Origin of the sequence: Pseudomonas sp. ANT_J28 (assembly GCF_008370005.1) — a bacterium.
Taxonomy (GTDB): Bacteria; Pseudomonadota; Gammaproteobacteria; order Pseudomonadales; family Pseudomonadaceae; genus Aquipseudomonas; species Aquipseudomonas frigoris.
This window is the reverse complement of the sequence record NZ_VOBM01000001.1, coordinates 57,672-114,624: the sequence shown is the minus strand read 5'-3', so window position 1 is coordinate 114,624 and position 56,953 is coordinate 57,672. Positions and strand designations below refer to the sequence as shown.

Genomic DNA, 56,953 nt, shown 5'->3' with positions numbered 1-56,953 from the left:
TGCTGCAATCACTGTCGCCAGAGCGTTACCGCCATTGACGACTGCCATGGCGCGAGCGATTTGGTCATCAGGCACCAGGCGCATGGCGGTTGCTGCCGACAAAGACCAGAAGCCACCAATTGCTACGCCGATCAGCGCGCGGCCGACCATGAACACCCAGTAGTTCGGCGCGAACGCGACCACGGTTCCTGAAACGATCATCAGCACCGTCAGGGACAACAGCAGTGGCTTGCGGTTGACCCGCGCCGCCACCGAAGCGGTCAGGAGGCTGGCGAACAGCGCAAACAGGCCAGAGGCTGAAATGCCCTGGCCCGCTTGCCCTTCGGTGATATGCAGATCGGCGGCAATGGGTGTCAGCAGGCTGACGGGCATGAACTCCGATGCCACCAGAACGAAGGCGGCAAGCGACATGGCGAACACAGCTCCCCACGATTGTTCAGGTTTTTTCGGGGTTGAGAGAGTGCGTTGGATCATTGAATAAATCCTGTAATGCGTGAAGTGTCGCGGCCGAGAAAACGAGGCCGCGAGCGAGAACGGATGCCCGACCAGACTACTTCAGGTTGCTTTTGAAGAACGAGGTCAACTTGGCGAATGGGATGAGGTTGACCCGGTCGTAAAGATCTACATGCCCGGCATCCGGAATGATGAGCAGCTCTTTCGGTTCGGCCGCGCGTTTGTACGCATCCTCACTGAACTCGAGTGAATGTGCCTGGGCGCCAGCAATGAACAGCAGCGGGCGAGGGGAGATGGTCTCGATGTCGTTGAATGGATAGAAGTTCATGAATTTCACGTTGCTGGTCAGTGTCGGCATCGTGGTTGTCTTCGCCGATGCGCCGACAGGCGTGACCTCTCCTCGCGGAGTGCGGTAGAAGTCGAAGAATTCGTCCCCCACGGCATTACCGGTCAGTTTGAGTGGCGTGCCACCTGTGTAGCGGATTTCACCGTTCTGAAATTCTGCATAGCGCTGCTGGCTTGCTTCACGAATGATCTGCTGGCGTTGTTCAACCGTTACGCCGTGCTTGAGGCCGTTACGATTGGCAGCGCCCATGTCATACATGCTGACGGTGGCGATAGCCTTCATACGCGGATCAATCTTGGCCGCACTGATCACGAAACTGCCACTGCCACAGATGCCGATGACGCCGATACGCTCACGATCAACTATCGGTCGAGTGCCGAGAAAGTCCACGGCGGCACTGAAGTCTTCGGCGTAGATATCAGGCGAGACCGCTTGACGAGGCGTGCCCTCGCTTTCGCCCCAGAAGGACAAGTCCAGCGACAGCGTGACAAATCCCTGCTCGGCCATTTTGGTGGCGTATAGGTTTGCGCTTTGCTCCTTTACCGCGCCCATGGGGTGGCCAACGATGATGGCGGCGTTTTTCGTTTTCGGGTCGAGGTCTTTCGGGGTGAACAAGTTACCCGCGACTTTCATACCGTATTGATTGTTGAAGGTGACCTTTTCAACGGTCACTTTCTCGCTTCTGTAGAAGTTGTCCGCACCTTTTGACATGTCGGCTCCGGTTGAAGAAAAAGAGATAACAAGCAGCCCGAGGGCGAGAAAAACACCTTTCACTGGATCGTCCTTTTGGTTGGGTCGTTATTGGCTGGGGTCTTTCGCTTTGCCAGCCAATGTGGCGTTGTCGATCACGAAGCGATACTTGACGTCACCCTTGAGCATCCGTTCGTAAGAGTCGTTGATCTGATCGGCTCGAACCAGTTCGATGTCGGCGACGATGCCGTGCTCGGCGCAGAAATCCAGCATCTCCTGCGTTTCAGGGATGCCGCCGATCATCGAGCCAGCAATCGTGCGGCGTTTCACGATCAGGTTGAACACGTTCGGCGACGGATGCGGCGAGGCGGGCGCACCGACCAGCGTCAACGCACCATCGCGCTTGAGCAGAACGAGGAAAGCATCGAGATCGCGGGACGCTGCGACGGTGTTGAGGATGAAGTCGAAGCTCTTGGCATGCGCGGCCATTCCTCAGCGTTGCGCGATACCACAACTTCGTCAGCGCCCAACTCCTTCGCCGCTTCGCGTTTGGATTCGGACGTGGTGAACGCCACGACTACACCAACCAAATCGCCGACTTTGAAGTCCGCAACATGCGCGCCGACCGCCGATACACGACCCACAATTTCGTGCCCCGGTACGCAGGGGAATTGCGTGCCTGCCCACTCAGCGCGCACCTGGTGCAGGTCGGAATGGCAAATGCCGCAAAAGGCGATATCGATCTGAACATCATGGGCGGCGGGAGCACGGCGACTGATTTGCATAGGCTCAAGGGGTTTGTCGCCCGCCTGAGCACCATAGGCTTGTACAAGCATGAGAACGTCCTCGATGAGTTGTCAGATGAACATTCTCCCGCTCGGCCCAGACTGCATATAGTGCAATCCGCTGGATTACTTGCCTGATTCTATGAGTCTGCGATTTTTTGCAGGACGGTCCTGAGCGGGCGGGTTAGAGTTCAGCGAAGAGGTACACGATCATCATGACAACCCTTAACCCAATCATCGCTTCACTCACATCCCCCCTGGAAGCGCTCGCGAGGATCATTGGCTCGCGAGTCCCTACACCGGGTGACTTCGGCTCCTCAATTTCAGGCCTCGGCTTCTTTCGGCGCGAACATCCGTCGCCGCCCAGCGTGTGCATGGTGGAGCCGAGCATCATCCTTGTCGCCCAGGGCGAGAAGCAGTTGTGGGTCGGCGGTCAAGGCTATCTGTATGACACCTCGCGTTTTCTGGTCACCTCATTGGATTTGCCGGCCAACTCGGAGGTGCTGGCGGCGAGCCCGGAAAAACCGTGCCTGGGGCTGACGTTCAAGCTTGATCTGCGCATGCTGGCTGAGCTGGCACAGAGTGACCTGCCTCCCACCCGTGAACGATCTGTCGGGAAGGGGGTAGGTATCGGTTCAGTGACTTCAGTCATGCTCGCGTCATTCGAGCGCTTGTTGGCGCTGCTGGATGAACCAGAGGCTATTCCAGTTCTCGCCCCTTTGATCCAGCGCGAAATCCACTACCGTCTGTTGAAAAGTGATCAGGCGGGCAGGCTCCGACAAATCACCTCCGTCGATGGCCAAGGCTATCGAATCGCCAAAGCCATTGATTGGTTAAAGTTGAATTACGCCTCGGCGCTGCGCGTCGACGAGCTTGCAGCCCGGGTGCAGATGAGCACGCCGACCTTCCATCATCATTTCCGCCAGCTCACCGCGATGAGCCCGTTGCAGTACCAGAAATGGCTGCGGTTAAACGAGGCGCGACGGTTGATGCTCAACGAACATCAGGATGTCTCCAGCGCAGCCTTCAAGGTCGGCTACGAAAGCCCGTCGCAGTTCAGTCGCGAGTACAGTCGGCTGTTTGGCGTAGCGCCCAAGCGAGATATTTCTATGCTGCGAGGTTAGAGAGTGAGGACACTGATATCCGTGTCAGGACGTATAGGGGATGGCTTATGGCAAAGTTCCATCCAGACAAACAATTTAACATAATATACATTACACGTAACACGATGTTTCGAGACAGGCCGTATCCCGCCAATCCATTTGTAAGCTGCGAAGCTTTCCAGACGCCACCCGTTACATGTAGCTGCACACATTGTCCGGCGATGATATCGCTGCCCATCACAACCGTTTTTAATGCGCCGTCCGGAAAAATCAGGCTGTACTGAATCGCATCTCCCAAATGGTAGTAATGCACGATGTCCGATTGGTTCAGATGAAAATGACCTATCGGCGAATCCTTGGTCAGCAAGTAGTAAATGGATGTCATCAAGTAGCGCCGGCCCCCAGCGGTCTCGACCATCGCGTGGCGGTCGGTTTGAAAGGTTCTGCGGTAGAAACCGCCTTCCATGTGGGGTTCCAGATTCAGTGCTGCGATCACAGCTTCAGCGCTAGGAATGTTTTTATCAAAGGTGCTGGTAGTCATGTTGATTGAGCCCTCCAGTCTTTAAAGTTACGTGCAACGCATGCGCATACTCTATTGTTATTATGCGCACAATTAATAATAACTATGCTAAAGAGCTATTTAGTAGAGCTAACCATCAGTGCTTTAACGCACGAGTACTCACTACCCTCGCCCACTATTGTTATTCACGCTGCACTTGTGTTTGCGACACGAGCAGTGCGAATAAACAAGGCGCGCACTTTCTCCCAGAAATTCCCCCCCAATACAAAAAAGCTACCGATCAGCATCAGGTCACCCAGCGCTTGAACTTGCCAGAGGTTGGGTCTGAGCCCCGGCCAAATGCTGTCGATGTAGGGTTCGAGAAAAGAGGAAATCAGCGGCACAAAGAACATCACGATGCCAACTCTATGACGCAATGGACCCACTTCGACATCCGTGCTGGGTGCAAGTGAAGACACATAACCGAACAGGCTGCGCTTTAACTGTTGGAATCCTGACTTGCCCATGATGGCAATGGCGAGAATCAGCAGGATTTTGTTGCTGATGAACAGTACGCCTGTCAGTGCAGCGATCTTTGAACCCGGCACATTGGCTGCCGCTGCGAGCGGCACCAACAGCCAGGAACCGAGCATCAAGCAAATAATGATTATTCCCAACTTAAAGCGCCAACCGGCTGAATGAGGCTCAACAACACCCGGGGTGTTATTCATAATCGTCGTACCCTTCTAACGGATCACAGTAGATTTGATGGCGCTTAAAAAGCGTAGCAGCCATGTGCCCACTTGGACGGCTATGCTCCAGTGATCTTTGTTGTTCGGGAAATGCGTAATGCATCCAGGTACAACCCTGCTGAATCGGTCAGGCCGGCTCGTGTTGCTTGGCGTACTCGGCCTCAGTGGCTGCGTGCGACTTGGGCCGGACTTCCAGCCGCCCGGCGAAGAATGGGTCAAACACTGGAGCACCCCTGCCCTTGAGCAATCCAGCCAGCGCGGACTGAACCCGGACCTGCGTCAATGGTGGCAAATCTTCGCCGATCCGGTCCTCAATCATTTGATTGCCGAGTCGGATGCACGCAACTCCAGCCTCAAAATCGCCGGCCTGCGCGTCATGGAAGCCCGCGCCCAACTCGGCATTGCTCAAAGTGGTCTTTACCCGCAACTGCAGCAAGCCAGTGTCGACAGTCTTTACTTTCACCGCAGGCAATCCGGCGGGACTAACCCGCAAGACAGCCATTTCTGGCAACACAGCGCGGGGTTCGATGTGGGTTGGGAGTTGGACTTCTGGGGCCGTTTCAGTCGCGCCATAGAGTCATCGGATGCCAGCTACTTCGCCGCCCAGGCCAACTATGAAGACGTACTCGTACTGCTGCGCGCGCAAGTGGCCGATACCTATTTCTCGCTGCGCACCACCGAAGCTCGTTTGCGTGTCGCCCGGGAAAACGCCAAACAGCAAAAGCGCAACTTCGAGATCACCGAAAAGCTCTTCAACAGTGGCCAAACTGCCGAGCTCGACCTGCAACAAGCCAGGACCCAATACCTGGGCACGTTGAGCACCATCCCGAACTTCGAAGATCAGCTCCAGCGCACCCGCAATGCGTTGGCGGTGTTGATTGGTCAGCCGCCTGGCGCGCTGCCGCAACTGCTCGAGAACGAGGGATTGATCCCGCTGGTCGACCGTGCCGTGTTGCAAGATGTACCGGCCAACTTGCTGCTGCGTCGGCCCGACGTGCGCGCCGCCGAGCTTAATGTCGCCGCCCAGTCAGCGCTGATCGGTGTGGCCGAGAGCGATTTCTATCCGTCACTGACCTTGCTGGGCAGCATCGTCTGGTCCACCGACACGCTCAGTGGCACACCCCGAAATCTGGATTTGATCGGCGGCCCCAGTCTGCGCTGGAATCTGTTCGATCACGGCCAGATCAGCAACAACGTGCGCGTGCAGGATGCGCGGTTGCAGCAGCTGATCGAGGCCTACCGCGACAAGGTTCGCCAGTCGGCACGCGAGGCAGACGATGCGGCCTATGGCCTGATCAAATCCCTGGAGCGCGAAGGCATCCTGCGTGAGGCCGAAGTGGCAGCCAAACGCTCGCTGGTGCTGGCCAGCGCGCAGTATCGCGAAGGTTATTCGGACTTCCAGCGTGTGCTGGATGCGCAGCGAGCCTTGCTCGAACAACAGGACAATTATCTGGTCGCACGCAGCAATGCCGTGAGTAATGTCATTGCCCTGTACAAAGCCATGGGCGGTGGCTGGTACAGCGCCCAGCCGAAAGTTGATCCGACCACCCGCCAACAGATGGAAAAACGCACCGACTGGGGCGATCTGCTGGAAGAACCCGCCACTGCACAGCCTGCCATTCCAATGTCTTACAAGGTACAAGACCAATGAGTGAAGCCGCCCAGCCCACGTCCGAGACACCTGTCACCCAGACGCCAGAACCGGCCGCCGACCCGGCGAAAAAAGGCATCAAGTGGGTGCTGCTACTGATCCTCCTGAGTCTGACGTGGTACCTGTTGGCGGACCGTTTCACACCCTATACACAACAGGCCCGGGTGGGTGCCTTTGTGATTCCGGTCGCCTCGGAAGTGGCGGGCCGCGTGACCCGGGTGAACGTGCGCAACAACCAGGACGTCAAGGCCGGCGAAATCCTTTTCGAGGTGGACCCGCAGCCGTATCAGATTGCCGTCGACCGTGCGCACGCCGACCTTGAATCGACCCGCCGACAGATCGGTGCCAGCACCGCCGGTATTGCCTCGGCGCAAGCCAACTTGCGGGCCTCCCAGGCTAATGAGCTCAAGGCGCGCCAGGACAATCAGCGTCTTGAGGGTTTGTATCGCGAAGACCCCGGCACCATTTCCGTGCGCCTGCTCGAAGTGTCTCGCGCCAACCGCGAACAGGCGGTCAGCCAAGTGGCGGCTGCCCGCGCCGAAGTGCAGCGCGCGCGTGAGCAGGAAGGTGGCAGCGAGGAAGACAATGCCTTGCTGCGCAGTGCCGCCACGGCGTTGTCCAAAACCGAACTGGATCTGTCCAACACGCAGATTCGCGCTCGCTCGGCGGGACTGATTACGGATCTGCGTACTGACGCAGGGCAATTCGCTGCTGCCGGTAGCCCGGTCATGACCCTGATCGCCATTCATGATGTGTGGATCAGTGCGGACATGACCGAGAACAACCTCGGTCTGGTGAAGCTCGACACGCCGGTTTCGATTGTTTTGGATGCTCTGCCGGGCGAAGTCTTCGAGGGGCGCGTGCGCAGCGTCGGTTACGGAGTCAGCGTGGGGCAGACTCCCGCGCCTGGCACCTTGCCCAGCGTGCAGAACAGCCGCGACTGGTTACGTCCGGCACAGCGATTTCCGGTCATTATCGAGTTTTCGCCAGACTCATTGAACACGTTGCGTGACAGTCGGGGGATCCGTGCCGGTGGGCAGGCCGAAGTCATGGCCTTCCCCACCGAGGGCAATCCGCTGAACCCACTCGGCCGCGTGTTTGTGGGGTTCATGAGCTGGCTGAGCTATGCCTATTAAGGGTATGTCTACTCGGCGCACGCCGCGGGATCAACGCGCACTGCGCCTGGCCACCGGCACGGCGTTGTGCCTCACCGCCAGTTTCGGCCTGGGCTTGCCGATTCCCTTTATGGCGCCGGTGCTTTGCCTGCTGTTGCTGGCCTCGGTCAATCGCCCGCTGCCGTTCAAGGCCGGACTGGTTCTCGCACTGGCCGCCATGTTGACCACCGGCATCGGCCTGCTATTGATCCCGGTCCTGCGTTATTACCCCATCAGCGGCGTGCTATTGATCAGCGTCGGTCTGTTCCTGGCCTTCCGCTTTGGCCTGCGCGGCGGCAACACCTTGATCATGACCTTCCTGGTGATTGGCCTGACCATGATCTCCTCGGCCGGTATCGCCGAATTCGATCTGGCGGCGATGGTCATCGGCGCACTGGTCAAGGGTTTGCTGCTCGCCGTTGTCGTCGTGGCGGTCAGTCATGGGTTATTCCCGGATCCACCCAATGCCCCTTCGCCGCCGGCTGCCCCACCCCTGCCGCCAGAAGAAGTCAGTCGGGTGGCGCTGCGTGCAACCCTGATCGTGCTGCCGACCTTCCTGCTGGCGCTGATCGACCCGGCCGGTTATCTGCCGATCATCCTGAAGGCCGTCGGCCTGGGTCAGCAAAGCTCCACGACAAGTGCCCGCAACGCCGGTCGAGAGCTGCTCGGCTCAACCTTGCTCGCAGGCCTGTTGGCGATCCTCTTCTGGAGTGCCCTTAGTCTATTTGTGCATCTGTGGATGTTCTTTCTGTGGATGCTGCTGTTCGGCCTGGTGCTGGCGCGCAAGCTGTATGCCCTGAGCCCGACGCGGTTTACCCCGGGGTTTTGGCTCAATACCCTGATCACGCTGATCATACTGTTGGGTCAGTCGGTACAAGACAGCGCAGCAGGCAAGGACGTTTACACAGCGTTCGCCATCCGCATGGGCTTGTTCATCCTCGTGACGCTGTATGCCTGCCTGATGGTTCATCTGCTCGATCAACGGCAGGAAAATGCTCAAGGGTTAACCTGATACCCCTTCCCCTGCAGGCAACTGGCATAGGCCGTTGAACTGGTCGCAGCACTGGTTTTATCTTGCGCCCGGCGTTCCTGACGCTGACGCGAGCCTCCGACGACCGCGCCTGCCACGGCGGCTTCCTTGGCGCGATTCTGGCGATAGTCCTGCTTCACGTCATCATCGACGCGATCATAAAACTCGTCATGCTGACGTCCCCGCACCTGCGCCCCCGCAGCCCCTGCGGCAGTGCCCACGGCGGCCCCCTTCAGTCTTCCACCGGAAGGAGGCGGTGCAGTCGAGGCGCTCTGACTGGCCGCGATGTTGTGGCAATCGGTCATGTCCCCCTGGGTTTGTTGCGAACTCTGCCCTTTCATCGGCACGACCGTTTCGGCCCATCCCTGAGTCCAGGAAACCGACAGTGCGATACACAGGCTAATGGATGACAACCTTTTCATGATGACCTCCGACAGGGCCCGGCACTCTGCAAGCACACTGGGTCGGTAGACAGACCGCTCAATACGTCACACCTCGTGATCCTGAGCGTGGCTCAGCATAAAAGATTGTAGATCACCCCTTCTCACCCGCCCCCCTTCCCTATTCGTGGTCAGCGTGCGGAACTATTTTTCGCGTCTGCACACGCCATGACCTAACCTGAATGGCTAAAGCTGCTGGTGGCATGCCTATGCGTCCTGCATTGAAATTACTCATATTCGTTGTGTTTGCGCTGATGGGGGCGAACATCGGCGAGCTGTCGGCGGACGAACTATCAAACACATCAAGCAACGGCGAGGCCAGCGCTACCGCTACCGTGTCAAAAAGCGATCTGGAAGCACTGCAATTAAGGCTGGACAACCTTAAACAGCAAGTGTCACTGACCAGTAACTACACCCAGTTGATAGGCTTTCAGGACAACGTTCAGTTGCTCTTCAGTGATGTGGACAAGTTGGCGGCCGTGTTACTTCCCGAGCAGGCGCAATTGCAAGCACAACTCAGTGTGCTCGGGACGGCATCCGCCACCAGCCTTGCCATGGAAAAGTCCGATCTGGTGAAGCAGAGGTCCTATCTCACTGCACAAAAAGACAAGGTGGATAACGATCTCAACATACTGCTGGCCATCAAAGAAGGCGCGACTAACCTCATCACCCAGATTGCCGCCATTCGGCGTACCCAACTGGAAACCGAACTGGCCCAGCGCACCGCCAGCTTCCTCAACCCCCGGTTCTGGTTACCGCTGTTTTCTCCACTGGAGGAGGATAAAAACCGTCTGACGTTTTTGATTGACCAGTCCAACAGTGTCATCCAGTCCGTCTGGCAACCCGGCCGGCGTACCGCGACCGTCACGTTGTTATTGCTGGCCCTGGCCTTCTGGACGCTGGGGCGAAGACTGGCTGAGCGTGGTTTGACATGGATCTGCATCCATCGAGTACCGGAAGGTCGTCTGCGCAGAAGTTCATTGGCGATAGCGACGGTACTTGCCACGATGTTGAGCGCAGGTTGCGCAATACAGCTCATCTCCGCGGCGGCTACCCGGCTTCAACCATTGCCTCAGCCACTGCAAGGTTACTTCGACGATGTCGAGAAAGTCGCTTACGCCTGCGCCCTGATTATCGGTCTGAGTCGGGCCCTGCTGTCTAAACGCAATCCCTCATGGCGGTTACCTGGCATCGCCGATGAAGTAGCACTTGCAATAAGCCCTTTTCCGGCACTGCTGGCCGGTTCAATGTTGATACTCATCTCACTGGTACAAGTCACCAATGCGACGGGTATGAGTTCGCAGGTGGTTCTCTTCAGCCGGGGCGTTGTGTCATTAGTCGTCATCTTGATAATGGGAGCGTTGTTGCTACGCGTCAGTAAAACCCGCCGAGCGATGGTCATTGCCGGGGAACACCCTGAGTCAGGTACTACGCTGGCGGGGCTGATTTATACCGGCGTCAGTATCGCCATGTTGATCTCGATTTTCGGCCTGCTGGTCGGTTACATCTCCTTGGCCCGGTTCATCACTTACGAAATTGTCTGGCTCTATATCGTTCTTGCCAGCTTCTATTTGCTGACGCAGTTGTTCAGGGACCTGTGTGATTACCTGTTTTCGCCTAAGCACTCCAGCGGCAAGGCGATCAAACAGCTGCTGGGTATCGGCGATGTACGACTTGAACAAATCGAGGTTGTTGTGTCGGGTGTTGGCAGAGCGGCCTTACTGTTGATTGCCGCGATTACAACGTTTGTGGGGGGGGTTGGAGCGACCTTTGGACAGCTGACTGACAGGGTTTCAGCGATCCTCGGCGGCGATGGCCTGCGCAAGCTGAACATCATTCCGGGCAATCTGTTGAATGCGATCCTCGCGCTGTTGATCGGTATTTACCTGATTCGATCGCTACGCAGATGGCTGGATAACGAGTTCCTGCCGAAAACCGATATGGACCCCGGCATGGGGGCGTCGCTGAGCACCCTGTTCAGTAATATCGGGTACGCGCTGGTCATTCTGCTGGCGTTGTCTTCATTGGGCGTCAAATGGACGAATCTCGCCTGGATCGTCAGTGCGTTGTCGGTGGGGATCGGCTTCGGCTTGCAGGAGATCGTCAAGAACTTCGTATCCGGGTTAATCCTGCTCACCGAGCGTCCGGTCAAGGTCGGCGACCTGATCAGCATCAGCGGGGTCGAAGGCGATATCCGGCGGATCAATGTCAGGGCCACCGAGATACAGCTCAGTGATCGTTCGATCGTGATCGTGCCCAACTCCCAACTTATTTCCCAGAACCTGCGCAATGTGACCATGGGCGGTAATGCCCAAGGGGTGGCCACACTCGAGCTGGTGTTCCCTCTGGACATCGACCCCGAACAAGTCAAAACCCTGCTGTACACCACCTATTGCGAACATGAAACCATCCTCGACAAACCCTCCCCCGTTGTTCGATTCAGCAATCTGAGCCCTGAAGGCATCACATTGACCATCACCGGCTATGTGAGCAGCCCAAGGATTGTCAGCACGACCAAGAGCGACTTGCTCTTTGAGATCCTGAAGCGATTGAGTGCGGCCGGTATCGAATTGGCCAAGCCGGTCCCTCCCGCGTAAATGGTGTCGCCGGTCGACAAACTGCGCAACGAACTGGCACATCGTCCTGGCGTTCGCCGGCCTCGCCGCCTCGACCCTGATGCCCTTCTGAGTACGTGCTATTTGCTCCCGCCGACCATCCGGTATTGACCAGTTCCAACATCGCGGTGCTCGCGTTGATCGAAGGCTTGGTGGCGGGCGTCATGGCGCGCAACAAGGAAGCCGTCAAGCTGGCGACCGAACTGACCGAAAGCGTGATGGCTTACCTGCACATGCCTGGCAACAGCAAATCGGCGAAAGCCACAAAGCCGCGTTGACGTGTCCCGCGCTTATCCGCGAACTGTTGCGCCACAGGGTTTGCGGGCAAGCGTCTGACTGGGAAGTTCGTTGAACAACGCCCGATAGCTGCTCGAAAATCGCCCCAAATGCCAGAACGACCAATGCATCGCCACTTCGGCAACGGTGGTGTCCATCGCTCTGCGGCTGAGCAATTCGCGACGTGCGCTGTTGAGTCGGCGCAAGCGCAGCCAATGGGTCGGGGTCATCCCGGTATAGGCTTTGAACGCATGTTGCAACTGCCGCAGTGACACTCCGGCGACCTGCGAAAGCTCCAGCAGATTCAGGGTGTCTTCCGGGGCATCAGCCGCCCACTCACCGATGCGCTTCATCACCAATCGCTCTTCGGCGCGGCGCTGTAAACCTCCGCGATCAAGGCAAACACACGCGTTGTCGAGGATGTACAGGCAGTCTTCCAGCAACTGCTGGGTCAACGCCTCTTTACTCGGCGGATCAAGCGTCTGCGCCAATCGGGTCAACGTCCCGCTGAGCCAGCGACTGAACAATGCGTTCTGTCCCGAGTTCAGTGGCGCCATGAACAGGCCTTCGAGCCTGGCCACGTTCAAACCGTGACGCTGCACGAACTCCGGGCCGAACACCACGGCGATTTCCTGGTAGTTCTCCGGGGTGATCCAGATGTTGCGGCTTTCACCATTCAACACGTACAGCGCGTTGTCGCTTCGATCGAAACAGAACGCCAGCGCACCTTCGGGCGCGCTGAAATTCTGCTCGACCCGGGTGTTCATCTGTTCCTCGTAAATTTCCACGCCGTGCAGGTCCAGGTAGCGCACGCGCCCGGCGAAATGCCCCGGTGACATCTGCTGGTAATGCTGCACCCAACCCGGTGTGGCGCGGATTTGCTCGGCCACATCGGCGGTGTTGAACGCTTGGACTTGCAGGGGGCTGCACGTTGTCATGGGTGACCTTACGCACTCGTTTGGTGCGTTTTGGTGCTGCTGAAAGTGGATAGATGGAACGTCAAGGCTCGCCCAAGATAGTCGTCAACGCGCCACAGGGGAAGTGTGTGGTGGATGAAACCAGCCTCCCCGGCGTTAATAAAACCAATAACGAGGTCTTTATGAATGTCCCTTTCGATCAGCTGCTCACGTGGCTGAAAGATCACAAGATTACCGAAGTCGAGTGTGTGGTCAGCGACTTGACCGGCATCGCACGCGGCAAAATTGCACCCACCAACAAATTCCTGCATGAGCGAGGCATGCGCCTGCCGGAAAGTGTGCTTTTGCAAACGGTAACCGGGGACTTTGTCGACGACGACATCTACTACGACCTGCTCGACCCGGCCGACATCGACATGGTGTGCAAGCCCGTCTCCGACGCGGTGTACGTGATTCCATGGGCCATCGAGCCCACCGCTATTGTGATTCACGACACCTTCGACAAGTTCGGCAACCCGATCGAGCTGTCACCGCGCAACGTGTTGAAAAAGGTCCTGCAGCTGTACACCGACAAAGGCTGGCGGCCGATTGTCGCCCCGGAAATGGAGTTCTACCTGACCCAGCGCTGCGAAGACCCGGACTTGCCGCTCAAGGCACCGCTGGGTCGTTCGGGCCGTGCGGAAAGTGGTCGTCAGTCGTTTTCCATCGACGCTGCCAACGAATTCGATCCGCTGTTTGAAGACGTTTACGACTGGTGTGAACTTCAGGGCCTGGACCTCGATACCCTGATCCACGAAGACGGCCCGGCGCAGATGGAAATCAACTTCCGTCATGGTGACGCACTGGACCTGGCCGACCAGATCACCGTGTTCAAGCGCACCCTGCGCGAAGCGGCGCTCAAGCACAACGTCACCGCGACCTTCATGGCCAAACCGATTGGCGATGAACCCGGCAGCGCCATGCATATCCACCAGAGCGTGGTGGACATCGCCACCGGCCTGCCGATCTTTGCAAATGCCGACGGGCAGATGAGCGAGCTGTTCCTGCACCACATCGGCGGCCTGCAAAAGTACATCCCCAAAGTGCTGCCGATGTTTGCGCCCAACGTCAATTCGTTCCGCCGCTTCCTGCCGGACACTTCGGCGCCGGTGAACGTCGAATGGGGTGAAGAAAACCGCACCGTGGGTCTGCGTGTGCCGACCTCCACGCCGGATGCAATGCGCGTGGAAAACCGTTTGCCGGGAGCCGATGCCAACCCTTATCTGGCGATCGCAGCAAGCCTGTTGTGCGGGTATCTGGGGATGGTCGAGCGCATCGAACCGAGCGCTGCGGTGCAAGGTCGTGCGTATGAGCGCCGCAATCTGCGCCTGCCGATCACCATCGAAGACGCCCTGACGCAGATGGAAGAATGCGAAACCGTCGGGCGTTATCTGGGCAGCAAATTCGTCCGCGGATATGTCGCGGTCAAGCGCGCCGAACACGAGAACTTCAAGCGCGTGATCAGCTCCTGGGAGCGTGAGTTCCTGCTGCTCAGCGTTTAGAAACCTCGCGCCCCCATGGCATCACACATCCCCTGTGGGAGCGGGCTTGCCCGCGATGGCGGCCTGTCAGTCAACCGAGATGTTGAATGTGCCGGCCTCTTCGCGGGCAAGCCCGCTCCCACAGGGATAGAGAACACCAAACAATCACCTGAAAAATCCAATAACTCAAAGAGGTGTCGATATGCGTCTATTGAAATCCGTGGTTCCGGTCGCTCTGGCGTTATTGATCAGCGCCGTTGCGCAGGCTCAGCCAACGGTCAGCGTCTACAACTGGACCGATTACATCGGTGAGACCACCCTCGCCGACTTCCAGGCGAAAAGCGGAATCAAGGTGATCTACGACGTGTTCGATTCCAACGAAACCCTGGAGGGCAAATTGCTCGCTGGCCGCACCGGGTATGACGTGGTGGTACCGTCCAACCACTTCCTCGCTCGCCAGGTGAAAGCCGGCGCGTTCCTGAAGCTCGATCGTTCGCAGCTGCCCAACTTCAAGAACCTCGACCCGAAACTGTTGGCGCTGCTGGAGAAAAACGATCCGGGCAACGAACACTCGGTCCCGTACCTGTGGGGCACCAACGGCATTGGCTACAACGTCGACAAGGTCAAGCAAGTGCTGGGCATTGATCGAATCGATTCCTGGGCCGTGTTTTTCGAACCGGAGAACCTGAAAAAACTCAGTCAGTGCGGCGTGTCGATGATGGATTCGGCGGATGAAGTGTTCCCGGCGATCCTCAATTACATGGGCATGGACCCGCGCAGCGAAAATCCTGAGGATTACAAAAAGGCTGAAGCCAAGCTGTTGACCATCCGCCCATACATCACCTACTTCCACTCCTCGAAGTACGTTTCAGATTTGGCCAACGGTGACATCTGCGTGGCGTTCGGTTACTCGGGTGACGTGTTCCAGGCCGCGAACCGGGCCAAGGAAGCCAAGAACGGCGTGAACATCGCCTACGCAATCCCCAAGGAAGGCAGTAACTTGTGGTTCGACCTGCTGGCGGTTCCCGCAGACGCCAGCAACCAGAAAGAGGCGCATGCTTTCATCAATTACCTGCTCGATCCGCAAGTGATTGCCAAGGTCAGTGCGTCAGTCGGTTACGCCAACCCGAACCCGGCGTCCAAGCAAGACATGGACCCTGAACTGGTCAACAATCCTGAGGTTTATCCGCCTCAGGCAGTCCTCGACAAGCTCTACATTTCGACCACCCCGCCCCAGGCAATCATGCGTTTGATGACCCGTTCCTGGAGCAAAGTGAAGTCCAACCAATGAACCCGTACAGCAACGAACATGCTCGCTCCTATTACGCGGCGTCAGCCAATGGAATGGCGCCCTACCCCACGTTGACCGCGGATCTTGAGGCCGATGTCTGTGTGATCGGCGGCGGCTTTACCGGCGTTAACACGGCGATCGAACTGGCTCAGCGCGGCCTCTCGGTGATTCTGCTGGAGGGACGACGGATCGGCTGGGGTGCCAGCGGGCGCAACGGGGGTCAGTTGATCCGCGGTATCGGCCATGACGTCAGCGGTTTTGCCCGGCATGTCGGTGAAGAAGGCGTGCGCTACCTTGAACGTGCGGGCGTCGATTCGGTAGCGCTCGTGGGCAACCGCATTCGTGAACACGGGATTGATTGCGACCTGCGCTGGGGGTTCTGTGAACTGGCCAATACTAAAGCGCAGTTCGCGGCGTTCAAGTCTGAGCAGCAAGGCCTTGCCGAATCGGGTTACGCCCACGAAATCCGACTCGTCGGGCCGGAGCAGATCCGTCAGCAGGTGGTGAACTCAGGCGTGTATGCCGGTGGTCTCGTCGACATGGGCTCGGGTCACTTGCACCCGCTCAATCTGGTCCTTGGCGAAGCGCTATTGGCACAATCCTTAGGGGTACAGATCTTCGAGCAAAGCCCGGTGCTGGAGTTGATCCATGGCAGCACCGCGCAGGTTCGCTGTGCCAGCGGTACGGTGCGCGCCGGCAGTCTGGTGCTGGCGTGCAACGCTCACCTGGAAGAGCTCGAACCGAAACTGAGCGGCAAGGTCCTCCCGGCAGGCAGCTACATCATCGCCACCGAGCCATTGACGCCCGACGTTGCAGCGCAATTGATCCCGCATAACCTGGCGCTCTGCGACCAGAAAGTCGGCCTGGATTACTACCGGCTCTCGGCGGACCGACGCTTGCTGTTCGGCGGGGCCTGCCATTATTCCGGGCGTGATCCGGCGGACATCGAAGCTTACATGCGCCCGCACATGCTCAAGGTCTTCCCGCAACTGGCCAACGTGCGCATCGACTATCAATGGGGCGGCAAGATTGGCATTTCCGCCAATCGCTTCCCACAGGTCGGGCGCTTGAGTCAGCATCCGAACGTGTTTTACGCTCAGGGTTACTCCGGTCATGGCCTGAACGTGACCCACTGGTGCGCAAAGCTGTTGGGTGAAGCGATCCACGTCGGACACAGTCAGGGCTTTGACGTGTTCAGCGCGGTGCCACACATGACCTTTCCCGGTGGGCCCATGCTGCGCTCTCCACTGCTGGCGCTTGGCATGTTCTGGTATCGCCTGCGCGAACTGCTGGGGTGACAACCCCCTCCCTCGATGATCAGTCGAGAACTATCGCTCCTGACGGAGCGATAGTCGAGATACAAGGAGCTGCCGAAGGCTGCGATCTTTTGATTTGGATCTTGAAGATCTAAAGATCGCAGCCTTCGGCAGCTCCTGCAGGGGAGAAATCGCCCATCCGCATCCCATTGAACAGCCTTTAGATTTGCTCAATCGCGAGGCGCTTCTATATTGAGGGAGTGCTCTGACTTCCCTGCGTCCTGGCGAGTGCAGCCTATGGCTACGACTGACCCACTGATCATCTGCGAGCACTGCGACTGCGTGTATGAAAAAGTCACGCTCGCCAAACATCAGAAAACCCTGTGTACGCGCTGCGGCGGCGTGCTTCAGCGCTATAACGGCCTGACGGTGGAGCAACGTCTGGCGTTGACCTTCACTGCGTTGATGCTGTGGATTTTCGCCAACTTCTATCCCGTCATGAGCATCAGCCTCAAAGGCCTTAAAAACAGCGCAACACTCTGGGATTCGGTGCTGGCCCTGAGTCTGGGGCCGATCACTTTTATCGCCATGGTGGCGGCGATCTCGATGATCATCGCGCCGATTTTCCAGCTGTTGCTGCTTATCTGGGTCCTGAGCTTCGCCCTCGCCCACCAGCGCTCGCCCGGCTTCAAGTTCTGCATGCGCTGGCTGGAAACCCTCAGGCCCTGGAGCATGCTGGAGGTCTGTCTGCTGGGGGCGATGGTCGCGGTCATCAAACTCGCCGGATTGCTGGATGTACTGCCCGGCATCGGCCTGTTTGCCCTGGCCATTCTCAGTCTGATGATGATCCGCATTGCCGGGCGCGACATCCGTGATCTATGGGACATCTTATGAACAGGCCCCCGGTGGCGAGTGAACTCAACCTGTGCCTGTGTCATAGCTGCGGCCTGGCCTGTGACATGACCGATGAACCTCACGAATGCACACGGTGCGGCGCGCCGCTGCATCGGCGCAAAACCAACTCACTGGCCCGGACCTGGGCCTACATGTTCACTGCCCTGGCGTTTTACGTCCCGGCTAATCTGCTGCCAGTGATGAACACCAAGATGGTCGGCAACGGCGCCGATAGCACGATCATGAGCGGTGTGCTGGAGTTCTGGCAGCACGGTGCCTGGGACATTGCCCTGATTATTTTCATCGCCAGCATCGCGGTGCCGGGCATCAAATTCGTCGCCCTGACGCTGTTACTGGTGACCGTTCAGCGCGATAGCCAATGGGCGAGTAGGCAGCGGTCAACGCTGTACCGTTTCGTCGAGCTCATCGGTTACTGGTCGATGCTCGATGTGATCGTGGTCGCCCTGGTGGCCTCTCTGGTGAAGTTTCAAGCCCTGGCCGATATCGAACCGCGCCCGGGCATTCTGTTCTTTGGCCTGGTGGTGGTCTTCACCATGCTGGCGGCAATGAGTTTCGACCCACGCCTGATCTGGGATAAAGAAGAGCGGGATAACCCAAACGAGGAGGTCATGGATGAAGTCGCAAGCCACTGACGGGCCGCAAGCCCCTGGGCAGGCCCCTGTCAAAACCCGTCGTTTCAGCGTTTCGCTGGTATGGATCGTACCGATCATCGCGGTGCTGGTGGGGATTTCCCTGGTTGTACACACCATGTTGCAGGAAGGTCCGACGATTACCGTCACGTTCAAGACCGGTAGCGGCCTGACCGCCAACAAGACCGAGGTCAAATACCGCAACGTGGTGATCGGGCATGTCTCGGACGTGGAGCTGAGCAACGATCAGAAGAGCGTCAACGCCACCATCAAACTGTCCAAGCAGGCGGAAAGTTTCACCCGCGAAGACTCGCAATTCTGGGTCGTGCGTCCGCGCATTGGCGCTGGCGGGGTGTCGGGTATCGATACCCTGTTGTCCGGAGACTACATTGGCGCCGACATCGGCCAGGCCAACGCCCGCGCCAAAAACTTTACCGGCCTGGAAAACCCGCCGCCGATCACCTATGGCGAGCCGGGCAAGCGCTTCACCCTGCACACCGAAGACCTCGGTTCGCTGGACATCGGCTCTCCGGTTTACTACCGCAAGATTCCGGTGGGTCAAGTGGTGGCCTATGCCCTGGACGCCGACGGTAAAGGGGTCAACATCGAAGTGTTCATCCACGCGCCCAATGATGCCTACGTTACTGAAAACACCCGATTCTGGAACGCCAGCGGGATCGACCTGAACGTCGGCGCCAACGGCTTTTCGGTGAAAACCGAGTCGCTGTCATCGATACTGGTGGGCGGCATCGCCTTCCGCGCTCCGGAATACAGCCCCAATGATCAACCGGCCACCGAGGACAAAGCCTTCGATCTGTTCGAAGACCAGCTAACCGCCCTCGCCCCGCCCAGCGGCAAGGGGCAATTCTTGAGTTTGCGTTTCGATCAGGCCTTGCGCGGGCTCAAGGTCGGTGCACCGGTGGAATTCCTTGGCATCGAGTTCGGCAGAGTGGTGGCGGTCAATCTGGATTTCGACGCGAAAAAACGCAGTTTTCCGGTCAATGTCGGCATCGTGATCTACCCGCAACGACTCGGCCAGGCCCACATCAAAATGCTCGAGGTCTTGAAGCATGACCCCAACGACGAAGCCGCTGGTGTACGGCTGATCGGCAGCTTCATCGACAACGGTCTGCGGGCCCAGGCCCGGAGCGGCAATCTATTGACCGGTCAGCTCTATATTTCGCTCGACTTCTACCCTAAAGCGGAGAAAGTCGTGTTCGATCCGACCGCCCGTCCAGTCTCTATCCCAACCGTTCCTGGCAGCCTCGAACAATTGCAGGAAAAACTGGAGGGCATGGTCAACAAGATCAACCAGCTGCCGATCGAGCGCATTGCCGGCAACCTCGACAGCAACCTCGTCGAACTGCGCAAAGGCCTCGCACAGTTCAACGCCAAGACCCTGCCCGGCGTGCAGACCACCCTGGCGGACGTCAGCAAGACGCTTCAATCGGCCAGTTCGACCTTGGCCGAAGACTCGCCGCAACGCGAACAATTAGGTCAGACCCTCGACGAACTCGGGCGCATGTCGCGCTCCTTGCGTGAACTCTCGGATTACCTGGGACGGCATCCGGAATCGCTGATACGCGGTCGTCCCGACAATGCTGCGCCGATGGACCTGCAGGGGCCGCCGCGCAAATGACCTCAGGAGCATCACTCATGGTTTATCCGCTGAAGATCAGCTTGGTCACTGCATTGTTGCTACTCGCCGCTTGCCGCAGTGATCCGATTCAATTCCATACCCTGACCCCGGCCCAACCGAGCGGTAATTCAAGAACCAGCGCTGCGGATATCCAGATCGAGGGGCTCAGCGTCCCTCCCCAGGTCGACCGCCCGCAGATCGTCATTCGTCAGGGTAACAGCGGCCTGGCGATCCTCGAAACCGAGTGGTGGGGCGCGAGCCTGTCGGATGAATTGCGCAGCGCCCTGGTCGATCAACTGGTCAACAGCAATCCCCAGCGCAAGGTTTCGGTGCGCCTGGACGTGCAACGGTTTGACTCGATCCCCGGCCAATACGGGTTGATCGACGTCAAATGGCGCCTGCGCCATTTCGGCGAAAGCGATAACGCGCTGGTCACTTGCCGCAGCACGTTGCAGACACCGTCAGGGCCTTCCATCGACGACCTGGTGATCGCCCAACAGAACAACATCAAACGCCTTTCCGCGTTGATCAATCAGGCCGCTTCCGGTACATCAAGGGGTTGTCCAGCGGCTCAATAAGAACCGATCTCCCGCCAGTCAAGTCAACCGTGAAACAACATCCGCTTGGCTGGCGGCTGGTAAGGTCCACTCGCCAATTCTGATGGGTGCAAATACGCTGGACCAACGAAAGGCCCAGTCCCAGTCCTTCGCCACGTTGCTCATCACCGCGCACGAACGGTTGAAACATCGCATGACGCTTTTCTTCCGGAATGCCAATGCCACTGTCTTCGACACTGAAACCGTGTTCGCGCAGCGTCAACCGAATGAAACCCTGATCGGTGTAGTGCCAGGCATTACGCAACAAATTGCCCATCACCGATTGCAGGAATGTCAGGTTATGGCGATCCGTTGAAACGTGTTCGACGACGTAAATAAACTCAATGTCCTTTTCCCTGATCAGCGGCCTCCAGACATCCACCAGCGCGTCGGCGGCGTCCTTGATGGTGGCATTCTCGCCTGAACCGGAATCCTCCCGCGCGCGCGCCAGCATCAAAAACGTCTCGACCAATTGGCGCATTTCATGACTGGCACGGGCGATTCGCTGAACCTGCGCCGTGGTGCGGTGGTCCAGCGACGGATTGCCGAGTAGCAGTTCACAGGAGCTGGCCAACACCATCAACGGTGTGCGCAGTTCGTGACTGACATCGCTGGTAAAGAGTTTTTCCCGTCCCAGTGCGGCGCGCAAACGGCCTAGAGTCTGATCGAAGGAAAGCGCCAGTTCACCCACTTCGTCCGTTGCATAATCGGGATGTAGCGGTGGGGCCAGCTCCAGCAATTGATCGCGATGCCGCACCTGACGCGCCAGACGAATCACGGGAGCGAGGACGCGCCGAGCCAGCAACCGGCCCATCAAAATAGCCAGCAAGACACTCAAAAAAACCCCGACCACCACCACCGCGAACAGCACATGTTCACGTCGTTCGTGGCTTCGTTGGTCGCGCAACAAAACGTATTTGCGATCACCCACCAGGTTCACCATGGCGTAGTACTTCGAACCACCGTAGAGAATCTCCTGAAACCCCGGGGGCAGCGCCTCCAGCACCGAGTTCAGGGCCATGGGGGCCTTGGCTCCCTGGGCAAAAAACAGTTCATCTTTCTCGGGTTGATGGGGCCAGTTATCGGGGTTGTCCATCAACAGCAGGCGGTGCAGCCCTCCTCCCAGGGTCGTGGCCGTGAGCCTTCGTTCCACCACATGGACAGTCGCAACAATGCCAAACGCAAAAATGCCCGCGACCAGCGCGCTCATCAGGGCGAATACGATGACAATCCGTTTCGTCAGGCTTTGCTTTAAATCCATTCGTTGCCGGGCTCCATTGTCGGGGTCAATTGCCACAGAACCGGGGCCAACACTAAAGTCAGCCCAGAGGCAAGGTAGATAACAGAAGCGTTTGCAATAATGCGCTAATTACTAGCGACCCATCCCTCGCGCAAAATTTTCACATTTCTTTCACCCCTCAGGCACCTGACACCTTTTAGTTTGTCGTTAATTGCGCCTTGACAACCCAAATAGCAGATGGACTTCAAATGCTGTTTGGAAGAAGTGCATTGAAAGTTGATATTTATCGCGCACTCACGAGTAAACATACGTGCCTAATTTACCATCGCGCAAGTTTCCGCAAAAACCAATGTGGCTATCGCGGCTTTTCGGGATCACGGGGTTGATCGTGGTACTGGTCATCCTTGCCGGCGTCACCGGTTTTGTGTGGTGGTCAAGATCTCCGGCCAACCTGTCGACGGCTGGAACCGCAACTAAAGCGGACCTGCTCCAGCGCTGGCAAGCCGGTGAGGTCATCGCTCTGGTGCGCCATACCGAGCGATGCGACCGATCCTCGAACCCATGCCTGGGCCCGGCTGACGGTATCACCCAAGCCGGCAGCGTTGCGGCCGTGGCGGTAGGACAGGGCTTCCAGCGCCTGGGCCTGGCGCAGACCGACGTCCTGAGTAGCCCGGTTACCCGCACAGTGCAAACCACACACTACATGCTCGGCAAAGACGCAATGACTCAGGAGTGGCTGTCGATCTGCGGCAAGACCCTGCGTAACGATGTGGTGGCGCACAAGGTGGCCCATCGCAATTTGGTGTTGGTCACTCACAGCGGTTGCATCCACGAATTTGAAGCGCAGACCGGTTTCCGACACGCGCCGAAAAGTGAATATGGCAGCTCGTTGTTCGTGCGCGTTAGTGCTGATGGACAACTTAAAGTGCTCGGTATCGTCAAAGCCGATGACTGGCATTCCCTGTTGAACGAAAAGTAGCTGGGCCAATAATCCTGCCGATGCGTCCGAACGCAGTGTTTGCGAACGAATCGCTTTAACTTAAAAACATCCAAAAAATAGTTGAGCCAACTTCCAACTTAAAAGTTCAGGTCGCGATGGCGTCATGACATTCAAGAATGTTGCGTCCTTGTTGTGTCGTGCCGCGCGTCCGTTCATTTACAAACTTTGCCAAGGTCTAGTGATGACGCCCGATAACCTGCTTCTCCGTTCTGCTGGCCATTTGTCCCGAACAGACGCCTCGGTCCGCTCGATCGCCGAGCGCTGGATGGTTCCGGGTTTGCTGCTGGTCTTCCTGGTCTTTTATCTCCTGCCGCTCGTGACCCATGGCTTATGGACGCCTGACGAAACCCGTTATGGTCAGATCAGTCAGGAAATGCTGTTGAGCGGTAACTGGATCGCCCCGCATTTCATGGGGATTCGTTATTTCGAGAAGCCGATTGCCGGTTACTGGATGATCGCCATCGGTCAGGCCTTATTTGGCGACAACCTGTTTGGGGTGCGTATCGCTTCGGCACTGAGCACCGGGCTGAGTATCTGGCTAACGTACCTGATTGCCCGTCGCCTCTGGAACGACCCGCGCAAAAGCTTCGCCTGCGCACTGTTGTATATGAGCTTCGGGTTGATCGCCGGCCAGGCCGGATACGCCAACCTCGATCCGCAATTCACGTTATGGGTCAACCTGAGCCTGGTCGCGTTGTGGTTCGCCGTCGATAGCCAAGCTTCACGCGCTCGACTCGGCGCCTGGGCGCTGTTGGGCGTTGCCTGTGGGATGGGTTTCATGACCAAGGGCTTTCTGGCGTGGCTACTCCCTGTGTTGATCGCCCTGCCCTGGATGCTCTGGCAACGACGCATGGGTGAGCTGTTGCGCTACGGGCCGTTGGCGGTGCTTGTCGCCGTGGTGGTTTGCCTGCCGTGGGCGCTCGCAATCCACCATCAGGAACCGGATTTCTGGCGGTTTTTTTTCTGGAACGAACACATTCGCCGTTTCGCTGCCGATAATGCTCAACACGCTCGTCCATGGTGGTTCTACCTGCCGCTGCTGGTTGCCTCGAGCCTGCCATGGGCTGCGTTATTGCCCACGACATTCGTCCAGGCCTGGCAGCAAAAACGCCAGCCAGCGATCGGTTTCCTGTTGCTCTGGCTGCTGTTGCCACTGGGGTTCTTCAGCCTGAGCAGCGGCAAGCTGCCGACCTATATCATGCCGTGCCTGTTACCCCTGGCGTTGCTGATGGGCCATGCTCTGACCGAGTCGCTGAACAACGCGCGCGGCCGAGCGATTCGTATCAACGGATTGCTCAATGTCGTCATCGCGACCACAGCCCTGATCGTCCTGCTCTATTTGCAGACCACCAAAGAGATCTACGAAAACACTGAAATGTTCAGCCTGTCGCTGTGTTTCATTGTGCTGATTGGCTGGATCATCGCAAACGCGTTGCAAGTCTTGCGTCCATTGATGTTCTGGGCCATGCCGGCCCTGGGCATCTGGCTGCTGGTCGCATTGCTGCCGGCGGCGATGCCCGGCCAGATTGTCGATAGCAAGATGCCCGATCAGTTCATTGCCGAGCATCTGGATGCCTTGAGCCAGACGACCTCGCTGCTCAGTAACGATTTGGGTGCGGCGTCGGCCTTGTCCTGGCGCCTGAAGCGTCCGCAGGTTGATCTGTACAACACCGTCGGCGAGTTGAAGTACGGCCTCGACGATCCCGCGATGGAATCAAGGAAAGTGACCAGGGACAGTGTCGGTCAATGGATGACCGAGGCTCGCAAAAAAGGTGCGGTCGGCGTGGTGATGCGGGTAAACAGTGTCCAGGAAGTGCAAGAAGTCGAGTCGATGCCCATCGATGGCAAGCGTTATCAGCGCGGCAACCTGGAGATTCTGATTTTCCCGCAAAGCCGCCCCTGACAAAACCGGCAAAAAAATAGGCACCTGGGGCCTAATGTCAGTCAGTTAAGCCCTTCGCTTGACCTTTGGCGCAAGAAATCAAAATCCGATGCCTGTACTGGCATCGGATTTTTTTATGCGTCTCGCTCGGACACTGGAACTGACCCACAACATCGCCTCCACCCCCAACTCAATCGAGGAATTGGATTCCTCGCTCGATACTTCTTTGGTCGAGCAGGCACTTGAACAGGCTGGCATAGCGACCTTGCGCAAGCGGCGCGTGTCGGCGTGGGATGTGGTCAGCCGCATGAATATTATGCTGCCAGGGCAACGTCCGTAGGTGGCCCCAGTGCTGTGGTTCAGGCCCCTCAGAGATTGGGTAGCGAAGCTGTACGACAGGTCTTCGATCTGGCTCGACCTGGCCTTCGGGCCGGCCAGTTACAGCCTGAGCGAACTGCTCGGGGCATTGTTTTCTCCAGATACCGCATCGAAGCAAGTCCGGGTGGTGATGTGGGAAATCCGCTTGCCGGTAGCCCTGATGGCCGTGGTGGTCGGTGCCGGTGAATGCGTTCATCATGGCGATGCTGTCTGCGCTGCTGATCCACTTCTTGAGTATGCGTCGCGGCGTAACGGCCGAAACCATTGTGCTGCTCGGCATTGCACTGGTGTTTACGTTTAATGCGCTGCTGGCGCTGGTGCAGTTTTTCGCCACCGAGCAAGCCGTGGCGGCGGTGGTGTTCTGGACCATGGGCAGCCTGACCAAAGCCACCTGGCCGAAACTCGGGGTGATCTGTCTGGTGATCCTGATTACCCTGCCGATTTTCGCCAAGCGCGCCTGGGCTTTGACCACCCTGAGGCTGGGCGATGACAAGTCGGCGAGTTTCGGGATCAACGTGCGGCGTTTGCGCTTTCAGACACTGATCATGGTCAGCCTGCTTGCCTCATTTCCGGCGGCGTTTGTCGGCACCATCGGCTTTATCGGGCTGGTTGGCCCCCACATCGCCCGAATGTTGATCGGCGTGCCGTTCTTCATATCTCTGATCCTCAGCGGGAAGAAAAACTCATGGTGAAGATCCCGCTGGAGAATCTTGGTGCCCACTACGGTCAGCGCCAGATCATTTCGGGCGTGACCACGGCGACGTTTAACGGCGGCCAAGTGGTGGCGGTGGTCGGACCGAATGCGGCGGACAAGTCGACGCTGTTCAAACGCATGGCCGGGCTGACGGGCCAGGCCAGGTCAACCTGCAGGACTCGAAAAAAAAGGCCCGCAAGGCATCTGTTACATGCCCCAGGGGTTGAATGCCGGCGCCCGACTGACGGTTTACGAGTCAGTGTTGCTGGCGCGTAAACAACTGACGCCGGGCGGGGTCGTCCAAGACGATGAATTGCAGCGCGTTGACCAGATACTCGGTGCCCTGGGGATCACTGAACTATCCTTTCGCAACCTTGTGGAACTGAGTGGCGGCCAGCAACAACTGGTGTCGATTGCACAAACCCTGGTGCGCGAGCCGGAAATTCTGCTGATGGACGAACCGACCCGCGCGCTGGACATGCATCGGCAGGTGCAAGTGCTGAACTTCATGCGCGCACTGGCGCGCAAACGCGAAGTCATTGTGTTCATCGCGATCCATGACCTGAATCAGGCGTTACGCTTTGCCGATCAGGTATTGGTGATCGCCAATGGCACCAGCCAGGGCAGCGGGCCCAGCGATCAAGTAATTACGGTGAAGATGCTGCGCGATGTCTACGAGGTTGAGGCAAGGATCGAGCAATGCAGCCGTGGACAACGCCACATCCTGCTCGACGACATCGTTTGAGACCCGATCCACCGCGCAATGGGCTGAAGTGCTGCTAATCTGAATGAAAATGACATGCATTAACGGTTTCTTTAACGTTTTTTTCTCATTTGGTTCTCTACATTCGCTGCAACTCAAAATATGCCAATGATTCGCATTGTTCTACCAGCGAATCTGCGTGCATGACTTCTAAAAAAGAACAGGAGCTGCCCACAGAATGAATGCCCGTATCCCTTCTTTCCTGAAAAAAGCATTACTGGCCACCGCGCTGCTGAGCGCCGGTCACGTGTATGCCGCAGATGCCGATGGCATCGTGGTCTACAACGCCCAGCACGAAAGCCTGACCAAATCCTGGATCGAGGGTTTTACCAAGGAAACCGGCATCAAGGTCACCGTGCGCAATGGCGACGACACCGAGATGGGCAATCAGATCGTACAGGAAGGCGCTGCCTCCCCGGCCGACGTGTTCCTGACCGAAAACTCCCCGGCCATGGTGCTGGTCGACAATGCGGGGCTTTTTGCGCCGGTTGCGCCGGCCACCCTGGAACAGGTCGGCAATGCTTACCGCCCGGCCCATGGCAAATGGGTGGGGATCGCCGCGCGCTCCACGGTGTTTGTCTATAACCCGAGCAAACTGCCCGAAGCCGAACTGCCCAAGTCGCTGATGGACCTCGCTGGCCCGAGCTGGAAAGGTCGCTGGGGCGTTTCACCGGCCGGTGCCGACTTCCAGGCTATCGTCGCCGCCGTGCTGGAACTCAAGGGTGAAGCCGCTACGCTGGAATGGCTCAAAGGGTTGAAGGCCAATGCCACGATCTATCGCGGCAACAGTGCGGTACTGAAAGCGGTCAACGCCGGGCAGGTCGACAGCGGCGTGATCTACCACTATTACAGCTTCGGCGACCGGGCCAAGACCGGCGAAAACAGCAAGAACACCGCCCTGCACTACTTCAAGCACAAGGACCCGGGCGCGTTTCTCAGCGTCTCCGGCGGCGGCGTGCTGGCGTCCAGCAAACACAAGGAACAAGCCCAGGCGTTCCTCAAATGGATTACCGGCAAAGATGGCCAGGCCATCCTCAAAACCGGCAAATCGTTCGAATACGCGGTGGGCAAGAACGCTGAATCCAACCCAAAACTGGTGCCTTTGCAGCAACTCGACGCGCCGACAGTCGATGCCTCAAAACTCGACAGTAAAAAAGCGGTGGAGTTGATGACTCAGGCGGGACTGCTCTAATTGATGCCTGAAACCTTACCAGCGGGTGTCGCCGAGGCGATACCCGCGAATTTGCGACGACGATCCCGCGGCCTCTTCGCGGGGCGCGGTGGCGCGTGGGTGACCGGTTTGTCGGTGCTGGTTTCGCTGCTATCGCTGCTGCCGATTGCCTTCGTCATCGGCGTATCGTTTCAGACAGGTTGGGCGACCCTTGTGCCGCTGGTATTCCGGCCGCGGGTCGCTGAATTATTGATCAACACCGTTTTACTGGTAGTGATCACGATTCCGTTGTGCGTCACGTTGGGCCTGTCTCTGGCCTGGCTGACAGAACGCACCAACCTGCCGGGTCGGCGCTGGTGGTCGTTGTTGGCCACCGCGCCGCTGGCGGTGCCGGCCTTCGTTCACAGCTATGCGTGGGTGAGTCTGGTCCCGCCGATTCACGGGCTGTTTGCCGGGGTTCTGGTCTCGGTCATCGCCTACTTCCCGTTCCTGTACCTGCCGATTGCTGCGACCCTGCGCCGTCTCGATCCGGCCATCGAAGACGTTGCCGAATCGCTCGGCCTCAAACCCTGGGCGATATTTTTCCGCGTGGTGTTGCCGCAACTGCGCCTGGCCATCTGCGGCGGCGCGTTGCTGGTGGGCCTGCACCTGCTGGCCGAATATGGCTTGTACGCGATGATCCGCTTCGACACCTTTACCACGGCCATCTTCGATCAGTTCAAATCCACCTTCAACGGCCCCGCCGCCCACATGCTGGCCAGCGTGCTCGCCCTGTGTTGCCTGGTGATGCTGACGGCAGAATCGGCCGCTCGCGGCACGGCGCGTTACGCCCGGGTCGGCTCGGGAAGCGCTCGTGAACAGCGGGTGGTGCGCCTGAAATCTGGTACAACCCTCCTAGCGCTAACGGTGCAGGTCGCGACCTGCGCGCTGGCGCTGGGCGTGCCATTGGTGACTTTAGGTAACTGGCTGATAGCCGGCGGTACGCAGGTCTGGCAGATGGACGAGCTTCTACCGGCGCTGGAACAGACGCTGCTGCTCGGCGTTGCGGGTGCCGCCCTCACCACCTGCGCCGCCATCCCGATTGCCTGGCTGTCAATTCGCTCTCCGGGCCGGTTGCAACGTGTACTGGAAAGCTGCAACTACATCACCAGTTCGTTGCCGGGAATCGTCGTTGCCTTGGCATTGGTGACCGTCACCATCCATTTCGCCCGGCCGATTTACCAGACGACTGTCACGGTGTTGCTGGCGTATCTGCTGATGTTTTTGCCCCGCGCCCTGGTGAGTTTGCGCGCCGGTATCGCACAGGCGCCGGTGGAGCTGGAAAACATGGCTCGCAGCCTCGGCCGCTCGCCCGCCCGGGCATTGTGGCTGATCACCCTGCGCCTGGCCGCGCCCGGCGCTGCCGCTGGCGCCGCGCTGGTGTTTCTGGCGATCACCAATGAGTTGACCGCCACCCTGCTGCTCGCCCCCAACGGCACACGCACCCTGGCCACCGGATTCTGGGCCATGACCAGCGAAATCGATTACGCCGCGGCTGCGCCCTATGCCTTGCTGATGATTTTGCTGTCGCTTCCCTTGACCGGACTTCTTTATCACCAATCCAAACGAACGGCTGGCCGATGAACGCTCTTGAACTCCACTCCATTTCCAAGTCCTACGGCGCCCATCAAGCACTGGAGGACATCAACCTGTTGGTGCCGACGGGCAGCCGAACGGTCATCGTCGGCCCGTCCGGCTCAGGAAAAACCACGTTGTTGCGGATGATCGCCGGCTTCGAATTCCCGGACGCAGGCCGACTATCACTCAATGGCCAAACGCTCGTCGACGACACCCACGAAGTCCCGGCGCATCAGCGTTTGATCGGCTATGTTCCCCAGGACGGCGCCCTGTTCCCCCACATGACCGTGGCCGCCAACATCGGTTTCGGGCTTTCGATCAAGGGCAGTGCAAAACAGGAGCGCGTCGCAGAGTTGATGGACAGCGTGGCGCTCGATGCAAACATGGCCAACCGTTGGCCCCATGAGCTCTCCGGCGGCCAGCAACAACGCGTCGCACTGGCGCGGGCATTGGCGCAACAGCCGCGCTTGATGTTGCTGGATGAGCCGTTTTCGGCCCTCGACACCGGACTTCGGGGCGCCATGCGCAAAATGGTCGCGCGGCTGCTGACAGACGCTGGCGTGACCACCATCCTGGTCACCCATGACCAGAGTGAAGCGTTGTCGTTTGCCGATCAGCTGGCGGTGATGCGCGATGGTCGGCTGGTGCAGTCAGGCCATCCGCTGGATCTTTACCGCTACCCCGAGGATGAACAAACCGCGCTGTTTCTGGGGGATGCCGTGGTCATGCCCGCCAGAATCGAAGCCGGTTGGGCCCATTGCGATCTCGGCCGGATACCGGTAAACAACCACCGGAACAACAAATCAGCGCAGATCATGCTGCGCCCCGAACAACTGCAACTCGTCAGCATCCAGCCCAGCCCAACCGAGGCTGCCGGGTGTCGTGCCGTTGTGACCGAGCGGGATTTCAGCGGTAATACCTGCACGTTGACGGTGGAACTGGAAACTTTGGCTTCCGGGCAACAGCCTGGTCGATCATTAATGGTGCGCAGTTCGGGCCTGTATGCGCCACCCGCCGGCAGTGCGGTTCACGTCTCGACGATCGGCCATGCCCACGTACTGAGTGAATCTTGAACCCTGTCCATCAAAGATCGAACCGGTCCACGGCCCTACGCCGCTCGTTGTCATCGCGCACATCGTAGTTGGCCGTGGTCTGGATGTTGCTGTGATGGGCGAGTTTCTGGGCGATCGACAAGTCATATTCCTCAATCACTCGGGTAATGAACGAACGTCGAAAATCATGCGGCATGATTTTCACCCCGACCTGCGCGCCCCGCTGTCGGGCGATGTAATAAATCGCATGTTTGGTGATGCGCTCGCGGGTGATGTGACTGCCGCGGCGGATGCGGTTGAACAGGAACGAATCGTCCGTTTCACCCTCCTTCAGTAGCGAGCGCCGCAGTTCCAGCCAGTCATTGAGTTTGGCGAACGCCCAGGCCGGTGCGTACTTGATCAATTGCTTGTTGCCCTTGGCGGTCACACGAAGGCTGCGTTCGGTGAAATCGACCTGGTTCAGGTCCAGGTTGACCGATTCCGATTTACGCATGCCCGAGCCATACAAAATCCCGATGATCGCCGCATCCCTCAACCCTTGTGGCCGTGGATCGGCGGCGCAGACCGCCATCAATTCCTGGATCAGCGTGCGCCTGAGGTTTCGCCCCTGGGACAATCGCGTGCCGGCAATCCCCTTCACCGAACGCATTTTCAGCAAGTGCTCCTGACTGATCAGGCTCATGCGCCACGCCTCGTTCATCACCCCGCGCACCGCGTTGACGTACAGCGAAGAGGTGTTCGGCGCGTAGCCGTCGGTGCGCAAGGTGGCCACCAGTGCAATGACATCTTCGGGTTGCAGGTTGTGCCAGGGAATCTCCTCGACGTTCATGTCTTCGAAGCCCAACCGGTCAGCGGCGTCCTGCAACACATAACGCATGGTCAGTTGGCTGGAGGGCGCCAGACGCGCCAGATACAGGGTCAACGGATTGGTCTTTGAGGGGGTTGAGTCGGTAGCGGGTAAGTCGATCAAACGAAACGGCCTTCAGTGGAAACAGTTCATTAAACAACTAAGGATTGAAACATCCTTCATGTAAAGCGGGACACTTCTGTAGGACTTTCTACTAGAAAACTCGATGAGCGGGAGAAGTCTGAACAGTGGCTGTATGACATCCAGATAAACGATTCGCCGACCGGTTTTTCATGTTCCTTTCACAAAATCGGGAATAACCTCAATGGATCCGGCCTGTCTCTTTGCGAGGGACCAACCTGCCGACCATGGCAGAAAATGTCAACCTATCTAAATCGTCAGGTATTTCGAGTAACTTATTGATGCAGCTTTTGTTTTAGCGTCTAAGCTTGCAATGGATCCAAATTTTTTTTAGCCTCACAGGCTATTCACTCTTCAGCCCGAGGTGTCCATGAGTCAGGCTTTTCTCCCCTTCTCCCGCCCCAGTATCGGCGATGAAGAAATTGCCGCCGTAGAGCAAGTATTGCGCTCCGGCTGGATCACTACCGGGCCGAAAAACCAGGAACTGGAAGAGCAATTCGCCAACTACGTGGGATGTCGTCATGCCGTGGCACTGTCCTCGGCCACCGGCGGGATGCACATCACGTTACTGGCATTGGGCATTGGTCCGGGCGATGAAGTCATTACGCCGTCGCAGACTTGGGTGTCCACCGCCAACATGATCTGCCTGTTGGGCGCGACACCGGTGTTCGTCGACGTTGATCGCGACACGCTGATGAGTGACCTGGCCAGCATCGAAGCAGCGATCACGCCGCGCACCAAAGCCATCATTCCGGTGCATTACGCCGGTGCTGCGTTCGATCTCGATCCGCTTTATGCGCTGGCCGACAAACACGGCATCCCCGTCATCGAAGATGCCGCTCACGCCGCAGGCACCTTCTACAAAGGTCGTCATGTCGGCGCGAAAGGCACGGCAATCTTCTCCTTCCACGCGATCAAGAACATGACCTGCGCCGAGGGCGCCATGTTCGTCAGCGACGATGAAGCCCTGGCCAGTCGTGTGCGCATGCTCAAGTTTCACGGCCTTGGCGTCGATGCCTATGACCGCATGACGCACGGCCGCAAACCTCAGGCTCAGGTCATGGAGCCCGGCTTCAAGTACAACCTGGCCGACATCAATGCCGCCATCGCCTTGGTGCAGCTGAATCGACTGGACGAAATCAACGCCAAACGCACGGAGCTGGCCGGTACTTATTTGCAGCGACTGGAAGGTTTGCCGGTGCAACCCCTGGCCCTTCCAGCCTATGCGCAGCAGCACGCCTGGCACCTGTTCATCCTGCGTATCGACACCGAGCGCTGCGGGCTGGACCGTGAAGCGTTCATGAAGGCCCTGCAAGCGCAGAACATCGGTACCGGCATTCACTTCATCGCCACTCACCTCCACACCTACTACCGCCAGCGCTTCCCCAACATCTATCTACCCAACACTGAATGGAATTCGGCACGACTGTGCTCGATTCCGTTATTCCCCGACATGACCACCGATGACGTCGATCGTGTGGTCGGTGCCATTGAAAACGTTTTGGACGCAAGCCTGTGAAACCTTACCCGATCCATTGCGTGTCGATCGTCATCCCGGTCTACAACGAGCAAGACAGCCTGCCCGAGTTACTACGGCGCACCGAAGCCGCGTGTCAGCAATTAAGCCACAAATACGAAATTGTGCTGGTCGACGACGGCAGTCGGGACGAATCGGCGCAAATATTGGAACAGGCAGCATCGCTCAAAGGCAGCCCAATAGTGGCGGTCATTCTCAACCGCAACTACGGCCAGCACGCGGCAATCATGGCCGGTTTCGAGCAGTGCAAAGGTGATGTGGTCATCACCCTCGACGCCGACCTGCAAAACCCTCCCGAAGAGATCCCGCGGCTAGTGGCTCAGGCCGAGCTGGGTTATGACGTGGTCGCCACCGTGCGCAACAACCGTCAGGACTCGGCGTTGCGCCGCTGGCCGTCGAAGCTGATCAATCTCGCCGTTCAGCGCTCCACCGGTGTCGCCATGACCGACTACGGCTGCATGCTGCGCGCGTACCGGCGAACCATCGTCGACGCCATGCTCGCCTGCCGTGAACGCAGCACCTTCATCCCGATCCTCGCCAATAGCTTCGCCCGGCACACCACGGAAATCGTCGTGAATCACGCCGAGCGCGAACACGGGGAATCCAAGTACAGCCCTATGCGGCTGGTCAATCTGATGTTCGACCTGATCACCTGCATGACCACCACGCCCCTGCGCTTACTAAGCATCGTCGGCTTCGGCATGGCGGCGCTTGGCGTGCTGTTCGCCATCGCACTAATCGTCTTGCGCCTGGCCTTTGGCGCCGGATGGGCAGGCGGCGGTACGTTCGTGCTGTTCGCCGTGCTGTTCGTCTTCACCGGCGGACAATTCATCGGCATGGGCCTGTTGGGCGAGTACCTGGGTCGCATGTACGGCGACGTTCGCGCCCGCCCCCGGTTCTTTATTGAAAAAGTCCTGCGTAACCAACCCGCTGCCCCTGCTCCCGTTGTCACCGTTGACGGTCTTACCTCCATTTCTTCAGATCAGGTTCACTCATGAGTGCAAAAGCTGTTGTCTTCGCCTATCACGATATTGGCTGTGCCGGCATCGAATCCCTGCTTAATTGCGGTTATGACATTGCCGCTGTGTTTACTCATCCTGATGATCCCAAGGAAAACGCGTTCTACGGCTCCGTTGCGCAACTGTGCGCACGCAAGGGCATTCCGGTGCACGCCCCGGAAGATGCCAACCACCCGTTGTGGATCGAGCGCATCAGCAAGCTCAACCCGGATTACCTGTTCTCGTTCTACTACCGCAACCTGCTGAGCGAACCACTGTTGGCCACAGCCAGCAAAGGCGCCTTCAACCTGCACGGTTCGTTGTTGCCGCGCTACCGTGGTCGTGCGCCGGCCAACTGGGTGCTGGTCAACGGTGAAACCGAAACCGGTGTAACCCTTCACCGCATGGTCAAACGGGCCGATGCCGGCGCAATCCTCGCCCAGAAAACGGTGGCGATTGAGCGCAGCGACACGGCGCTGAGCCTGCACGAAAAATTGCGTCTGGCCGCTAGCGACTTGCTACGTGACACGCTACCGCCGTTGCTTCAGGGCAAAGTTAACGAAACCCCACAGGACGAATCCAAAGCCACGGTGTTTGGCCGTCGCACGCCAGCCGACGGCAAACTGGTCTGGAACAAACCGGCGGAAGAACTGTTCAATCTGGTTCGCGCCGTCACCCAGCCTTACCCGGGCGCCTTCTGCGCCGTGGGCGAACACAAGCTGATTGTCTGGAGCGCAGAAGTCGCCCAGGGCAATGAAGGTCAAGCGCCTGGTCGCGTCATCAGTGTCGACCCACTGCGTATCGCCTGCGGCAAAGATTCCCTGGTGATCACCGCCGGCCAGCGTAACGACAACGGCCTGTACCTCAGCGGCCCACAACTGGCCAACGAACTGGGTCTGGTGGACGGTTCCGTACTGCGTGGCGCCGAATCCGGTCGCGCCCCGCGTCGCACCCGTGTGCTGATCCTCGGCGTCAACGGCTTCATCGGTAACCACCTGTCTGAGCGCCTGCTGCGCGACGATCGATACGAGGTGTATGGCCTGGACATCGGCTCGGACGCCATCGAACGCCTGCGCAGTCACCTGAACTTCCACTTCGTCGAAGGCGACATCAGCATCCACTCCGAGTGGATCGAATACCACATCAAGAAGTGCGACGTGATCCTGCCACTGGTGGCGATCGCCACGCCGATCGAATACACCCGCAACCCGCTGCGAGTGTTCGAGCTGGACTTTGAAGAGAACCTGAAACTGGTTCGCTACTGCGTCAAATACAACAAACGCGTGATCTTCCCGTCGACCTCGGAAGTCTATGGCATGTGCCAGGACCAAAACTTCGACGAAGACACCTCCAACCTCATCGTCGGTCCGATCAATAAGCAGCGCTGGATCTACTCGATCTCCAAACAACTGCTCGACCGGGTGATCTGGGCCTACGGCCAGAAAGGCCTGAACTTCACGTTGTTCCGTCCCTTCAACTGGATGGGCCCACGCCTCGACCGCCTGGACTCGGCACGTATCGGCAGTTCCCGCGCGATCACCCAGCTGATCCTCAATCTGGTGGAAGGCACGCCGATTCGTCTGTTCGATGGCGGTGAGCAAAAACGCTGCTTCACCGACATTGCCGATGGCGTGGAAGCGCTGGCGCGGATCATCGACAACGAGAACGACGCCTGCAACGGCCAGATCATCAACATCGGCAACCCGGACAACGAAGCCAGCATCCGGCAGTTAGGCGAAGAGCTGTTGCGTCAGTTCGAAGCGCACCCGTTGCGCGACAACTTCCCGCCGTTCGCCGGGTTCCGCGATGTCGAAAGCAAAGCGTTCTACGGCACCGGTTATCAGGACGTGTCGCACCGCAAACCAAGCATCGCCAATGCCAAACGTCTGCTTGACTGGACCCCAACGGTTGAAATGAGCGAGACCATCGGCAATACGCTGGATTTCTTCTTGCGCGAGGCCATGCTCGAAATCGCGGACAAGCGCTGATGCGGGCAGGTCTGCGGATTGATGTCGACACTTACCGAGGCACCCGTGAGGGGGTGCCGCGGCTGCTGGAAATCCTCGATGAAGCGCAGGTCAAGGCGACGTTTTTCTTCAGTGTCGGGCCGGACAACATGGGGCGTCATTTATGGCGCCTGATCCGGCCGCAATTTCTCTGGAAAATGCTCCGCTCCAACGCGGCCGGCCTGTACGGCTGGGACATCTTGCTGGCCGGCACCGCGTGGCCCGGCAAACCGATCGGCCGTGATCTGGGGCATTTGATGCGTCAAACCGCGGCAGCCGGGCATGAAGTCGGCCTGCACGCCTGGGATCATCATGGCTGGCAGACCAATGCCGGGCGTTGGAGCGACGCGCAGCTGGTGGAGCAGATTCGTCAAGGCGTGGATGAACTCAGCGACATCCTCGGGCAACACATCTGGTGTTCGGCCTCCGCAGGTTGGCGGGCGGACGAGCGCGTGATCGAGGCCAAGCAAGGTTTCAACTTTCGCTACAACAGCGACTGTCGCGGCCAGAGCCTGTTTCAGCCGGCCCTGGCCGGTGGCGGTCTCGGTACGCCGCAGATTCCGGTGGACCTGCCGACGTTCGATGAGGTGGTCGGCACCAGCGTGGCGGCCAAGGACTTCAACGCCTTCATTCTTGATCGCTTCAACCCCGAAAAACTCAACGTCTACACGATCCATGCCGAAGTAGAAGGGATTCTGATGGCCAACGATTTCCGCAAACTGCTGGCCGATGCGTGCCAGCGGGACATCCATTTTCAACCCTTGGGCGATCTGCTGCCCGAGGCCCCCGAAACCTTGCCGGTCGGCCGGGTACTGCGCGGCACCCTCGAAGGACGCGAAGGCTGGTTGGGAGTGCAAGGCGTATGAGCAAGCGCTGGGCATTACCGTTGTTGCTGGCCATCTTCGCTCTGGCGTACCTGCTGCCGCTGGGCAGCCATGGCTTATGGATTCCCGACGAAACCCGCTACGCCCAGATCAGCCAGGACATGCTCCTGAGCGGTAACTGGGTGTCGCCGCATTTCATGAGCCTGCGCTATTTCGAAAAGCCGGTGGCCGGTTACTGGATGATCGCCGCCAGCCAAGCGTTGTTTGGCGACAACCTGTTCGGCGTGCGGTTTGCTTCCGCGATGAGCACCGGGTTGAGTGTGTTGCTGTGCTACCTGATCGCCCGCCGGCTCTGGAACGAACCACGCAAGAGTTTTGCCTGCGCGCTGCTGTACATGAGTCTCACCGTCATCGCTGGCGCCGCGGGCTACGCCAACCTCGATCCGCAATTCACGTTCTGGGTCAATTTGAGCCTGGTTGCCTTGTGGTTTGCCCTGGACAGCGTCAGCCGTGGCCAGCGTCTGATCGGTTGGGCGGTGTTGGGTCTGGCCTGCGGCATGGGGTTCATGACCAAGGGTTTCCTCGCCTGGCTGCTGCCGGTGCTGATCGCCCTGCCCTGGATGATCTGGCAAAAACGCTGGCGTGAACTGCTGATCTACGGCCCGCTGGCGATTGTCGTGGCCATCGCCGTCAGCTTGCCGTGGGTCTTGGCGGTGCACGCGCAGGAGCCCGATTACTGGCGGTTCTTCTTCTGGCACGAACACATTCGCCGCTTCGCCGGCGATGACGCCCAGCATGACGCGCCGTGGTGGTTCTATTTGCCGTTGCTGGTGGCGTTCAGTCTGCCGTGGGTGGCGTTGCTGCCGTCGGCGCTTAAACAGGCGTGGGACACACGACGCCAGGCCGATATCGCTTTCCTGCTGCTGTGGCTGCTGATGCCGCTGATTTTTTTCAGCCTCAGCAAAGGCAAATTGCCCAGCTACATCCTGCCGTGCCTGCTGCCGCTGGCGTTGCTGCTGGGCCATGCACTGGCGGATCGTTTGAAGCTGGAGCAAGGCCGGGTACTGGGCATCAATGGTCTGCTGAACCTGCTGCTGGGCCTGACGACCCTGGTGGCCCTGGTCTACCTGCAACTGAAAAAACCACTCTACAACCATGAGCTGCACAACCTGGTGCTGGTGTTCATCGGTTTGACCGGCTGGATCATAGCCAGCCTGCTGCAAGCCTTCCGACCATTGCAATGCTGGGCCGCCCCGGCGTTCGGCAGTCTGTTGCTGATCGGGATATTGCCGGCCGGGATGCCCGAGTCGGTGGTCGCCAACAAGATGCCCGACCAATTCATCCTCGAGCATGCCCAGGAACTCGGCCAGACCGACCAGTTGCTGAGCAACGACCTCGGCGCCGCCGGGGCGTTGGCCTGGCGTCTGAAACGCCCGGACGTGGCGTTGTACAACACAATAGGCGAATTGAAATATGGCCTTGCCTATCCTGACGGCGCACAGCAGCGAATCGACCCGCACCAGGTTCAAGCGTGGATGCGCGACGCCCGCCAGAGAGGTTCGGTCGGCGTGGTCATGCGCATCAAGGGTGACGACGAACTGCGCGAAATCGAACTGCTGCCCAAGGATGGCAAGCGTTATGAACAAGGCAACATTGTGATTCTGATTTTTCCTCAGGAGACGTCATGAGCCTGTTACTGCTCTTGGCCGCCTGCCTGCTGACCTGCCTGGGCCAGATCGCCCAAAAATACGCGGTTGAAAGCTGGCGCGACAAGGCGTCGGGCTGGACCGAGAAACTGCGTTCGCCGTGGCTGTGGCTGGCGCTCGTCTCTCTGGGATTGGGCTTGCTGGTGTGGCTGCTGGTGTTGCAGCGCCTCGAAGTCGGCATCGCCTACCCCATGCTGAGCCTCAATTTCGTACTGATCACCCTGGTTGCCCGCTTCGTTTTCCACGAAACCATCGACCGTCGCCACTGGTTGGGTGTGGCACTGGTGATCGGTGGCGTGGTGCTGTTGGGGCAACACACATGAACCTGCGTCGCGGAATTACCTTCGCGCTGGGCAGCGTGTTGCTGGTCAGTGCCGCGCAATTGGGCATGCGCTGGAGCATGAGTCGCCTGCCGCCACCCGAACATTGGTTCACCACCAGCATTGATCTGTCCGCTGTCGCCGTGGTGCTGGTCGCCATTCTCGCTTACGCCCTGTCGATGCTCAGCTGGCTTGCCGCCCTGCGGGATTTACCGCTGGGCCGGGCTTATTCGCTGCTGAGTATCAGCTACGCGCTGGTGTACCTGCTGGCCGCCAGCCTGCCGCTGTTCAACGAAGCGTTCAGCCTTTCAAAAACCATCGGGGTGGCCCTGGTCATTCTCGGTGTCATTACCATTAACTCTCGGCCTGCTCGCACGCGCGAACTCAGGAGTGCCCCATGAAAATCAGTGTATTTGGTAGCGGTTACGTTGGTCTGGTGCAAGCCGCCGTCCTGGCAGAAGTTGGCCACGACGTGGTCTGCATGGACATTGACGAGAAGAAAATCGAGCTGTTGCAACAAGGCCACGTGAGCATTTTCGAACCGGGGCTGGCCAGCCTGGTGCGCGAAAGCCTGGATGCCAAACGCCTACAGTTCACCACCGACGAAAAACTCGCGGTGCAGCATGGCCAAGTGTTGTTTATCGCGGTCGGCACACCGTCCCGGGAAGATGGTTCGGCGGACCTGAGTTATGTGCTGTCGGTGGGAGATGCCGTGGCGCGTCATCGTGAACAACCGGTGATTCTGGTGGAGAAATCCACGGTGCCGGTGGGCACGGGTGACACCTTGCGCGCGCATATCGACAAGTGCCTGATCAAGGTCGGTCGGCTGCTGCAGTTCGATATCGTCTCCAACCCGGAGTTTTTGAAAGAAGGCTCGGCCGTGGCCGATTGTCGGCGCCCGGACCGGATCATCATCGGCTGCGAACGCGATGAGGTGCGTGACGTAATGCGTGACCTCTACGCGCCCTTCAACCGCAATCATGACCGGGTCATGTTCATGGACCTGCGCAGCGCCGAGCTGACCAAGTACGCCGCCAACTGCATGCTGGCGACCAAGATCAGCTTCATCAACCAGATCGCCGAACTGGCCGAACACCTGGGCGCCGACATCGAATCGGTGCGCCTGGGCATCGGCGCCGACTCGCGCATTGGTTACCACTTCATCTACCCCGGTTGCGGTTATGGCGGCTCGTGCTTTCCCAAGGACATGCGTGCGCTGATCCACAGCGCCGAAGAGGCGCATTGCTCCAACGATTTGCTGAAAGCGGTAGAAGCGATCAACGAGCGTCAGAAGCACAAACTGTTCGAGCGCATCAACGCGTTCTACAAGGGCGATTTGCGCGGCAAGACCTTTGCCGTGTGGGGACTGGCGTTCAAACCGAACACCGATGACATGCGCGATGCACCGAGTCGAGTGCTGCTGGAATCGCTGTGGGCCGCGGGGGCTAACGTCCGCGCGTTCGACCCGGAAGCCATGCAGGAAACCCAGCAACTGTATCCCGATGAACCCAAGTTGATGCTCATGGGCACACCGGAATCGGTATTGTCCGGGGCTGACGCGTTGATCATCTGCACCGAATGGCAGCAGTTCAAGGCCCCGGATTTCAACCTGATCCAACAGCGGCTCAACGCACCGGTGATCTTCGACGGACGCAACCTCTACGACGCCGATCGCCTGGCCCGCGCTGGTTTCAAGTACTTCCCGATGGGCCGCGGTGAATCGCGCAATCTGCCGATTCCGCATCAGCAGTGGCCCGCTGCTTCGGGCATCGCTTGATTTCGATATCACCCGGTATCCGCCGACAGTCTCTAGGCATAGGGCTGTTGGCGCTGCTGCTGTTCAGCGCCGGGGTGTATCAGCAGACGTCGATTGGCTTCGATTCGCGTTTTGTCCTGTTCGCTCAGGAAATGCTGCGCCACGGGCCGTCTTTTTATCCGACCACCTATGGCCAGCCGTATGCGGACTACTCTGCGCTGACGACGCTGTTCATCTGGCTGCTGTCGCTGCCGTTCGGGCAAGTCAACAGCCTGACGGCCTGGTTGCCGAGCGCCATTGCCGGGGCGGTGATCGTCACGTTGATGTACCGGCTGCTGGCGCCCTACTCCCAGCGCTGGGCGTTGCTGAGCATCGCCCTGATGCTGCTGACCAACACCTTTGTCACCGAAGCCCGTGCCGTGTCCCTGGATCTGATGCTCGCGGCGGTGGCATTTGCGGTGTTCTACCTCGGCTATGCCGTCGATCATTTCGCAGCAAAGCGCCGGTGGTGGCTGATCTTTGCCTTGTTGCTGCTGGGCTTCGGGATTCGCGGGCCGATCGGGCTGGTGATTCCCACCGGCATGCTGTGCAGCTATTTTTTGCTCAATCGACAATGGCAGCATTTTTTGGGTTTTGGCCTGGTGGCGTCGGTGCTGCTGGCCGTGTGCGTTGGCGTGCTGCTGTGGCTGGCGGAAACCATTGGCGGCCCGGACTTCATGCACGACGTGGTGCGCATGCAGTTCATGGGGCGTCTGGACGGTAGCGAAGGCGTCAGCGGTTCGCTGTATTACTTCACCGGCTCGGTGGGCAACTATGCGCTCGCGTATCCGTTGGCGTTGCTGGTACTGGCCGCCGTCTGGCTGACAACTCCGCGGCAGGCCGGTCCCGCGTTGCGCCTGTTGCAGTACTGCACGGCAGCCGGCCTGATCGTGATGGTCGGGCTCTCGATCCCCCAGGCAAAAAAAGCCCGTTACCTGCTGCCGATGTTACCCATGGCAGCGATCATTGCGGCGTATCCGTTTCAGGTGGCGCAAGGTCGGGTTTTCCTGTGGTTGCGGGGGTTGATGCAAGGGCTGTGGCTAGTGGTCCCTGCCCTGTTGATTGGCGGACTGCTGGTCGCCCAGCGACGGTTTCCCGATGAACTGACAACGCTAACTTCGATACTGATCATGCTTGGTGTGCTGCAAGTCATTGCCTTGGCGGTGCTTGTACGACCGCGCTGGCGGACGCAAACACTTGCCTTTTGCGCGGTCCTGGCGCTGTGGTCGGTATATGTTTTGGTGTTCGAGCCGGTCGAACGTCAGCTCTACGACACCCGCACCTTCAGCCGCGCAGCATTTACGCTGGTGCAAAAAGACCCGGCACCGCTGGTGTTGCATGTCATGGGCAAAGACGCCAAGGCGATCAAGTTCATGGTCAACCTCGAACAGGACTTGCAGCCGGTTTTCACCGAATCGACCCAAGAACTGGAAAACCTTCAGAGGCCAGCGTGGTTGATGATGGATGAAAACGACTACCGCGCCCTGCAGGGCACGCCGTTGGGTGCGTTGCCGCCCGTGTTGAGCGGGCGTTTCGACAAAAACGATTACGTATTGCTGCATTCCACCCTGTAACGCGTTACATCCACAGATTCGCTCTCGTCCTACCGAACACCCGGAAACGCCCTACATATATGCGGAAACATTTTCAATAAGGTGCCGCATCGACAAAAGGAGCGGCACCTACATGGCTAATCACGGTTACATGACCATCACAGGAAAGACTCAAGGACTGATATCGGCGGGTTGTTCAACTCAAGATTCTATCGGCAACAAATGTCAAACAGCGCATACCGATGAAATCATGGTGCTGTCTTACAGTCACAACATGTCCAATATAGGAAACATCAATAAGCCTACACACCGCCCGCTCGTCATCACAAAAAATGTCGACAAATCATCTCCATTGCTCGCGCAAGCGCTATCAAGTAGAGAGGAAATTAGCTGTGCGATAAGTTTCTACCGGATTTCTTCGTATGGTCTTCAGGAGAAATTCTTCAGTATTGAAATTGAAGGCGGAATTATTGCCGACCTGACACTTGATATGCCCCATGTGGTTTTACAGAACGATGTCGAACCCCAAGAGCACGTTGCTATTCGCTATCGCGAAATCACGTGGAGGCACCATCTCGCAGGAACCAGCGGATACGCTTCATGGGGAAATAACGAATGGGACAGTTGAAGGATCGCTGCGAAAAAAGTAGTTGCGATTACTGGGCGGTCAGTAAGGCGGCAGCTAACTTGACCCAACAAGCCTGCACATTGGGCGCCCGCCATATCAATGACGGGACACTACGCCTGCAATTCAATCGCGAGGTGTCTTATTACGCTCGGGGGATTGTTAATGATGTGGCGCAGGGGCGAAAGAGTGCTGAGCAGGGTTTGAAAGAGATAAAGAGCGAACAGAGTAGTTTGCTGAGTCAAGCATCGGAGATTGCACAGAAAGGTGTCGGAGCGATTGCAGGAGCACTTCAAATCGCGACAGGTGCTGGGATTTGCTACGGGTCGGCGGGTACGCTGTGCCTTTTATTTGGGGCGCCAATGATGGCCCATGGTGCAAATAATGTTTATGAAAACGGACGTAATATCCTAGAGAATCGCACTGACACAGTAGGTCCGGTAAGAAAAACATACCAAGCAGTGGCACAGTCATTTAAATATACGGAGCGAGAAGGAAACATCGCCTATGGTTCCTTCGATGTGGGAATGTCGATATATGGAACTGGAAGACTTGTATTGAAACCTGACTCGTGGCGATTGTTTCGGCACGTTCGAACAGACTATGTTCGCGCATACCAAAACACACCCACTCCTATATTTATATTAGAACGCAGCGCTGATGCAATAACCACAAATGGAATATATAAAGAGTGGAGAAGAAAAGACGAGACTGATCAATGATTATCAACAAAATCAAAAAAACTATATTTCTCATCCGAATTTATTTATTGATCATTTCTTGTGCCGGCTTCCACACTGTAGTTATTTTGTCCATAATTTCTTACTTTATAGAAGTGGATTATATGATTGCCAGGCTAATGGGCGTCATTTGCTTTGCCGGCTTATCTGTTTATTTTTTGGTAGCTTTTCCTAAAAAACTTCAGGAAGCGTTACAGGGAAAGCGAGAATAACAAAAGATAGTTGCCGCACGGAATTATCTCAACTAAAAAACTTAACTTTTACCGTCATTCCGAGCTTTCGTTGCGCTGTTTGAATTCATCCCTGCTTTACAAGTTTGATGTGTCTGGCTTTCAAATCGGCGCCTTCAAATCCACACCCAGCGCCCGCGCAAACGCCTTTACCAGCGGACTACGCACAGTGTTGTGACGGAGGATCAAATTGAACGGCGTAACGATGTTGATCAGGTCCCGGCGTACGGCGCGAAGCTGCCCTTTAGCCACCATATTGGCAGCGTAGTTCTGTGGAAGGAAACCTGCGAACCGACCAGTTTTGACCAACAGCGCCACGGCTTGCACCTGAGTCGCCGAGGCAGAGAAGCTGTCGTAGTGGGCGAAATTCAGTTTGTCGCGATGAATCGCGTAGCGGTGGTTGATGCACTCGTAATTCTTGAGCACGTTGCCGACCATTTCTGCTTCCGACCCGGCCGGTGCAGGGTCATTGCCGGTTGGAGGCTTATGCCGATGAACAACGGGGGGATCCGCGGATTGCTCACTGGATGTCGCGCATCCGTGTTGAAGTGGATCGGCAACTGTTAGAGAGTGGCGAGCCCGTCATCAGCGTGGGAACGATCAGTCAGAGATCATTAAATAAGGATATTTGCCCCACCGTGGCCACTTACTCACTCGTTATCCGCCGGTTGATGATCGTTTCGCTGACCATCGTCGTCAGCCGCGCCATCACCAGCCCGCTGCTGACGTTGTTCCTGAGCAACAAACTCGGCCTCAACCAACAGGACGTTGGCTTGCTGCTGGGCATCGCGGTGTTCATCGCCACCTTGCTCGCACTCTACGGCGGTTACATCATCGACCGCCTCGAGAAGCGACGCCTGCTGATCCTGGCGATGCTCTCCAGCGCCATTGGTTTTGTGCTGCTGACCTTCGCCGACAACCTCTACCTGACCACCGCCACCCTGGTGATCACCGAAACCGCCTCGGCGCTGTTCCTGATCGGCTCGAAGGCGATCCTCAGCGAAAACCTGCCCATGGGCCAGCGCGCCAAGGCGTTTTCCCTGCGCTACACCTTGACCAACATCGGCTACGCCACCGGCCCGATGCTGGGCGTGGTGATTGCCGGTGTGTATCCGATTGCACCGTTCCTGATCGCCGGCGGCATCGCGTTCTTCAGTATTTTCCTGATGATCGGGATACCGAAGGACTCGACCCAGGCACCCGCGATTGGCCAGCCCGCGAGTTTTCTCAAGACGCTGGTCACCCTGAAAAACGACCGCACGCTGATCATGTTCACCTGCGGCTGCCTGCTCAGTACCGTGGTCCACGGCCGTTTCACCTTGTACCTGTCGCAATATCTGCTGGTAACCCATGACTCCAAACGGGCACTGGAAACCATGGCCGCCCTGCTCGCCTGCAATGCGATCAGCGTGATCCTGCTGCAATACCAGATCGGCCGTTTCCTCAAGCGCGAACAATTGCGTTACTGGATCGCGGGCGGTACCAGTCTGTTCATCGTCGGGTTGATCGGTTTCAGCCTGGCTGACAGCCTGGTGTCGTGGTGCGTGGCAATGTTCATCTTCACCCTCGGTGAAATGATCATTTACCCCGCCGAATTCCTCTTCGTCGACACCCTGGCCCCGGAAGAACTGCGCGGCAGCTATTACGGCGCGCAAAACCTCGCGGCCCTCGGGGGTGCCCTGAGCCCGCTGATTTGCGGTTACCTGCTGATGCACACCCCCGCACCAACGATGTTTTATGCCCTGAGCGCACTGACCGCCATGGGCGGTTTTCTGTGTTTCATGAGTGGTCGTCGGGTGGCGTTACAGCAAAATTAATGCACTAAAACTGCATTAATATGAATTTGTCAGCATCAGGAATGAACGGCACACTGTGCCCGTTCCTCCCCCAATAGTTGGAACAACTTCAAGGGCTTTCTGGGTATCCCAGCTAAGCCTTTTTTTGCCTCGGTTTTTTCCACGGATCGTCTGCCTCATGTTTGCTCGCTGGTTTCCCGCCGCCATCAACACCCGCCCCTCCGAATGGAGCCGCGCCGCCATCGGCATGTCCTTGGGCACGATGTTCAGCGTCTGGCTCTGCAGCCAGGTATTCGGCATGCAAGTGGCGCAGCACCTGATCGGTCCGCTGGGTGCATCGGCCGTGTTGCTGTTCGCGGTGTCCTCCGGCGCCCTCGCCCAACCCTGGTCAATTCTTGGCGGTTATCTAAGCGCAGGGGTGGTTTCACTGCTGGTCGCCCACGTACTCGGACGAACCCTCGGCAGCGCTTGCCTGGCGGCCGGCATGGCACTGATTCTGATGTGCTGGCTGCGTTGCCTGCACCCGCCGGCCGGGGCGTTGGCGCTGCTGTTGGTGTTAGCAGACCCGGCGACCATTGCCCTCGACTGGAAAGCCCTCGGCCCCGTGATGCTCAGCGGATCGACCATGCTGCTCAGCGCCCTGGCCTACAACAACCTGACGCGCATTCGTTACCCAAAACGTGCCAGCGAACCGGTGTCCAGGGTGCCGGCCGACCACCCGCCCATCGACAGCCAGGCGATCACCGCACAAGACCTGAAACTGGCCCTGGCGGACATGGAAGCCTTCTTCGACGTCACCCCCGAAGACCTCGAACAGTTGATCCATGCCAGCGAGTTGCATGCCAAACGACGCAGTATTGGTGAAGTACTCAGCAGTAGAACCTGAAGAAACACAGCTCCCCTGTGGGAGCGCCAACCCAAAAATCTGTTCAGGCTGCTGACTGTTGCCGCACCGGCACCGCCAGACTCACCGCGCGCACCGATGAACCGGCATTCAGCCCCAAGCTCTTCGCAGTCTCTGCATCGACAATCAACGTCCCGGCAGCCACCCGCGCCGGTGCCGCGGTAATCCGGCACTCGGCAAATTGACGGTTATGAATCAGGTATGTTGCCGCCTGCTCCCCCGGAGTGCCGATGCTCAGTTGCAGCACCTGGCTGTCGCGCACCGCACGGATGTCGCCAGTGGCGCATTCGATCAGCGGGCCGCCGTCGAAGATGTCGATGTAATCGCGGTGTTCGAATCCTTCAGCCTTGAGCATGCCCAACGCCGGTTCGGTGTTGGGGTGGACGCGACCGATGACTGTTCTTGCGGCTTCAGGCAACAGGCAGGTCGGCAGCGGAAACTTGGGCATCAGCTCGGCGATGAAGGTCTTGTTACCCAGCCCGGTCAGGTAGTCGGCATCGGCAAAATCCATTTTAAAGAAGTGCCGCCCCAGACCTTCCCAGAACGGTGAAACACCCTCTGCGTCCGAGTAGCCGCGCATCTCGGCGATGACCTTTTCACCGAAGTACTGACGAAATTCCGCCAGAAACAGGAACCGCGCCTTGGACAGCAAGCGCCCGTTCAGACCGCTGCGGTGGTCGGCATGCAGAAACAGCGAACACAGCTCCGAATGGCCGGTCATGTCGTTACCGAGGAACAATGTCGGCAGCTGTTGATTGATCCCGAGGTTTTTCGAGGCCGCGACAAACAGGCCCAGTCGATAGTTGTACCAGGGCTCGCGCAGGCCGACGGCACCGGCCAGTGCGCAAATGCCGATGGCTTCATGCTGGTCATTTTCGAGCACAAACAGGTAATCGGCATCGGCGCGCTCGGCCTCGCCGGCGAAGGTTTTCGCCGCCCATTCCAGACGCTGACGCAGACGCCCCGCGTCGGCCGGCAAGGTGGTCAAACCGGTTCCGGCGCTTTGGGCCAGGGCTAACAGTGCCGGCAGGTCTGCCGGTGTGGCTGGACGAACGATCATTGCAGTTGCTCCCGGGTAACCCGATGTTTGGACAGAAAGACCTCGGCCAGCATGCAGCGCGCGCTGCCGCCGCCGATGCGCTCGATGGTGTCGATATTGACGGGGAGTGGCGTGGTGTGGGCTTCGATCAAACGACGTTGCGCGGCATCCAGCGATTGCCAGGCCGTGCGCGACATCACCAGCAAGGGTTCGTCCGCAGCGTTGCGGACTTCCAGCATGTTGCCGGCGAAAGATTCCAGTTGCGCCCAGTTCAAGGCGATCACCTGCTTGCCGCTGTCTTCCAGGCGTTTACGCAGGGCCAGGCGTTCGGCCGGCTGAGTGACCGACGCCAGGCAAGCCACGGCCAGGCGCGTGCCGACATTCATCATCAGGTAAATCGCGACGCCCTGGCGGTCCACTGCATTGAAGGCGCACAGCTCGTAACCCAAATGACTGACCACCTCATCCAGGGCACGGGAATGGGTGCGGGTGGAATAACCGGCGTAGCAAATCCGCTGCTGACGATCCAGCACCATGCTGCCGGTGCCTTCGAGGAATACTTCCTGCTGTTCGAGGCTGGAAAGGTCCAGTAACTGTTCGACGCGGTACTCGTCCGGCTGCTGGAATCGGTTGTTCGCCGCCGTGTCCTGATTGAAGGAGAAACGTGTCGGGCGAATCATCAAAACGGTATTGGTGGTTTGCATGGGCACAGATTCAATGAGGGTTAAGAGGTACTCATTGTCTGTTTCGCAGGCTGGAAAACCCGGTTGATAAGTGGCGGCGGCGTGATGGAAACGGCTGAAAAACGTGTGTGGCCCAGCCGATTCGGCGACGGCCAGACAAAATAAATCGCAGCCCGAAGCTGCGATTTATTTGATCTGCCAAACCTATTCCATCGTGGTCTTGACCATCGCCAATTCCGGATGACTCACCAACTTGTCGATGTGCAAATCCGGGTCATCAAACCAGACTTCAGTCAGCACCCGGTAATGCTCCATGTCCCGGCAACGCATGCGCAAGCTGTAGTCGAACGCACCGCTGATCAACCGACATTCAAGCACCTGCGGGCAGGCGCGGACCTTGGCTTCGAACGCCTTTTGCGCCGCCCGCCCACTCTGGTTGGACAACGCCACCAGTACCAGCAACGACAAGCCTGGCGTCAGTTTCTTTTCATCGAGAATCGCGCCATACCCGCGAATGACCCCGAGCTGTTCGAGCTTGCGCACCCGCTCCAGGCACGGCCTGGGCGTCAGGTGCACGCGCTCGGAAAGCTTTTGATAAGTGATGCGCCCTTCGTGGCGCAGCACTTCGATGATTGCCTGATCGATACGATCAAGCACGATCGACAGATCGCGGATATCCGCCATGTACGTCTTGCCTCACTTTAAACGACCCGATAGAAATTGCTGCAAACGTTCACTTTTTGGCTGGTCGAGGATCGTAGCGTCACCCTGCTCCTGGACCTTTCCCTGATGCAAGAACAACACCTGGCTGGAAACCTGCCGGGCAAACCCCTTCTCGTGGGTCACCATCAACATGGTACGGCCTTCCTCGGCCAGCGCCTGAATTACCTTCAGCACCTCACCCACCAATGCCGGATCGAGTGCCGAAGTCGGCTCGTCGAACAACAGAATCTCCGGTTCCACTGCCAGGGCACGCGCGATCGCCACAGCAAATACAACGCCGCTGCGGAGGCGTCGAGGCGACCAAATACCAGGTCGGCGTAGACCAGGTCCTGATTCTGATAGGCCCGCAGTTTCACGCCGCCGGGTGCCAGTTTGGCCCGGGCGTAGTTTCCTGAATCGTGCCCTGCATATAACCGATGGTCTTGCCCGGCAGCGACTCGGCGGTGGGCAACAGGCCCGAATCCTTGCGGGTGACGATGGCGGTCGGCCCGGCATACAGGCGATCGGTGAAGTCGATCTGTTTTTTGTGCGCATCGGTCACCGTCATCAACGATTCGATGGCATCGTACTTGCCCGCATTGAGCGCCGGAATCAGCCCGTCGAAGTCATTGCTGACCCACACGCATTTCACCTTCAATTCGGCGCAGATCGCGTTGCCCAAATCCACGCCAAAGCCCTGCACGCCGCCATCGGCGGTGGTGGTGGACTCAAAAGGCGGGTAGCTCGGGTTGACGCCGAATCGCAGCTCTTTCCATTCCTTGGCACTGGCACTGGCACTGGCACTGGCACTGGCACCGGTGGTGCAGCACAGCAATGCGATTGCCGGCAAGGTCAGCCATTTGATGTTGATCATCTTCTTGAGTCCCGGATATTTGGATTTATCGCGGTCTGGCGCCTGCGCCTAACCACACTTTTTGACAGGGGCAGAGAGTCGATACGGTATTCACCGCAGCCGTATTTGTTGTTGTTTTCGACCGACCCGAGCCAGTCGTCGGAGTGCAGTCCGTTCCATGCGCATCGTCACAAGCGCTTGAAATGGCCGTCAGAATGCCAATTGCCAGGCCACTGCAGGTGTCGTAAGCCCCAGTTCTGACAGCCCAACTGCGCTGAACGGGTGGCTCTCACAGCCGATTCTGTCGTTGGTCCCTAAGGCTGCGATATTTTGATCTTGCCTTAAGGTAAAAATGCACACGACTCCTGCACATATGCCGGTTGTACATCACAAATTTGCACTGTTACGATCCAGCATCGCTCGCGCGCGGGCTTCTCTATAAAGAACAATAAAAGCAGGGAGTTAGTGATGACTGCTCAAGTTTCTTCTCCGGGGACTTCGTCCATGGATGCCACGCAAAACGAAATGCTGGCCGAGGTTCGCAACCACATCGGTCACCTGACCCTCAATCGCCCCGCCGGCCTCAACGCCATCACCCTGGACATGGTGCGCAACCTGCAGCGTCAGCTCGACGCCTGGGCGCTGGATCCGCACGTACACGCGGTGGTCTTGCGCGGTGCTGGCGAGAAGGCGTTCTGTGCCGGCGGCGACATCCGTTCGCTGTATGACAGCTTCAAAAACGGCGACACGCTGCACGAAGATTTCTTCGTTGAGGAATACGCCCTCGACCTCGCGATTCACCATTACCGCAAACCTGTGCTCGCATTGATGGACGGTTTTGTCCTGGGCGGTGGCATGGGTCTGGTGCAAGGCGCTGACCTGCGGGTGGTCACCGAGAAAAGCCGTCTGGCGATGCCGGAAGTGGCGATCGGTTATTTCCCGGATGTCGGTGGCAGCCATTTCCTGCCGCGTGTTCCCGGTGAACTGGGTATTTACCTCGGCGTCAGCGGCGTGCAGATCCGGGCAGCCGATGCGCTCTATTGCGGCCTGGCCGACTGGTATCTGGAAAGCGACAAGCTGGGCACCCTGGACGAGCAACTCGATCAGCTCGAATGGCACGAAACGCCATTGAAGGACCTTCAAGGTCTGCTGGCGAAACTCGCCGTGCAGCAACTGCCGGCACCACCTTTGGCGACGTTTCGCCCGGCCATCGATCACTTCTTCGCCCTGCCCGATGTGCCGAGTATTGTTGAGCAACTGCGTGAAGTAACGGTCGCCGACAGCCACGAGTGGGCCACGACCACCGCCGACCTGCTGGAAAGCCGTTCACCGCTGGCCATGGGTGTGACCCTGGAAATGCTCCGTCGTGGTCGGCACTTGAGTCTGGAAGACTGCTTCGCCCTTGAGCTGCACCTGGACCGTCAGTGGTTCGAGCGCGGCGACCTGATCGAAGGCGTACGCGCCTTGCTGATCGACAAAGACAAGAAACCGCGCTGGAACCCGCCGACCTTGCAGGCGCTGGACGCCGAGCACGTCGCGAGTTTCTTCACGGGTTTTGACCAAAGCGGGAGCTGAGCCATGCACGATATCGAATTGAGCGAAGAGCAAGTCATGATCCGCGATATGGCCCGGGACTTCGCCCGCGGCGAAATCGCCCCCCACGCCCAGGCCTGGGAAAAGGCCGGCTGGATCGATGACGGTCTGGTGGCGAAGATGGGTGAGCTGGGTCTGCTGGGCATGGTGGTGCCCGAGGAATGGGGCGGCACCTATGTCGATTACGTCGCTTACGCCTTGGCCGTGGAAGAGATTTCGGCCGGCGACGGCGCCACTGGCGCACTCATGAGCATCCACAACTCCGTGGGCTGCGGTCCGGTCCTCAACTACGGCACTGAAGAACAGAAACAGACCTGGCTACCGGATCTGGCCAGCGGTCAGGCCATCGGCTGCTTCTGCCTGACCGAACCCCAGGCCGGCTCCGAAGCCCACAATCTGCGCACCCGCGCCGAACTGCGCGATGGCCAGTGGGTGATCAACGGCGCCAAGCAATTCGTCAGCAATGGCAAACGGGCGAAACTGGCCATTGTGTTCGCGGTGACCGATCCGGACCTGGGCAAGCGCGGCATCTCGGCGTTCCTGGTGCCGACCGATACCGCGGGTTTCATCGTTGATCGCACCGAACACAAAATGGGTATTCGCGCGTCCGATACCTGCGCGGTGACCCTGAGCAACTGCACGATTCCCGAAGCCAACCTGTTGGGTGAACGCGGCAAAGGACTGGCGATTGCTCTGTCGAACCTTGAAGGCGGCCGCATCGGCATCGCGGCGCAGGCGTTGGGCATTGCTCGCGCGGCATTTGAAGCGGCGCTGGCCTACTCGCGGGATCGGGTGCAGTTCAACAAGCCGATCATCGAGCACCAGAGCATCGCCAACATGCTGGCCGATATGCACACCCGGTTGAACGCGGCACGACTGTTGATCCTGCATGCCGCGCGGTTGCGCAGTGCCGGCAAACCGTGTCTGTCGGAGGCTTCACAGGCCAAATTGTTTGCTTCGGAGATGGCCGAGAAAGTGTGTTCGTCGGCGATGCAGATTCATGGCGGGTATGGGTATCTGGAGGATTATCCGGTGGAGCGTTATTACCGGGATGCGCGGATTACGCAGATTTATGAAGGGTCGAGCGAGATACAGCGGATGGTGATTGCTCGGGAGCTGAAGCACTACCTGGTGTGATGCCCCAAAAGCATCGTCGGATCGCCGCCCGGAGACAAGCTCGCTCCCACAGGGTTCTCTGGTATACACAAGATCTGTGCACCCTGGAGATCCACTGTGGGAGCGAGCTTGCTCGCGATAGCGTCAGCGAAAACGCCGCATTACTTACCTTGGAACTCAGCCTCACGCTTGGCAATAAACGCCGCCATCCCTTCCTTCTGATCCTGCGTCGCAAACGCCGCATGGAACACCCGGCGCTCAAAGCGCACACCTTCCGACAGGCTCACTTCAAACGCGCGGTTGACGCTTTCCTTGATCATCATTGCAATCGGCAACGACTTCTTGGCAATCAGCGCCGCGACTTTCAACGCTTCTTCCAGCAACTCATCGGCCGGAACAATCCGCGCGACAATCCCGCAACGCTCCGCTTCCACCGCATCGATCAAGCGCCCGCTGAGGCACATTTCCATGGCCTTGGCCTTGCCCACTGCGCGGGTCAGGCGCTGGGTGCCGCCCATGCCCGGCAGTACGCCGAGGTTGATTTCCGGCTGACCGAATTTGGCGTTGTCGCCGCCCAGGATGAAGTCGCACATCAGCGCCAGTTCACAACCACCGCCCAAGGCGAAACCGTTGACGGCGGCAATGATCGGCTTGCGCCGGTTAGCCACGCGATCGCTGTCGCTGAACAGGTCATCGAGGTAGATCTGCGGGTAGGTCAGCTCAGCCATTTCCTTGATGTCGGCGCCAGCGGCGAAGGCTTTTTTCGAGCCGGTCAGCACGATGCAGCCGATGTTCGAATCGGCTTCCAGGCCATCGAGGGCGTGGTTCAGCTCGCTGACGATCTGCGCGTTCAACGCATTCAGCGCTTGCGGACGGTTCAGGGTGATCAGGCCCACACGACCGTGGGTTTCCAGCAAAATCGTTTCGTAGCTCACAAGTACATTCCTTCTCAAAGATTGCGCGAAATAACCATGCGCTGAATATCGCTGGTACCTTCGTAGATCTGGCAAACCCGCACGTCGCGGTAGATCCGTTCCAGCGGGAAATCGTTCAAGTAACCGTAACCGCCGAGGGTTTGCAAGGCTGCGGAGCACACCTTCTCAGCCATTTCCGAGGCGAACAGCTTGGCCATGGACGCTTCGACCAAGGCCGGTTTGCCGCTGTCTCTTAACGCCGCCGCGTAATGCACCATTTGCCGGGCGACGGCAATTTGGGTTGCCATGTCCGCCAGGCGGAACGCGACCGCTTGATGTTCGATGATCGGTTTGCCGAAGCTTTCACGCTCGCGGGCGTAGTCGCGGGCTGCTTCGAACGCAGCGCGGGCCATGCCCACCGATTGCGAAGCGATGCCGACACGACCGCCTTCGAGGTTGGCCAGGGCGATTCGATAACCTTCGCCCTCCTCGCCCAACCGGTTGGCCACCGGCACCTTCACGTCCTCAAACAGAATCTGGCAGGTGTCGGACGCGTGCTGGCCGAGCTTGTCTTCGACCCGTGCAACTTTGTAACCCGGCGAATCGGTCGGCACGATCAGCGCCGTGATGCCACGTTTGCCGGCACTCGGATCAGTCACGGCGAACACGATCACCACCCCGGCGTTCTGCCCGGAGGTAATGAACTGTTTGCAGCCGTTCAACACGTAGTGATCGCCTTCCAGACGGGCACGGGTTTTCAGGCCGCTGGCGTCGGAACCGGCCTGCGGTTCGGTGAGGGCAAAAGCCCCGAGCATCGAGCCGCTGGCCAACGGTTTGAGGAAGCGTTCTTTCTGGTCGTCGTTGCCGTACTTGAGAATCGGCACGCAACCCACCGAGTTGTGCACGCTCATGATGGTCGAACAGGCGCCGTCGCCGGCCGCGATTTCTTCCAGGGCCATGGCGTAGGCCAGGTAACCGGTGTCGCAACCGCCCCACTCTTCCGGCACCAACATGCCGAAGAAGCCCAGTTCCGCCATCTCGCCGATGGCTTCCTTGGGGAAGCGATGGTCGCGGTCCCACTCGGCGGCGAACGGTTTCAGCCGTTCCTGGGCGAACTGCCGGGCCGCGTCGCTGATCTGAAGTTGTTCGTCATTGGGAATCATGCCAAATCCTTAAAAATTGAGCCTATCGCACAAAATACCTGGTTGAAACGCTGGACCTGTGGGAGCGGGCTTGCTCGCGAAAGCGGTGTGTCATTCAACATTGATGTCGACTGACACGGCCTCTTCGCGAGCAAGCCCGCTCCCACATGGGGATAGCGTCAGTTTCAATACAGGCATTCAACGGCCATAGCCGTGGCTTCACCGCCGCCGATGCAGATCGCTGCAACGCCGCGTTTCAGGCCTTTCTGGCGCAGGGCCGAGAGCAAGGTCACGAGGATCCGCGCGCCAGACGCACCGATCGGGTGGCCGAGGGCGCAAGCGCCGCCGTGAACGTTGATCTTCTCGTGAGGGATTTCCAGCTTGGTCATGGTCACCAGACTGACCACGGCGAAGGCTTCGTTGACTTCGACCAGATCGACTTCGTCCAGGGACCAGCCGGTTTTCTTCATCAGCTTCTCGATCGCGCCCACCGGTGCCACCGGGAACAGGCCCGGGGTGTCGGCAAACGCCGCGTGACCGTGAATCACTGCCAGCGGTTTCAGGCCGCGCTTTTCAGCTTCGGAACGGCGCATCAACACCAGCGCCGCAGCACCATCGGAAATGGAGCTGGAGTTCGCAGCCGTCACCGTGCCGCCTTCGCGGAACGCCGGTTTCAAGGAAGCGATTTTGTCCAGTTTGGCTTTCGGTGGCTGTTCGTCGTCGCTGATCAGCACTTGCTCTTTGCCGACGGTCACGGTGAGCGGCACGATCTCGTCTTTGAAACTGCCGTCCTTGATCGCCTGCTGCGCGCGGGTGGTCGAGGCAATGGCAAACGCGTCCTGGGCTTCACGGGTGAAACCGTTGGTTTCAGCGCAATCCTCGGCGTAGGTACCCATCAGGCGGCCTTTGTCGTAAGCGTCTTCCAGACCGTCGAGGAACATGTGATCGAGCACACGACCGTGGCCCATGCGGTAACCGCTGCGGGCGCGGTCCAGCAGATATGGCGCGTTGGACATGCTTTCCATACCACCGGCGACAACCACGTCGGCGCTGCCGGCCACCAGCATGTCGTGAGCCAGAATGGCCGCTTCCATGCCCGAACCGCACATTTTGTTCAGGGTGGTGCAGCGGGTCGATTTATCCAGCCCGGCGCCCAATGCAGCTTGACGCGCAGGGGCTTGGCCGAGGCCGGCGGACAGGACGCAACCGAACAGCACTTCTTCAACCGAGTCTGGCGCCACACCGGCGCGCTCGACGGCAGCGCGAATCGCCGCAGCACCGAGTTGCGGTGCGGTCAGACTTTTCAGTTCGCCCTGGAAACCGCCCATCGGGGTGCGGACGGCGCTGACGATAACGATTGGATCGTTGGCAATAGTCATGACAAATCCTCCTTACTTGGCGGCCATGCGCAAGGCACCGTCGAGACGGATCACCTCGCCATTGAGCATGCTGTTTTCAATGATATGCCTGACCAGCCCGGCATACTCGCCTGGTTTGCCCAGACGTGGCGGAAACGGCACGCCAGCCGCCAGTGACGCGCGGACTTCCGGGGTCATACCGGCCATCATCGGGGTTTCGAAAATGCCCGGGGCGATGGTCATCACGCGGATGCCGAAGCGCGCCAGTTCACGGGCGGCGGGCAAGGTCAGGCTGACGATCGCGCCTTTGGAAGCGGCATACGCGGCCTGGCCGATCTGGCCGTCATAGGCGGCAGCCGAGGCGGTGTTGATGATCACGCCGCGCTCGCCGTCAGCATCTGCTTCGGTTTCGGCAATCGCTGCAGCGGCCAGGCGCAGCATGTTGAAACTGCCGATCAGGTTGACGTTGATCACCTGGCTGAAATTGGCCAACACGTGTGGGCCGTTCTTGCCGAGGATCTTCTCACCGCGCACGATACCGGCGCAGTTGACCAGACCGTTCAGGCCACCGAAGGCTTTGACCGTCGCCTGCACAGCGGCTTGCGCCGCGGCTTCGTTGCTGATATCCGCCACCACGCTTTGCACGCCGAGACGTTCAGCCTGGGCCGCAACGGCTTCGGCGTTCATGTCCACCAGCATCACTTTGGCGCCCGCCGCGACCAGCATTTCAGCCGTGGCCGCACCGAGGCCGGACGCACCGCCGGTGACGAGAAAAACCTTGTTTTCGATCTGCATCATTGTTTCCTTGGATTCAAGCTGAAACGTTCTTCGCGGCGGCCTCTTGAGCCTTGGCGATTTCCTGGTTGCGCAAGATAAAGCGCTGCAATTTGCCGCTAGGGGTTTTCGGCAATTCGCTGACAAATTCGATTTCACGGGGGTACGAGTGCGCGGCCAGTCGTTTGCGCACGTGTTGGCGCAGTTCTTCGGCCAGTTCCGGCGCAGCGCGGTATTGCGCGCTGAGCACGACAAAGGCTTTGACCAGTTCGGTGCGCTCTGGATCGGGTTTGCCGACCACTGCCGCTTCGACCACAGCCGGGTGTTCGATCAACGCGCTTTCCACGTCGAACGGACCGACGCGATAACCGGAGGTGGTGATCACGTCATCGCTGCGACCAAC

50 protein-coding genes and 8 pseudogenes (2 of these 58 only partly in view) are annotated in these 56,953 nt (G+C 58.6%); 38 read left to right on the top strand and 20 right to left on the bottom strand.

Annotated elements, in window-relative coordinates:
- The 3 genes and pseudogenes from FQ187_RS00500 to FQ187_RS00490 all read right to left on the bottom strand — a co-directional run.
- Positions 1-474: the beginning of an MFS transporter gene (locus FQ187_RS00500; RefSeq protein ID WP_178122653.1), read on the bottom strand. It extends 735 nt beyond the left edge of the window; 474 of the gene's 1,209 nt are visible here — the first part of the coding sequence; the start codon lies at positions 472-474; its stop codon lies off the left edge, out of view.
- A gap of 76 nt (positions 475-550) precedes the next feature.
- Positions 551-1,510, bottom strand: a complete 960-nt coding sequence (locus FQ187_RS00495; protein WP_371925492.1) for an alpha/beta hydrolase — start codon at positions 1,508-1,510, stop codon at positions 551-553.
- An 87-nt stretch (positions 1,511-1,597) separates the two neighbouring features.
- Positions 1,598-2,325: pseudogene (locus FQ187_RS00490) on the bottom strand (NAD(P)-dependent alcohol dehydrogenase).
- Between the two features lie 164 nt (positions 2,326-2,489).
- Here FQ187_RS00490 and FQ187_RS00485 point away from each other — a divergent pair.
- On the top strand, positions 2,490-3,398 hold the full coding sequence (locus FQ187_RS00485; protein ID WP_178122652.1) for an AraC family transcriptional regulator: 909 nt from the start codon (positions 2,490-2,492) through the stop codon (positions 3,396-3,398).
- On the opposite strand, the gene FQ187_RS00480 is transcribed toward FQ187_RS00485, so the two are convergent.
- Positions 3,382-3,918: a cupin domain-containing protein gene (locus FQ187_RS00480; protein ID WP_256667251.1), complete on the bottom strand. Its 537-nt coding sequence runs from the start codon at positions 3,916-3,918 to the stop codon at positions 3,382-3,384. The two genes, FQ187_RS00485 and FQ187_RS00480, sit on opposite strands and share 17 nt — an antisense overlap.
- 164 nt (positions 3,919-4,082) lie before the next feature.
- Positions 4,083-4,607: a transporter suffix domain-containing protein gene (locus FQ187_RS00475; protein WP_149627984.1), complete on the bottom strand. Its 525-nt coding sequence runs from the start codon at positions 4,605-4,607 to the stop codon at positions 4,083-4,085.
- Positions 4,608-4,725: 118 nt separating this feature from the next.
- Between FQ187_RS00475 and FQ187_RS00470 the strand changes: the two genes are divergently transcribed.
- The 3 genes from FQ187_RS00470 to FQ187_RS00460 are packed head-to-tail and all read left to right on the top strand — an operon-like array spanning position 4,726 to position 8,445.
- On the top strand, positions 4,726-6,279 hold the full coding sequence (locus FQ187_RS00470; protein ID WP_256667249.1) for an efflux transporter outer membrane subunit: 1,554 nt from the start codon (positions 4,726-4,728) through the stop codon (positions 6,277-6,279).
- On the top strand, positions 6,276-7,415 hold the full coding sequence (locus tag FQ187_RS00465; protein WP_149627983.1) for an HlyD family secretion protein: 1,140 nt from the start codon (positions 6,276-6,278) through the stop codon (positions 7,413-7,415). The genes FQ187_RS00470 and FQ187_RS00465 overlap by 4 nt, the downstream gene beginning before the upstream one ends.
- A 4-nt stretch (positions 7,416-7,419) precedes the next feature.
- Positions 7,420-8,445, top strand: a complete 1,026-nt coding sequence (locus FQ187_RS00460; protein ID WP_149628073.1) for a DUF2955 domain-containing protein — start codon at positions 7,420-7,422, stop codon at positions 8,443-8,445.
- Here the strand turns inward: FQ187_RS00460 and FQ187_RS00455 are convergent.
- The gene (locus tag FQ187_RS00455) at positions 8,430-8,885 is read right to left on the bottom strand and encodes a YMGG-like glycine zipper-containing protein (protein ID WP_149627982.1); all 456 of its coding nucleotides are present in this window, start codon (positions 8,883-8,885) and stop codon (positions 8,430-8,432) included. The two genes, FQ187_RS00460 and FQ187_RS00455, sit on opposite strands and share 16 nt — an antisense overlap.
- Before the next feature lie 227 nt (positions 8,886-9,112).
- On the opposite strand from FQ187_RS00455, the gene FQ187_RS00450 reads away from it, so the two are divergent.
- Entirely contained in the window at positions 9,113-11,500 is a 2,388-nt protein-coding gene (locus tag FQ187_RS00450; RefSeq protein ID WP_149628072.1) for a DUF3772 domain-containing protein, read from the top strand.
- 86 nt (positions 11,501-11,586) lie between these two features.
- Positions 11,587-11,796, top strand: a pseudogene (locus tag FQ187_RS00445) (MurR/RpiR family transcriptional regulator); the annotation flags it as partial.
- A gap of 12 nt (positions 11,797-11,808) precedes the next feature.
- On the opposite strand, the gene FQ187_RS00440 reads toward FQ187_RS00445, so the two are convergent.
- Positions 11,809-12,732: a helix-turn-helix domain-containing protein gene (locus FQ187_RS00440; protein ID WP_149627981.1), complete on the bottom strand. Its 924-nt coding sequence runs from the start codon at positions 12,730-12,732 to the stop codon at positions 11,809-11,811.
- Positions 12,733-12,893: 161 nt separating this feature from the next.
- On the opposite strand from FQ187_RS00440, the gene FQ187_RS00435 reads away from it, so the two are divergent.
- The 7 genes from FQ187_RS00435 (at position 12,894) to FQ187_RS00400 (ending at position 20,539) form a co-directional block, all read left to right on the top strand.
- Entirely contained in the window at positions 12,894-14,252 is a 1,359-nt protein-coding gene (locus FQ187_RS00435) for a glutamine synthetase family protein (protein WP_149627980.1), read from the top strand.
- 181 nt (positions 14,253-14,433) lie between these two features.
- Positions 14,434-15,522, top strand: coding sequence for a polyamine ABC transporter substrate-binding protein (locus FQ187_RS00425; RefSeq protein ID WP_149627979.1), 1,089 nt, complete (start codon positions 14,434-14,436; stop codon positions 15,520-15,522).
- A complete protein-coding gene (locus tag FQ187_RS00420; protein ID WP_149627978.1) occupies positions 15,519-16,820 on the top strand; it encodes an FAD-binding oxidoreductase in 1,302 nt (433 codons plus the stop codon). Before FQ187_RS00425 ends, FQ187_RS00420 begins: the two co-directional genes overlap by 4 nt.
- Before the next feature lie 255 nt (positions 16,821-17,075).
- Entirely contained in the window at positions 17,076-17,672 is a 597-nt protein-coding gene (locus tag FQ187_RS00415) for a paraquat-inducible protein A (protein WP_149627977.1), read from the top strand.
- The gene (locus tag FQ187_RS00410; protein ID WP_149627976.1) at positions 17,669-18,325 is read left to right on the top strand and encodes a paraquat-inducible protein A; all 657 of its coding nucleotides are present in this window, start codon (positions 17,669-17,671) and stop codon (positions 18,323-18,325) included. Before FQ187_RS00415 ends, FQ187_RS00410 begins: the two co-directional genes overlap by 4 nt.
- Complete coding sequence (locus FQ187_RS00405; protein ID WP_149627975.1) at positions 18,306-19,961, top strand: intermembrane transport protein PqiB; 1,656 nt, start codon at positions 18,306-18,308, stop codon at positions 19,959-19,961. The genes FQ187_RS00410 and FQ187_RS00405 overlap by 20 nt, the downstream gene beginning before the upstream one ends.
- Before the next feature lie 17 nt (positions 19,962-19,978).
- Positions 19,979-20,539, top strand: a complete 561-nt coding sequence (locus FQ187_RS00400; protein WP_149627974.1) for a membrane integrity-associated transporter subunit PqiC — start codon at positions 19,979-19,981, stop codon at positions 20,537-20,539.
- Here the strand turns inward: FQ187_RS00400 and FQ187_RS00395 are convergent.
- Positions 20,490-21,818 (bottom strand): HAMP domain-containing sensor histidine kinase, encoded by a 1,329-nt coding sequence (locus FQ187_RS00395; RefSeq protein ID WP_149627973.1) that lies wholly within the window; start codon positions 21,816-21,818, stop codon positions 20,490-20,492. The genes FQ187_RS00400 and FQ187_RS00395 overlap by 50 nt on opposite strands.
- Before the next feature lie 328 nt (positions 21,819-22,146).
- Here FQ187_RS00395 and FQ187_RS00390 point away from each other — a divergent pair, with 328 nt between their 5' ends.
- The 9 genes and pseudogenes from FQ187_RS00390 (at position 22,147) to FQ187_RS00355 (ending at position 30,375) form a co-directional block, all read left to right on the top strand.
- Positions 22,147-22,776, top strand: a complete 630-nt coding sequence (locus FQ187_RS00390) for a histidine phosphatase family protein (protein ID WP_256667255.1) — start codon at positions 22,147-22,149, stop codon at positions 22,774-22,776.
- 202 nt (positions 22,777-22,978) lie between these two features.
- A complete protein-coding gene (arnT, locus tag FQ187_RS00385) occupies positions 22,979-24,700 on the top strand; it encodes a lipid IV(A) 4-amino-4-deoxy-L-arabinosyltransferase (protein WP_149627971.1) in 1,722 nt (573 codons plus the stop codon).
- An 88-nt stretch (positions 24,701-24,788) separates the two neighbouring features.
- The gene (locus tag FQ187_RS00380; RefSeq protein WP_178122651.1) at positions 24,789-25,019 is read left to right on the top strand and encodes a transposase domain-containing protein; all 231 of its coding nucleotides are present in this window, start codon (positions 24,789-24,791) and stop codon (positions 25,017-25,019) included.
- 63 nt (positions 25,020-25,082) lie between these two features.
- Positions 25,083-25,226 (top strand): annotated as a pseudogene (locus FQ187_RS30790) (iron ABC transporter permease); the annotation flags it as partial.
- 10 nt (positions 25,227-25,236) lie between these two features.
- Positions 25,237-25,749, top strand: a pseudogene (locus FQ187_RS00375) (FecCD family ABC transporter permease); the annotation flags it as partial.
- Positions 25,743-26,496: pseudogene (locus FQ187_RS00370) on the top strand (ABC transporter ATP-binding protein). The pseudogenes FQ187_RS00375 and FQ187_RS00370, both read left to right, overlap by 7 nt.
- A 196-nt stretch (positions 26,497-26,692) precedes the next feature.
- A complete protein-coding gene (locus FQ187_RS00365; RefSeq protein ID WP_149627970.1) occupies positions 26,693-27,706 on the top strand; it encodes an iron ABC transporter substrate-binding protein in 1,014 nt (337 codons plus the stop codon).
- 3 nt (positions 27,707-27,709) lie between these two features.
- On the top strand, positions 27,710-29,308 hold the full coding sequence (locus tag FQ187_RS00360; RefSeq protein ID WP_149627969.1) for an iron ABC transporter permease: 1,599 nt from the start codon (positions 27,710-27,712) through the stop codon (positions 29,306-29,308).
- Positions 29,305-30,375: an ABC transporter ATP-binding protein gene (locus FQ187_RS00355; protein ID WP_149627968.1), complete on the top strand. Its 1,071-nt coding sequence runs from the start codon at positions 29,305-29,307 to the stop codon at positions 30,373-30,375. Before FQ187_RS00360 ends, FQ187_RS00355 begins: the two co-directional genes overlap by 4 nt.
- 10 nt (positions 30,376-30,385) lie before the next feature.
- Here FQ187_RS00355 and xerC read toward each other — a convergent pair whose 3' ends face one another.
- The gene (xerC, locus tag FQ187_RS00350; protein ID WP_371925485.1) at positions 30,386-31,324 is read right to left on the bottom strand and encodes a tyrosine recombinase XerC; all 939 of its coding nucleotides are present in this window, start codon (positions 31,322-31,324) and stop codon (positions 30,386-30,388) included.
- A 388-nt stretch (positions 31,325-31,712) separates the two neighbouring features.
- On the opposite strand from xerC, the gene arnB reads away from it, so the two are divergent.
- From arnB to FQ187_RS00290, 12 genes are all read left to right on the top strand, one after another.
- Entirely contained in the window at positions 31,713-32,861 is a 1,149-nt protein-coding gene (arnB, locus tag FQ187_RS00345; protein WP_149627967.1) for a UDP-4-amino-4-deoxy-L-arabinose aminotransferase, read from the top strand.
- Positions 32,858-33,877 carry an undecaprenyl-phosphate 4-deoxy-4-formamido-L-arabinose transferase gene (arnC, locus tag FQ187_RS00340; RefSeq protein ID WP_149627966.1) on the top strand — a complete coding sequence of 340 codons (1,020 nt, stop codon included), beginning with the start codon at positions 32,858-32,860 and terminating at the stop codon, positions 33,875-33,877. The genes arnB and arnC overlap by 4 nt, the downstream gene beginning before the upstream one ends.
- Complete coding sequence (gene arnA, locus FQ187_RS00335; RefSeq protein ID WP_149627965.1) at positions 33,874-35,865, top strand: bifunctional UDP-4-amino-4-deoxy-L-arabinose formyltransferase/UDP-glucuronic acid oxidase ArnA; 1,992 nt, start codon at positions 33,874-33,876, stop codon at positions 35,863-35,865. The genes arnC and arnA overlap by 4 nt, the downstream gene beginning before the upstream one ends.
- Positions 35,865-36,749, top strand: a complete 885-nt coding sequence (gene arnD, locus FQ187_RS00330) for a 4-deoxy-4-formamido-L-arabinose-phosphoundecaprenol deformylase (RefSeq protein ID WP_149627964.1) — start codon at positions 35,865-35,867, stop codon at positions 36,747-36,749. The genes arnA and arnD overlap by 1 nt, the downstream gene beginning before the upstream one ends.
- The gene (gene arnT / locus FQ187_RS00325) at positions 36,746-38,395 is read left to right on the top strand and encodes a lipid IV(A) 4-amino-4-deoxy-L-arabinosyltransferase (RefSeq protein WP_149627963.1); all 1,650 of its coding nucleotides are present in this window, start codon (positions 36,746-36,748) and stop codon (positions 38,393-38,395) included. Before arnD ends, arnT (FQ187_RS00325) begins: the two co-directional genes overlap by 4 nt.
- Positions 38,392-38,736, top strand: a complete 345-nt coding sequence (arnE, locus tag FQ187_RS00320) for a 4-amino-4-deoxy-L-arabinose-phosphoundecaprenol flippase subunit ArnE (RefSeq protein WP_149627962.1) — start codon at positions 38,392-38,394, stop codon at positions 38,734-38,736. The genes arnT (FQ187_RS00325) and arnE overlap by 4 nt, the downstream gene beginning before the upstream one ends.
- Complete coding sequence (arnF, locus tag FQ187_RS00315; protein WP_149627961.1) at positions 38,733-39,134, top strand: 4-amino-4-deoxy-L-arabinose-phosphoundecaprenol flippase subunit ArnF; 402 nt, start codon at positions 38,733-38,735, stop codon at positions 39,132-39,134. The genes arnE and arnF overlap by 4 nt, the downstream gene beginning before the upstream one ends.
- A complete protein-coding gene (locus FQ187_RS00310) occupies positions 39,131-40,510 on the top strand; it encodes a UDP-glucose/GDP-mannose dehydrogenase family protein (protein ID WP_149627960.1) in 1,380 nt (459 codons plus the stop codon). The genes arnF and FQ187_RS00310 overlap by 4 nt, the downstream gene beginning before the upstream one ends.
- Positions 40,511-40,515: 5 nt before the next feature.
- On the top strand, positions 40,516-42,102 hold the full coding sequence (locus tag FQ187_RS00305; RefSeq protein ID WP_149628071.1) for a glycosyltransferase family 39 protein: 1,587 nt from the start codon (positions 40,516-40,518) through the stop codon (positions 42,100-42,102).
- Between the two features lie 112 nt (positions 42,103-42,214).
- Positions 42,215-42,709 (top strand): Hcp family type VI secretion system effector, encoded by a 495-nt coding sequence (locus FQ187_RS00300; RefSeq protein ID WP_149627959.1) that lies wholly within the window; start codon positions 42,215-42,217, stop codon positions 42,707-42,709.
- On the top strand, positions 42,697-43,428 hold the full coding sequence (locus FQ187_RS00295; protein WP_149627958.1) for a DUF4225 domain-containing protein: 732 nt from the start codon (positions 42,697-42,699) through the stop codon (positions 43,426-43,428). The genes FQ187_RS00300 and FQ187_RS00295 overlap by 13 nt, the downstream gene beginning before the upstream one ends.
- Positions 43,425-43,658 (top strand): hypothetical protein, encoded by a 234-nt coding sequence (locus tag FQ187_RS00290; RefSeq protein ID WP_149627957.1) that lies wholly within the window; start codon positions 43,425-43,427, stop codon positions 43,656-43,658. Before FQ187_RS00295 ends, FQ187_RS00290 begins: the two co-directional genes overlap by 4 nt.
- A gap of 120 nt (positions 43,659-43,778) precedes the next feature.
- On the opposite strand, the pseudogene FQ187_RS00285 reads toward FQ187_RS00290, so the two are convergent.
- Positions 43,779-44,114 (bottom strand): annotated as a pseudogene (locus FQ187_RS00285) (LysR substrate-binding domain-containing protein); the annotation flags it as partial.
- Positions 44,115-44,314: 200 nt separating this feature from the next.
- Here FQ187_RS00285 and FQ187_RS00280 point away from each other — a divergent pair.
- Both FQ187_RS00280 and FQ187_RS00275 read left to right on the top strand, forming a co-directional pair.
- Positions 44,315-45,493 carry an MFS transporter gene (locus FQ187_RS00280; RefSeq protein ID WP_149627956.1) on the top strand — a complete coding sequence of 393 codons (1,179 nt, stop codon included), beginning with the start codon at positions 44,315-44,317 and terminating at the stop codon, positions 45,491-45,493.
- 157 nt (positions 45,494-45,650) lie between these two features.
- A complete protein-coding gene (locus FQ187_RS00275) occupies positions 45,651-46,358 on the top strand; it encodes an HPP family protein (RefSeq protein ID WP_149627955.1) in 708 nt (235 codons plus the stop codon).
- A 43-nt stretch (positions 46,359-46,401) separates the two neighbouring features.
- Here FQ187_RS00275 and astA read toward each other — a convergent pair whose 3' ends face one another.
- The 5 genes and pseudogenes from astA to FQ187_RS00250 form a co-directional block, all read right to left on the bottom strand.
- A complete protein-coding gene (astA, locus tag FQ187_RS00270) occupies positions 46,402-47,436 on the bottom strand; it encodes an arginine N-succinyltransferase (RefSeq protein WP_149627954.1) in 1,035 nt (344 codons plus the stop codon).
- Positions 47,433-48,119, bottom strand: coding sequence for an arginine deiminase-related protein (locus FQ187_RS00265; RefSeq protein WP_149627953.1), 687 nt, complete (start codon positions 48,117-48,119; stop codon positions 47,433-47,435). The genes astA and FQ187_RS00265 overlap by 4 nt, the downstream gene beginning before the upstream one ends.
- Before the next feature lie 183 nt (positions 48,120-48,302).
- Positions 48,303-48,782 carry an Lrp/AsnC family transcriptional regulator gene (locus FQ187_RS00260; RefSeq protein WP_007974731.1) on the bottom strand — a complete coding sequence of 160 codons (480 nt, stop codon included), beginning with the start codon at positions 48,780-48,782 and terminating at the stop codon, positions 48,303-48,305.
- A 12-nt stretch (positions 48,783-48,794) separates the two neighbouring features.
- Positions 48,795-49,091, bottom strand: a pseudogene (locus tag FQ187_RS00255) (histidine/lysine/arginine/ornithine ABC transporter ATP-binding protein); the annotation flags it as partial.
- Between the two features lie 14 nt (positions 49,092-49,105).
- Positions 49,106-49,674, bottom strand: a pseudogene (locus FQ187_RS00250) (transporter substrate-binding domain-containing protein); the annotation flags it as partial.
- 447 nt (positions 49,675-50,121) lie between these two features.
- Between FQ187_RS00250 and FQ187_RS00245 the strand changes: the two are divergent.
- Positions 50,122-51,228 carry an enoyl-CoA hydratase/isomerase family protein gene (locus FQ187_RS00245; protein ID WP_149627952.1) on the top strand — a complete coding sequence of 369 codons (1,107 nt, stop codon included), beginning with the start codon at positions 50,122-50,124 and terminating at the stop codon, positions 51,226-51,228.
- 3 nt (positions 51,229-51,231) lie between these two features.
- Complete coding sequence (locus FQ187_RS00240) at positions 51,232-52,383, top strand: acyl-CoA dehydrogenase family protein (RefSeq protein ID WP_129443945.1); 1,152 nt, start codon at positions 51,232-51,234, stop codon at positions 52,381-52,383.
- A 140-nt stretch (positions 52,384-52,523) separates the two neighbouring features.
- On the opposite strand, the gene FQ187_RS00235 is transcribed toward FQ187_RS00240, so the two are convergent.
- The 5 genes from FQ187_RS00235 to FQ187_RS00215 form a co-directional block, all read right to left on the bottom strand.
- A complete protein-coding gene (locus FQ187_RS00235) occupies positions 52,524-53,297 on the bottom strand; it encodes an enoyl-CoA hydratase (RefSeq protein ID WP_149627951.1) in 774 nt (257 codons plus the stop codon).
- 14 nt (positions 53,298-53,311) lie between these two features.
- The gene (locus FQ187_RS00230) at positions 53,312-54,439 is read right to left on the bottom strand and encodes an acyl-CoA dehydrogenase (RefSeq protein ID WP_149627950.1); all 1,128 of its coding nucleotides are present in this window, start codon (positions 54,437-54,439) and stop codon (positions 53,312-53,314) included.
- A 164-nt stretch (positions 54,440-54,603) separates the two neighbouring features.
- Positions 54,604-55,797: an acetyl-CoA C-acyltransferase gene (locus FQ187_RS00225; protein ID WP_149627949.1), complete on the bottom strand. Its 1,194-nt coding sequence runs from the start codon at positions 55,795-55,797 to the stop codon at positions 54,604-54,606.
- Between the two features lie 12 nt (positions 55,798-55,809).
- Positions 55,810-56,571 carry an SDR family NAD(P)-dependent oxidoreductase gene (locus tag FQ187_RS00220; RefSeq protein ID WP_149627948.1) on the bottom strand — a complete coding sequence of 254 codons (762 nt, stop codon included), beginning with the start codon at positions 56,569-56,571 and terminating at the stop codon, positions 55,810-55,812.
- Between the two features lie 16 nt (positions 56,572-56,587).
- Positions 56,588-56,953 carry the 3' end of an AMP-binding protein gene (locus FQ187_RS00215; protein WP_149627947.1) on the bottom strand. It continues 1,299 nt past the right edge of the window, so the window shows 366 of its 1,665 coding nt (coding positions 1,300-1,665); the start codon falls outside the window, past its right edge; the stop codon is at positions 56,588-56,590.

What these genes read in the sequence shown, in the direction of transcription:
- FQ187_RS00225 (WP_149627949.1), bottom strand. Translation starts at nt 55,797, where the DNA reads ATGACTATTGCCAACGATCCAATCGTTATCGTCAGCGCCGTCCGCACC.
- FQ187_RS00390 (WP_256667255.1), top strand. Translation starts at nt 22,147, where the DNA reads ATGTGGCTATCGCGGCTTTTCGGGATCACGGGGTTGATCGTGGTACTG.
- FQ187_RS00485 (WP_178122652.1), top strand. Translation starts at nt 2,490, where the DNA reads ATGACAACCCTTAACCCAATCATCGCTTCACTCACATCCCCCCTGGAA.
- FQ187_RS00360 (WP_149627969.1), top strand. Translation starts at nt 27,710, where the DNA reads ATGCCTGAAACCTTACCAGCGGGTGTCGCCGAGGCGATACCCGCGAAT.
- arnE (WP_149627962.1), top strand. Translation starts at nt 38,392, where the DNA reads ATGAGCCTGTTACTGCTCTTGGCCGCCTGCCTGCTGACCTGCCTGGGC.
- FQ187_RS00480 (WP_256667251.1), bottom strand. Translation starts at nt 3,918, where the DNA reads ATGACTACCAGCACCTTTGATAAAAACATTCCTAGCGCTGAAGCTGTG.
- arnF (WP_149627961.1), top strand. Translation starts at nt 38,733, where the DNA reads ATGAACCTGCGTCGCGGAATTACCTTCGCGCTGGGCAGCGTGTTGCTG.
- FQ187_RS00425 (WP_149627979.1), top strand. Translation starts at nt 14,434, where the DNA reads ATGCGTCTATTGAAATCCGTGGTTCCGGTCGCTCTGGCGTTATTGATC.
- arnT (WP_149627971.1), top strand. Translation starts at nt 22,979, where the DNA reads ATGACGCCCGATAACCTGCTTCTCCGTTCTGCTGGCCATTTGTCCCGA.
- arnA (WP_149627965.1), top strand. Translation starts at nt 33,874, where the DNA reads ATGAGTGCAAAAGCTGTTGTCTTCGCCTATCACGATATTGGCTGTGCC.
- astA (WP_149627954.1), bottom strand. Translation starts at nt 47,436, where the DNA reads ATGATCGTTCGTCCAGCCACACCGGCAGACCTGCCGGCACTGTTAGCC.
- FQ187_RS00465 (WP_149627983.1), top strand. Translation starts at nt 6,276, where the DNA reads ATGAGTGAAGCCGCCCAGCCCACGTCCGAGACACCTGTCACCCAGACG.
- FQ187_RS00260 (WP_007974731.1), bottom strand. Translation starts at nt 48,782, where the DNA reads ATGGCGGATATCCGCGATCTGTCGATCGTGCTTGATCGTATCGATCAG.
- FQ187_RS00440 (WP_149627981.1), bottom strand. Translation starts at nt 12,732, where the DNA reads ATGACAACGTGCAGCCCCCTGCAAGTCCAAGCGTTCAACACCGCCGAT.
- FQ187_RS00395 (WP_149627973.1), bottom strand. Translation starts at nt 21,818, where the DNA reads ATGGATTTAAAGCAAAGCCTGACGAAACGGATTGTCATCGTATTCGCC.
- FQ187_RS00405 (WP_149627975.1), top strand. Translation starts at nt 18,306, where the DNA reads ATGAAGTCGCAAGCCACTGACGGGCCGCAAGCCCCTGGGCAGGCCCCT.
- FQ187_RS00240 (WP_129443945.1), top strand. Translation starts at nt 51,232, where the DNA reads ATGCACGATATCGAATTGAGCGAAGAGCAAGTCATGATCCGCGATATG.
- FQ187_RS00245 (WP_149627952.1), top strand. Translation starts at nt 50,122, where the DNA reads ATGACTGCTCAAGTTTCTTCTCCGGGGACTTCGTCCATGGATGCCACG.
- FQ187_RS00415 (WP_149627977.1), top strand. Translation starts at nt 17,076, where the DNA reads ATGGCTACGACTGACCCACTGATCATCTGCGAGCACTGCGACTGCGTG.
- arnT (WP_149627963.1), top strand. Translation starts at nt 36,746, where the DNA reads ATGAGCAAGCGCTGGGCATTACCGTTGTTGCTGGCCATCTTCGCTCTG.
- FQ187_RS00495 (WP_371925492.1), bottom strand. Translation starts at nt 1,510, where the DNA reads ATGTCAAAAGGTGCGGACAACTTCTACAGAAGCGAGAAAGTGACCGTT.
- FQ187_RS00300 (WP_149627959.1), top strand. Translation starts at nt 42,215, where the DNA reads ATGGCTAATCACGGTTACATGACCATCACAGGAAAGACTCAAGGACTG.
- FQ187_RS00355 (WP_149627968.1), top strand. Translation starts at nt 29,305, where the DNA reads ATGAACGCTCTTGAACTCCACTCCATTTCCAAGTCCTACGGCGCCCAT.
- FQ187_RS00455 (WP_149627982.1), bottom strand. Translation starts at nt 8,885, where the DNA reads ATGAAAAGGTTGTCATCCATTAGCCTGTGTATCGCACTGTCGGTTTCC.
- FQ187_RS00460 (WP_149628073.1), top strand. Translation starts at nt 7,420, where the DNA reads ATGTCTACTCGGCGCACGCCGCGGGATCAACGCGCACTGCGCCTGGCC.
- FQ187_RS00470 (WP_256667249.1), top strand. Translation starts at nt 4,726, where the DNA reads ATGCATCCAGGTACAACCCTGCTGAATCGGTCAGGCCGGCTCGTGTTG.
- FQ187_RS00295 (WP_149627958.1), top strand. Translation starts at nt 42,697, where the DNA reads ATGGGACAGTTGAAGGATCGCTGCGAAAAAAGTAGTTGCGATTACTGG.
- arnB (WP_149627967.1), top strand. Translation starts at nt 31,713, where the DNA reads ATGAGTCAGGCTTTTCTCCCCTTCTCCCGCCCCAGTATCGGCGATGAA.
- FQ187_RS00220 (WP_149627948.1), bottom strand. Translation starts at nt 56,571, where the DNA reads ATGCAGATCGAAAACAAGGTTTTTCTCGTCACCGGCGGTGCGTCCGGC.
- FQ187_RS00275 (WP_149627955.1), top strand. Translation starts at nt 45,651, where the DNA reads ATGTTTGCTCGCTGGTTTCCCGCCGCCATCAACACCCGCCCCTCCGAA.
- FQ187_RS00380 (WP_178122651.1), top strand. Translation starts at nt 24,789, where the DNA reads ATGCCTGTACTGGCATCGGATTTTTTTATGCGTCTCGCTCGGACACTG.
- FQ187_RS00435 (WP_149627980.1), top strand. Translation starts at nt 12,894, where the DNA reads ATGAATGTCCCTTTCGATCAGCTGCTCACGTGGCTGAAAGATCACAAG.
- FQ187_RS00310 (WP_149627960.1), top strand. Translation starts at nt 39,131, where the DNA reads ATGAAAATCAGTGTATTTGGTAGCGGTTACGTTGGTCTGGTGCAAGCC.
- FQ187_RS00410 (WP_149627976.1), top strand. Translation starts at nt 17,669, where the DNA reads ATGAACAGGCCCCCGGTGGCGAGTGAACTCAACCTGTGCCTGTGTCAT.
- FQ187_RS00475 (WP_149627984.1), bottom strand. Translation starts at nt 4,607, where the DNA reads ATGAATAACACCCCGGGTGTTGTTGAGCCTCATTCAGCCGGTTGGCGC.
- FQ187_RS00400 (WP_149627974.1), top strand. Translation starts at nt 19,979, where the DNA reads ATGGTTTATCCGCTGAAGATCAGCTTGGTCACTGCATTGTTGCTACTC.
- FQ187_RS00290 (WP_149627957.1), top strand. Translation starts at nt 43,425, where the DNA reads ATGATTATCAACAAAATCAAAAAAACTATATTTCTCATCCGAATTTAT.
- arnD (WP_149627964.1), top strand. Translation starts at nt 35,865, where the DNA reads ATGCGGGCAGGTCTGCGGATTGATGTCGACACTTACCGAGGCACCCGT.
- FQ187_RS00420 (WP_149627978.1), top strand. Translation starts at nt 15,519, where the DNA reads ATGAACCCGTACAGCAACGAACATGCTCGCTCCTATTACGCGGCGTCA.
- FQ187_RS00365 (WP_149627970.1), top strand. Translation starts at nt 26,693, where the DNA reads ATGAATGCCCGTATCCCTTCTTTCCTGAAAAAAGCATTACTGGCCACC.
- FQ187_RS00230 (WP_149627950.1), bottom strand. Translation starts at nt 54,439, where the DNA reads ATGATTCCCAATGACGAACAACTTCAGATCAGCGACGCGGCCCGGCAG.
- FQ187_RS00265 (WP_149627953.1), bottom strand. Translation starts at nt 48,119, where the DNA reads ATGCAAACCACCAATACCGTTTTGATGATTCGCCCGACACGTTTCTCC.
- FQ187_RS00450 (WP_149628072.1), top strand. Translation starts at nt 9,113, where the DNA reads ATGCGTCCTGCATTGAAATTACTCATATTCGTTGTGTTTGCGCTGATG.